Source organism: Streptomyces sp. NPDC001222 (genome assembly GCF_042896945.1).
Classification (GTDB): domain Bacteria; phylum Actinomycetota; class Actinomycetes; order Streptomycetales; family Streptomycetaceae; genus Streptomyces; species Streptomyces gibsoniae.
Window position 1 is genome coordinate 197460 of sequence record NZ_JBIAXT010000003.1, and the last position, 56627, is coordinate 254086.

51 protein-coding genes and 3 pseudogenes (1 of these 54 only partly in view) are annotated in these 56627 nt (G+C 70.8%); 28 read left to right on the forward strand and 26 right to left on the reverse strand.

Annotated elements, in window-relative coordinates; translation table 11 throughout:
- Positions 1–232: 232 nt before the first annotated feature.
- The 4 genes from ACFY2Z_RS06590 to ACFY2Z_RS06605 all read right to left on the reverse strand — a co-directional run bounded on the left by ACFY2Z_RS06590 (position 233) and on the right by ACFY2Z_RS06605 (position 3034).
- A complete protein-coding gene (locus ACFY2Z_RS06590; RefSeq protein ID WP_390743054.1) occupies positions 233–853 on the reverse strand; it encodes a Maf family protein in 621 nt (206 codons plus the stop codon).
- A 22-nt stretch (positions 854–875) separates the two neighbouring features.
- Positions 876–1004 (reverse strand): morphogenic membrane protein MmpB, encoded by a 129-nt coding sequence (mmpB, locus tag ACFY2Z_RS06595; protein WP_355919944.1) that lies wholly within the window; start codon positions 1002–1004, stop codon positions 876–878.
- 203 nt (positions 1005–1207) lie between these two features.
- Positions 1208–1417 carry an acyl-CoA carboxylase epsilon subunit gene (locus tag ACFY2Z_RS06600; protein WP_355919941.1) on the reverse strand — a complete coding sequence of 70 codons (210 nt, stop codon included), beginning with the start codon at positions 1415–1417 and terminating at the stop codon, positions 1208–1210.
- A gap of 24 nt (positions 1418–1441) precedes the next feature.
- Positions 1442–3034, reverse strand: coding sequence for an acyl-CoA carboxylase subunit beta (locus tag ACFY2Z_RS06605; RefSeq protein ID WP_390743055.1), 1593 nt, complete (start codon positions 3032–3034; stop codon positions 1442–1444).
- A 147-nt stretch (positions 3035–3181) separates the two neighbouring features.
- Between ACFY2Z_RS06605 and ACFY2Z_RS06610 the strand changes: the two genes are divergently transcribed.
- Both ACFY2Z_RS06610 and ACFY2Z_RS06615 read left to right on the forward strand, forming a co-directional pair.
- Positions 3182–4075, forward strand: a complete 894-nt coding sequence (locus tag ACFY2Z_RS06610; protein ID WP_390743056.1) for a biotin--[acetyl-CoA-carboxylase] ligase — start codon at positions 3182–3184, stop codon at positions 4073–4075.
- Positions 4076–4188: 113 nt separating this feature from the next.
- Complete coding sequence (locus ACFY2Z_RS06615) at positions 4189–5328, forward strand: adenylate/guanylate cyclase domain-containing protein (protein ID WP_390743057.1); 1140 nt, start codon at positions 4189–4191, stop codon at positions 5326–5328.
- 3 nt (positions 5329–5331) lie between these two features.
- Here ACFY2Z_RS06615 and ACFY2Z_RS06620 read toward each other — a convergent pair whose 3' ends face one another.
- Positions 5332–5925 carry a hypothetical protein gene (locus tag ACFY2Z_RS06620; RefSeq protein WP_390743058.1) on the reverse strand — a complete coding sequence of 198 codons (594 nt, stop codon included), beginning with the start codon at positions 5923–5925 and terminating at the stop codon, positions 5332–5334.
- Between the two features lie 229 nt (positions 5926–6154).
- On the opposite strand from ACFY2Z_RS06620, the gene ACFY2Z_RS06625 reads away from it, so the two are divergent.
- The 3 genes from ACFY2Z_RS06625 to hutH all read left to right on the forward strand — a co-directional run bounded on the left by ACFY2Z_RS06625 (position 6155) and on the right by hutH (position 9888).
- Positions 6155–6961: an enoyl-CoA hydratase/isomerase family protein gene (locus tag ACFY2Z_RS06625; RefSeq protein ID WP_390743059.1), complete on the forward strand. Its 807-nt coding sequence runs from the start codon at positions 6155–6157 to the stop codon at positions 6959–6961.
- 143 nt (positions 6962–7104) lie between these two features.
- Positions 7105–8247, forward strand: a complete 1143-nt coding sequence (locus ACFY2Z_RS06630; RefSeq protein ID WP_390743060.1) for a diguanylate cyclase domain-containing protein — start codon at positions 7105–7107, stop codon at positions 8245–8247.
- 102 nt (positions 8248–8349) lie between these two features.
- Positions 8350–9888 (forward strand): histidine ammonia-lyase, encoded by a 1539-nt coding sequence (gene hutH, locus ACFY2Z_RS06635; protein WP_390743229.1) that lies wholly within the window; start codon positions 8350–8352, stop codon positions 9886–9888.
- Positions 9889–10153: 265 nt separating this feature from the next.
- Here hutH and ACFY2Z_RS06640 read toward each other — a convergent pair whose 3' ends face one another.
- The gene (locus tag ACFY2Z_RS06640; protein WP_390743061.1) at positions 10154–10534 is read right to left on the reverse strand and encodes a hypothetical protein; all 381 of its coding nucleotides are present in this window, start codon (positions 10532–10534) and stop codon (positions 10154–10156) included.
- Between the two features lie 109 nt (positions 10535–10643).
- Here ACFY2Z_RS06640 and ACFY2Z_RS06645 point away from each other — a divergent pair, with 109 nt between their 5' ends.
- The 5 genes from ACFY2Z_RS06645 (at position 10644) to ACFY2Z_RS06665 (ending at position 18359) form a co-directional block, all read left to right on the forward strand.
- On the forward strand, positions 10644–10976 hold the full coding sequence (locus ACFY2Z_RS06645; RefSeq protein WP_390743062.1) for a hypothetical protein: 333 nt from the start codon (positions 10644–10646) through the stop codon (positions 10974–10976).
- Between the two features lie 279 nt (positions 10977–11255).
- Complete coding sequence (locus tag ACFY2Z_RS06650) at positions 11256–12500, forward strand: Ig-like domain-containing protein (RefSeq protein WP_390743063.1); 1245 nt, start codon at positions 11256–11258, stop codon at positions 12498–12500.
- Between the two features lie 203 nt (positions 12501–12703).
- Positions 12704–14155: an ABC transporter permease gene (locus ACFY2Z_RS06655; protein ID WP_390743064.1), complete on the forward strand. Its 1452-nt coding sequence runs from the start codon at positions 12704–12706 to the stop codon at positions 14153–14155.
- Positions 14156–14185: 30 nt separating this feature from the next.
- Positions 14186–14869, forward strand: a complete 684-nt coding sequence (locus ACFY2Z_RS06660; RefSeq protein WP_390743065.1) for an ABC transporter ATP-binding protein — start codon at positions 14186–14188, stop codon at positions 14867–14869.
- Between the two features lie 184 nt (positions 14870–15053).
- Positions 15054–18359 carry a S8 family serine peptidase gene (locus tag ACFY2Z_RS06665; protein WP_390743066.1) on the forward strand — a complete coding sequence of 1102 codons (3306 nt, stop codon included), beginning with the start codon at positions 15054–15056 and terminating at the stop codon, positions 18357–18359.
- A 110-nt stretch (positions 18360–18469) separates the two neighbouring features.
- On the opposite strand, the gene ACFY2Z_RS06670 is transcribed toward ACFY2Z_RS06665, so the two are convergent.
- Positions 18470–19393 carry a helix-turn-helix domain-containing protein gene (locus tag ACFY2Z_RS06670; protein ID WP_390743067.1) on the reverse strand — a complete coding sequence of 308 codons (924 nt, stop codon included), beginning with the start codon at positions 19391–19393 and terminating at the stop codon, positions 18470–18472.
- Between the two features lie 167 nt (positions 19394–19560).
- Here ACFY2Z_RS06670 and ACFY2Z_RS06675 point away from each other — a divergent pair, with 167 nt between their 5' ends.
- The 4 genes from ACFY2Z_RS06675 to ACFY2Z_RS06690 all read left to right on the forward strand — a co-directional run bounded on the left by ACFY2Z_RS06675 (position 19561) and on the right by ACFY2Z_RS06690 (position 24730).
- Entirely contained in the window at positions 19561–20601 is a 1041-nt protein-coding gene (locus ACFY2Z_RS06675; protein ID WP_390743068.1) for an NAD(P)-dependent alcohol dehydrogenase, read from the forward strand.
- Between the two features lie 257 nt (positions 20602–20858).
- Positions 20859–21308, forward strand: a complete 450-nt coding sequence (locus ACFY2Z_RS06680) for a hypothetical protein (protein ID WP_390743069.1) — start codon at positions 20859–20861, stop codon at positions 21306–21308.
- Between the two features lie 60 nt (positions 21309–21368).
- Positions 21369–23174 carry a S8 family serine peptidase gene (locus ACFY2Z_RS06685; protein WP_390743070.1) on the forward strand — a complete coding sequence of 602 codons (1806 nt, stop codon included), beginning with the start codon at positions 21369–21371 and terminating at the stop codon, positions 23172–23174.
- A 368-nt stretch (positions 23175–23542) separates the two neighbouring features.
- The gene (locus ACFY2Z_RS06690) at positions 23543–24730 is read left to right on the forward strand and encodes a PP2C family protein-serine/threonine phosphatase (RefSeq protein ID WP_390743071.1); all 1188 of its coding nucleotides are present in this window, start codon (positions 23543–23545) and stop codon (positions 24728–24730) included.
- Positions 24731–25025: 295 nt separating this feature from the next.
- Here the strand turns inward: ACFY2Z_RS06690 and ACFY2Z_RS06695 are convergent, their stop codons facing one another.
- The 7 genes and pseudogenes from ACFY2Z_RS06695 to ACFY2Z_RS06725 form a co-directional block, all read right to left on the reverse strand.
- Positions 25026–25748: a DUF2637 domain-containing protein gene (locus ACFY2Z_RS06695; protein WP_390743072.1), complete on the reverse strand. Its 723-nt coding sequence runs from the start codon at positions 25746–25748 to the stop codon at positions 25026–25028.
- A 25-nt stretch (positions 25749–25773) separates the two neighbouring features.
- The gene (locus ACFY2Z_RS06700) at positions 25774–25947 is read right to left on the reverse strand and encodes a hypothetical protein (RefSeq protein ID WP_388964680.1); all 174 of its coding nucleotides are present in this window, start codon (positions 25945–25947) and stop codon (positions 25774–25776) included.
- Between the two features lie 232 nt (positions 25948–26179).
- A pseudogene (locus tag ACFY2Z_RS06705) lies at positions 26180–26377 on the reverse strand (hypothetical protein); the annotation flags it as partial.
- Positions 26378–27138 (reverse strand): annotated as a pseudogene (locus ACFY2Z_RS06710) (SDR family oxidoreductase).
- A gap of 75 nt (positions 27139–27213) precedes the next feature.
- The gene (locus tag ACFY2Z_RS06715; RefSeq protein WP_390743073.1) at positions 27214–27846 is read right to left on the reverse strand and encodes a UbiX family flavin prenyltransferase; all 633 of its coding nucleotides are present in this window, start codon (positions 27844–27846) and stop codon (positions 27214–27216) included.
- A 223-nt stretch (positions 27847–28069) separates the two neighbouring features.
- A complete protein-coding gene (locus ACFY2Z_RS06720; RefSeq protein WP_390743074.1) occupies positions 28070–29566 on the reverse strand; it encodes a UbiD family decarboxylase in 1497 nt (498 codons plus the stop codon).
- Positions 29566–30165 (reverse strand): non-oxidative hydroxyarylic acid decarboxylases subunit B, encoded by a 600-nt coding sequence (locus ACFY2Z_RS06725; RefSeq protein ID WP_390743075.1) that lies wholly within the window; start codon positions 30163–30165, stop codon positions 29566–29568. The genes ACFY2Z_RS06720 and ACFY2Z_RS06725 overlap by 1 nt, the downstream gene beginning before the upstream one ends.
- 114 nt (positions 30166–30279) lie before the next feature.
- Here ACFY2Z_RS06725 and ACFY2Z_RS06730 point away from each other — a divergent pair, with 114 nt between their 5' ends.
- Together ACFY2Z_RS06730 and ACFY2Z_RS06735 are read left to right on the forward strand one after the other, a co-directional pair.
- Positions 30280–30729 (forward strand): MarR family winged helix-turn-helix transcriptional regulator, encoded by a 450-nt coding sequence (locus tag ACFY2Z_RS06730; RefSeq protein ID WP_390743076.1) that lies wholly within the window; start codon positions 30280–30282, stop codon positions 30727–30729.
- Between the two features lie 211 nt (positions 30730–30940).
- Positions 30941–32356, forward strand: coding sequence for a hypothetical protein (locus ACFY2Z_RS06735; protein WP_390743077.1), 1416 nt, complete (start codon positions 30941–30943; stop codon positions 32354–32356).
- A gap of 130 nt (positions 32357–32486) precedes the next feature.
- Here the strand turns inward: ACFY2Z_RS06735 and ACFY2Z_RS06740 are convergent, their stop codons facing one another.
- Positions 32487–33605, reverse strand: coding sequence for a hypothetical protein (locus tag ACFY2Z_RS06740; RefSeq protein WP_390743078.1), 1119 nt, complete (start codon positions 33603–33605; stop codon positions 32487–32489).
- Between the two features lie 136 nt (positions 33606–33741).
- Here ACFY2Z_RS06740 and ACFY2Z_RS06745 point away from each other — a divergent pair, with 136 nt between their 5' ends.
- Positions 33742–34896, forward strand: a complete 1155-nt coding sequence (locus tag ACFY2Z_RS06745) for a cystathionine gamma-synthase (protein ID WP_390743079.1) — start codon at positions 33742–33744, stop codon at positions 34894–34896.
- A 37-nt stretch (positions 34897–34933) separates the two neighbouring features.
- Here ACFY2Z_RS06745 and ACFY2Z_RS06750 read toward each other — a convergent pair whose 3' ends face one another.
- The 3 genes from ACFY2Z_RS06750 to ACFY2Z_RS06760 form a co-directional block, all read right to left on the reverse strand.
- Complete coding sequence (locus ACFY2Z_RS06750) at positions 34934–35182, reverse strand: hypothetical protein (RefSeq protein WP_390743080.1); 249 nt, start codon at positions 35180–35182, stop codon at positions 34934–34936.
- Between the two features lie 397 nt (positions 35183–35579).
- Entirely contained in the window at positions 35580–36074 is a 495-nt protein-coding gene (locus ACFY2Z_RS06755) for a sigma factor-like helix-turn-helix DNA-binding protein (RefSeq protein ID WP_390743081.1), read from the reverse strand.
- A 216-nt stretch (positions 36075–36290) separates the two neighbouring features.
- Complete coding sequence (locus tag ACFY2Z_RS06760) at positions 36291–36797, reverse strand: MarR family winged helix-turn-helix transcriptional regulator (RefSeq protein ID WP_390743082.1); 507 nt, start codon at positions 36795–36797, stop codon at positions 36291–36293.
- A 164-nt stretch (positions 36798–36961) separates the two neighbouring features.
- Here ACFY2Z_RS06760 and ilvA point away from each other — a divergent pair, with 164 nt between their 5' ends.
- Entirely contained in the window at positions 36962–38191 is a 1230-nt protein-coding gene (ilvA, locus tag ACFY2Z_RS06765; RefSeq protein WP_390743083.1) for a threonine ammonia-lyase, read from the forward strand.
- Here the strand turns inward: ilvA and ACFY2Z_RS06770 are convergent.
- Positions 38181–38507 (reverse strand): response regulator transcription factor, encoded by a 327-nt coding sequence (locus ACFY2Z_RS06770; protein ID WP_390743084.1) that lies wholly within the window; start codon positions 38505–38507, stop codon positions 38181–38183. The genes ilvA and ACFY2Z_RS06770 overlap by 11 nt on opposite strands.
- Positions 38508–38819: 312 nt before the next feature.
- On the opposite strand from ACFY2Z_RS06770, the gene ACFY2Z_RS06775 reads away from it, so the two are divergent.
- Entirely contained in the window at positions 38820–39200 is a 381-nt protein-coding gene (locus ACFY2Z_RS06775) for a hypothetical protein (RefSeq protein ID WP_390743085.1), read from the forward strand.
- Between the two features lie 96 nt (positions 39201–39296).
- Here the strand turns inward: ACFY2Z_RS06775 and greA are convergent, their stop codons facing one another.
- Both greA and ACFY2Z_RS06785 read right to left on the reverse strand, forming a co-directional pair.
- Positions 39297–39794: a transcription elongation factor GreA gene (greA, locus tag ACFY2Z_RS06780; protein WP_390743086.1), complete on the reverse strand. Its 498-nt coding sequence runs from the start codon at positions 39792–39794 to the stop codon at positions 39297–39299.
- A gap of 166 nt (positions 39795–39960) precedes the next feature.
- Positions 39961–40359 (reverse strand): DUF4307 domain-containing protein, encoded by a 399-nt coding sequence (locus ACFY2Z_RS06785; RefSeq protein ID WP_390743087.1) that lies wholly within the window; start codon positions 40357–40359, stop codon positions 39961–39963.
- 156 nt (positions 40360–40515) lie between these two features.
- Between ACFY2Z_RS06785 and mca the strand changes: the two genes are divergently transcribed.
- From mca to ACFY2Z_RS06820, 7 genes are all read left to right on the forward strand, one after another.
- Complete coding sequence (mca, locus tag ACFY2Z_RS06790) at positions 40516–41388, forward strand: mycothiol conjugate amidase Mca (protein ID WP_390743088.1); 873 nt, start codon at positions 40516–40518, stop codon at positions 41386–41388.
- A gap of 12 nt (positions 41389–41400) precedes the next feature.
- Positions 41401–41664 (forward strand): hypothetical protein, encoded by a 264-nt coding sequence (locus ACFY2Z_RS06795; protein WP_390743089.1) that lies wholly within the window; start codon positions 41401–41403, stop codon positions 41662–41664.
- A 137-nt stretch (positions 41665–41801) separates the two neighbouring features.
- Positions 41802–43829 carry a thioredoxin domain-containing protein gene (locus tag ACFY2Z_RS06800; RefSeq protein ID WP_390743090.1) on the forward strand — a complete coding sequence of 676 codons (2028 nt, stop codon included), beginning with the start codon at positions 41802–41804 and terminating at the stop codon, positions 43827–43829.
- Between the two features lie 208 nt (positions 43830–44037).
- On the forward strand, positions 44038–45315 hold the full coding sequence (locus tag ACFY2Z_RS06805; protein WP_390743091.1) for a glycosyltransferase: 1278 nt from the start codon (positions 44038–44040) through the stop codon (positions 45313–45315).
- Positions 45312–46955: an ArnT family glycosyltransferase gene (locus tag ACFY2Z_RS06810; protein ID WP_390743092.1), complete on the forward strand. Its 1644-nt coding sequence runs from the start codon at positions 45312–45314 to the stop codon at positions 46953–46955. Before ACFY2Z_RS06805 ends, ACFY2Z_RS06810 begins: the two co-directional genes overlap by 4 nt.
- Complete coding sequence (locus ACFY2Z_RS06815) at positions 46952–48196, forward strand: glycosyltransferase (protein ID WP_390743093.1); 1245 nt, start codon at positions 46952–46954, stop codon at positions 48194–48196. Before ACFY2Z_RS06810 ends, ACFY2Z_RS06815 begins: the two co-directional genes overlap by 4 nt.
- Positions 48197–48273: 77 nt before the next feature.
- Positions 48274–50628, forward strand: a complete 2355-nt coding sequence (locus ACFY2Z_RS06820) for a galactose oxidase-like domain-containing protein (RefSeq protein WP_390743230.1) — start codon at positions 48274–48276, stop codon at positions 50626–50628.
- 295 nt (positions 50629–50923) lie between these two features.
- Here the strand turns inward: ACFY2Z_RS06820 and ACFY2Z_RS06825 are convergent, their stop codons facing one another.
- On the reverse strand, positions 50924–51316 hold the full coding sequence (locus ACFY2Z_RS06825; RefSeq protein ID WP_390743094.1) for a winged helix-turn-helix transcriptional regulator: 393 nt from the start codon (positions 51314–51316) through the stop codon (positions 50924–50926).
- Between the two features lie 147 nt (positions 51317–51463).
- Between ACFY2Z_RS06825 and ACFY2Z_RS06830 the strand changes: the two genes are divergently transcribed.
- Positions 51464–52309 carry an NAD(P)H-binding protein gene (locus ACFY2Z_RS06830; RefSeq protein WP_390743095.1) on the forward strand — a complete coding sequence of 282 codons (846 nt, stop codon included), beginning with the start codon at positions 51464–51466 and terminating at the stop codon, positions 52307–52309.
- A gap of 9 nt (positions 52310–52318) precedes the next feature.
- On the opposite strand, the gene ACFY2Z_RS06835 is transcribed toward ACFY2Z_RS06830, so the two are convergent.
- The 4 genes and pseudogenes from ACFY2Z_RS06835 to ACFY2Z_RS06850 form a co-directional block, all read right to left on the reverse strand.
- Entirely contained in the window at positions 52319–53050 is a 732-nt protein-coding gene (locus ACFY2Z_RS06835) for a Mut7-C RNAse domain-containing protein (protein WP_390743096.1), read from the reverse strand.
- A 25-nt stretch (positions 53051–53075) separates the two neighbouring features.
- Positions 53076–53738 carry a TetR/AcrR family transcriptional regulator gene (locus ACFY2Z_RS06840; protein ID WP_390743097.1) on the reverse strand — a complete coding sequence of 221 codons (663 nt, stop codon included), beginning with the start codon at positions 53736–53738 and terminating at the stop codon, positions 53076–53078.
- Positions 53735–54371 (reverse strand): annotated as a pseudogene (locus ACFY2Z_RS06845) (MFS transporter); the annotation flags it as partial. The gene ACFY2Z_RS06840 and the pseudogene ACFY2Z_RS06845, both read right to left, overlap by 4 nt.
- Before the next feature lie 309 nt (positions 54372–54680).
- Entirely contained in the window at positions 54681–55394 is a 714-nt protein-coding gene (locus ACFY2Z_RS06850; protein ID WP_390743098.1) for a hemolysin III family protein, read from the reverse strand.
- A gap of 308 nt (positions 55395–55702) precedes the next feature.
- Between ACFY2Z_RS06850 and ACFY2Z_RS06855 the strand changes: the two genes are divergently transcribed.
- A protein-coding gene (locus ACFY2Z_RS06855; RefSeq protein ID WP_390743099.1) for a phosphoenolpyruvate carboxykinase (GTP) crosses the window boundary here: on the forward strand, positions 55703–56627 show its 5' portion. 899 nt of this gene lie beyond the right edge of the window; only the first 925 of its 1824 coding nucleotides appear in the window; it begins with the start codon at positions 55703–55705; its stop codon lies off the right edge, out of view.

Sequence of the window (56627 nt, forward strand, 5' to 3'; positions counted from 1 at the left end):
CGCCACGCCTTGGGGCTCGTGCCCGTCGCCTTGGGGCTCGTGCCCGTCGCGCCCTGAGGCTCGCGCCCGTCACGCGCTCGTCGCGCCCTGAGGCTCGCGCCCGTTACGCGCCCGTCGCGCCCTGAGGCTCGCGCCCGTCACGTGCCCGTCGCGCCCTGAGGCTCGCGCCCGCCACGCGCTCGTCGCGCCCTGAGGTCTGCGCCCACGCCGGGCCCGCGTGGCGGGCGGTCGCTCACTTCTCCTGCGGCGCCCACAACTCGGTGATCCCGACGCCCAGTTCGGCCAGCAGCCGGCGGACCAGGGGCAGCGAGATGCCGATGACGTTGCCGTGGTCGCCGTCGATGCCGTCGATGAAGGGCGCCGAACGGCCGTCGAGGGTGAAGGCCCCCGCCACGTAGAGGGGTTCGCCGGAGGCCACGTACGCGGCGATCTCCTCGTCCGTCGGCTCGCCGAAGTGGACCACGGTGGACGCGGTGGCGGACACGTACCGGCCGCTGATCGTGTCGTAGACGCAGTGGCCGGTCTGAAGGGTGCCCGCCCGGCCGCGCATCGACTTCCAGCGCGCCGTCGCCTCCTCGGCGTCCGCGGGCTTGCCGAGGGCCTCGCCGTCCAGGTCGAGCACCGAGTCGCAGCCGATCACCAGCGCGCCCTTCACCTCGGGCTTCGCCGCGACGACGGACGCCTTGGCCTCGGCGAGGGCGAGGGCGAGTTCCGCGGGGGTGGGGGCGGTGACGGCGTCCTCGTCGACCCCGCTGACGATGACCTCGGGATCGAGCCCGGCCTGCCGGAGCAGTCCGAGGCGGGCGGGGGACTGGGATGCGAGCACCAGACGGCGGCGGGACTGAACGGTCATGCGCTCAGCGTATCGGCGTGCCTCACCGGATGCCGATGACGATCATCGCCAGCAGGCTGGCCAGCGCCATCAGGACCCCGAGCCGCCGCAACATGTTCTGCATGTCGCGCAGTTCCTTCGGCGGCTCGTTCTCGGGGTCGGACCACAGCATGCCTTCGATCGTGCGTCCGGTGTGCTCCGGTCGCCTGAGTACGCGTACTCAACTTCGACCGGCGGGGTGTCGGCCGGGCGGCGAGCCGCCCGGCCGACACCCCCTGGAGCCTGTCTCAAACTCGCGTCGTCGCCCGAAGGGAGGCCCTGCGGCGAGAGTGCGTGCATGGCCTCGCGGGGCAGGCGGGAGTTCGCCGACAGGCCCTAGCCCGGCCAGTAGGTGCGGCTCCACGCCGTCGGGCCCGGCTGGGGTACCGGGTGGGCGGCGATGCGGGCCGGGTCGGCCCAGGAGTCCCTGTGCCGCGCCACGCCGGGCGGTATGGAGGCCGCCGCCGCGGCGCGGGCTCGGACCACCGCCAGTGCGGCGGCCAACTCCTCCGGGGTCGGATTGCCCCGTACGACCTTGATCGTCATGTCCGCTCCCAAGGGTCCCGGGGTTTACAGGGGGATGTTGCCGTGCTTCTTCGGGGGCAGGGACTCCCGCTTGGTGCGCAGCTGGCGCAGCGCCCGTACGACATGGCGACGGGTGTCGGACGGCCTGATCACCGCGTCGATGTAGCCGCGCTCGGCCGCGACGTAGGGGTTGAGGAGGGTGTCCTCGTACTCCTGGATCAGCCGGGCGCGGGTCGCCTCACCCTCTCCCGAGGCCTCCGCCTCGGCGATGGTGCGGCGGTGCAGGATGTTGACCGCGCCCTGCGCGCCCATCACCGCGATCTGGGCGGTCGGCCAGGCCAGGTTCACGTCGGCGCCCAGGTGCTTGGAGCCCATGACGTCGTACGCGCCGCCGAACGCCTTCCGGGTGATCACGGTGATCAGCGGGACGGTGGCCTCGGCGTAGGCGAAGATCAGCTTGGCGCCGCGGCGGATGATGCCGGTGTGCTCCTGGTCGACGCCGGGCAGGAACCCGGGGACGTCGACGAAGGTGATCACGGGCACGTTGAAGGCGTCGCACGTGCGCACGAAGCGTGCCGCCTTCTCGCTCGCGTCGATGTCGAGGCAGCCGGCGAACTGCATCGGCTGGTTGGCGACGATGCCCACCGGGTGGCCCTCGACCCGTCCGAAGCCGGTGACGATGTTCGGCGCGAACAGCGCCTGCGTCTCGAAGAACTCGCCGTCGTCGAGGATGTGCTCGATGACCGTGTGCATGTCGTACGGCTGGTTGGCGCTGTCCGGCACCACCACGTCCAGCTCGCGGTCCTCGTCGGTCACCGTGAGGTCCGCCTCCTCCGGGAAGACCGGGGGCTCGGACAGGTTGTTGGACGGCAGGTACGACAGCAGCTGCTTGACGTACTCGATCGCGTCCTTCTCGTCCCCGGCCATGTGGTGCGCCACGCCGGAGGCGGTGTTGTGGGTGCGGGCGCCGCCCAGCTCCTCGAACCCGACGTCCTCGCCGGTCACCGTCTTGATGACGTCCGGGCCGGTGATGAACATGTGCGAGGTCTGGTCGACCATCACCGTGAAGTCGGTGATCGCGGGGGAGTAGACCGCGCCGCCCGCACAGGGCCCGACGACCAGGCTGATCTGCGGGATCACTCCGGAGGCGTGGGTGTTGCGGCGGAAGATCTCGCCGTACGCGCCCAGGGACGCGACGCCCTCCTGGATGCGGGCCCCGCCGGAGTCGTTGATCCCGATGACCGGGCAGCCGGTCTTCAGGGCGAAGTCCATGACCTTGACGATCTTCTGGCCGTAGACCTCGCCCAGCGCCCCGCCGAAGACCGTGAAGTCCTGGGAGAACACCGCGACGGGTCGGCCGTCCACGGTGCCGTAGCCGGTCACGACGCCATCCCCGTACGGGCGGTTCGTCTCCAGCCCGAAGTTGGTCGAACGGTGCCGGGCGAACTCGTCCAGCTCGATGAACGAGTCCTCGTCCAGCAGCAGCTCGATCCGCTCACGGGCCGTCAGCTTGCCCTTGGAGTGCTGTTTCTCGACGGCGCGCTCCGAGCCGGCGTGCGTCGCCTCCTGGACCCGGCGCTGGAGATCAGCCAGCTTGCCCGCGGTGGTGTGAATGTCGATCTCTTCCGGCTCGGACATCGGGATGTGGCTCCCTGCCTGCTCAGTGGGGACGTGAGGGTGACGTGCTACGAGAATGCTCAGAAGAACGAACGGTTACTCATCCGTAGCGTAGTGGGGTGCCTACCGATCGGCAGTGCGGCGTTTACCACACCTAGGGTGGCTTGCATGATGCCTCGAGATGCCTCAGACGAGAACCGTCCCGGGAACGATGCCGCAGGCGGTGGCGGCCGCTGGTCCGACCTGGAGCGGCCGCCCCTGAACGCCGTCGCGCTGCGCCGGGCGCTGGTGCGCGAGGGCGGGCTGTGGTCCGGGGTGGAGGTGGTGCAGCGCACCGGTTCAACCAACACCGACCTCGTGGCCCTCACCACGGCCGGCCGGGCCGCCGAGGGCGCCGTGCTGGTCGCCGAGGAGCAGAACGCGGGGCGCGGGCGCCTCGACCGCACCTGGTCGGCTCCGGCCCGCTCGGGCCTGTTCTTCTCGGTCCTGCTCAGGCCCGTCGGCGTGCCGGTGGCCCGCTGGGGCTGGCTGCCGCTGCTCGCCGGGGTCGCCGTCGCGACGGGGCTCGCCCGGGCCGCGGCCGTCGACACGGCACTCAAGTGGCCCAACGACCTGATGGTGACCGTGGGTGACGAGGAGCGCAAGGCGGGGGGGATCCTCGCGGAGCGCGCGGGCGAGGACGGGGTCGTCGTCGGCATCGGCATCAACGTCACGCTGCGTGAGAACGAGCTGCCGGTCCCCACCGCGGGCTCCCTGGCGCTCGCGGGCGCTCGTGCGACGGACCGCGACCCGCTGCTGCGGGCCGTGCTGCGCTCCCTGGAGGACTGGTACGAGCGGTGGCGCGCGGCGGAGGGCGATCCGGCGGCCTGCGGTCTGCAGGAGACGTACGCGGCCGGGAGCGCCACCTTGGGCCGTCTCGTCCGTGCCGAGCTGCCCGGCGACCGTTCCATCACCGGTGAGGCGGTGGCGATCGACAGCGACGGCCGGCTGGTGCTGGCGACACGGGACGGGGTGCAGGAGCCGGTGGGAGCCGGGGACATCGTGCATCTTCGGCCGGCGTGAGCACCTGAGGGTCCCCGGCGGCGGCTGTTCCTGGAGGAGTGAGCTACCGCACACCTGCCGTAGAGTTGACCGCGGTCGATACCTGACCGTGGCAGATCGGAAGGGCAGCACGCGTGACCGTCGACGACGCGGGCTCGGGCACGGGCGTAAACCCCGCCCCCGACGGTGGACCGGGGCGGGACGCGCACGCCGAGCCCGAGGAGAACCCCCTGGCGCTCCGTCTGGAGCAGCTCATCCTGGGGGCCGAGCGCCGGTACACCCCCTTCCAGGCGGCCCGGAGCGCGGGCGTCTCCATGGAGCTGGCGTCCCGCTTCTGGCGGGCGATGGGCTTCGCCGACATAGGGCAGGCCAAGGCCCTCACGGAGGCCGATGTGCTGGCCCTGCGCCGCCTGGCCGGTCTGGTCGAGGCGGGGCTGCTGAGCGAGGCGATGGCGGTGCAGGTGGCCCGTTCCACCGGGCAGACCACCGCCCGGCTGGCCGAGTGGCAGATCGACTCCTTCCTGGAGGGGCTCACCGAGCCCCCGGAGCCGGGCATGACCCGGACCGAGGTCACCTACCCCCTGATCGAGCTGCTGCTGCCGGAGCTGGAGGAGTTCCTCATCTATGTCTGGCGGCGCCAGCTCGCCGCCGCGACCGGGCGGGTCGTCCAGGCCGCCGACGACGAGGAGATGGTGGACCGCCGTCTCGCGGTCGGTTTCGCGGATCTCGTCGGCTTCACGCGGCTGACCCGCCGCCTGGAGGAGGAGGAACTCGGCGAGCTCGTCGAGGCGTTCGAGACGACCGCGGCCGACCTGGTGGCCGCGCACGGCGGTCGGCTCATCAAGACGCTGGGCGACGAGGTGCTGTACGCGGCGGACGACGCCGGTACGGCCGCGGAGATCGCCATGCGTCTCATCGAGACGATGGCCAACGACGAGACGATGCCGGAACTGCGCGTGGGGATCGCCTTCGGCACGGTGACCACGCGCATGGGCGATGTCTTCGGTACGACGGTGAACCTGGCCAGCCGTCTCACCTCCATAGCGCCCCGGGACTCGGTCCTGGTCGACGGCGCGTTCGCGGAGGAGCTGATCCGCACGGGCGAGGCGCCCGCCTCGGAGACGGAGGCCGCCGAGGCCGCCGCCGCGGCGGAGAAGGAGGGCGAGGAGCCGCCCCTGTACCGCTTCGCGCTCCAGCCGATGTGGCAGCGCCCGGTGCGTGGCCTCGGTGTGATCGAACCGTGGCTGCTGACCCGCCGCGAGGGGACGGCGTAGGGCTCAACCCCCCAGCAACGGCAGCCCGTTGACACACAGCGCCACTATCGGGAGGCACACGCCCGCGGGGTTCTGCGTGGGGGCGGGTGTCTCGGCGGGAGCGGTCGTGGACGGGGCGGGCCGCGGCTCGGTGGGCGGCGGGGTCGCCGGGGAGCCGGGTGTACGGGAGGCCGTCGGCGTCCAGGGGGCTTCCGGGATGCCGGTCGGAGGATCCGCGGCGGAGGTGGCCGAGGAGGACGGTTCGGCGGGAGGCCGGCCGGCGGCCGTCGCGGCCGGGCTCGCGCCCGCCGCCCGTATGACGGCGGTCGTGGTGGGGTGGTCCGCGCTCCTGCGCGGCGCCGTTTCCACTGTGGCGGCCGTGTCGGTGGTGTCGATGCGGGGTTCGGCCTCGGCGGTCCCGCCCTGGCCCGTCACCCCCTCCGGAGCGAGGCGTACGAGGCTCAGGACCCCGGCGGCCAGGGCGAAGCCGCCGAGCGCGAGCGCCACCCGCCGGGGGCGTGGCCTGCGGTGCCGGCCCGCGGGGCGGAACCGCACGGGACCCGGGGGCCCGGGTGCGGTGGGCGTCGTGCTCTCGCCGGTGGCCGTGTCCGTCGTCATGCTCGTCCTCCCCGGTCTGCCCGCGCTCCCCCGATGCGCTCTGGCGGTGGGCAGGTTATGTGCCGATCGGTGGGAGGCGCGGCGGAGAAGGGGTGAATGTCACTCGAAAGAGGTGGGGTGGCGCTGGGTGGCTCGGCCCCGGTGGAGCCTCCTGGCGGCTTTCGCGGGACCGCTTCGGCTGCCATGATCGGACGGTCGGTAGTTAACCCGCGTTAACCGGGAGGGTGTCATGGCGGAGCAGACGGACGAGCGGCGGTTCGGCGAGTACGTCGTCGTACGGCGGCACGGGTACGTCGCGGAGCTGGCGCTGGACCGGCCCAAGGCGATGAACGCGGTGTCCACGGAGATGGCGCGCTCGATCACCGCGGCGTGCGAGCACCTCGCCGCCGACCGGGACGCCCGGGTGACCGTGCTGACGTCGACGCACGAGCGGGCGTTCTGCGTGGGCGCGGACCTGAAGGAGCGCAACTCCTTCACGGACGCCGATCTGGTGCGCCAGCGCCCGGTCGCCCGTGCCGCGTACACCGGGGTCCTGGAGCTGCCGATGCCGACGATCGCCGCGGTGCACGGGTTCGCGCTGGGCGGCGGCTTCGAGCTGGCGCTGTCCTGCGACGTGATCGTGGCGGACACCACGGCGGTGGTCGGGCTGCCCGAGGTGTCGGTCGGGGTGATCCCGGGCGGCGGCGGCACCCAGCTGCTGCCCCGCCGGGTGGGCGCGGCCCGCGCGGCGGAGCTGATCTTCACCGCGCGGCGGCTCCAGGGGGCCGAGGCGCGCGGGCTGGGGCTGGTCGACGAACTGGTCGCGGAGGGCCAGGACCGTACGGAGGCGCTCGCCCTCGCGGCCCGTATCGCCGCGAACTCCCCGGTGGGGCTGCGCGCCGCGAAGCGTGCCCTGCGGCTGGGCCACGGCCTGGATCTGCGGGCCGGGCTGGAGGTCGAGGACGCGGCGTGGCGTTCGGTGGCGTTCTCGGGGGACCGCGCGGAGGGGGTCGCCGCCTTCAACGAGAAGCGCACGCCGCAGTGGCCGGGGGAGTAGCACCGGGGCACCGGACGGGGCGGGTGCCCTCCGGGAGGCCGTGAGGGCGCCGAAGGGTAAGGGGGTGCGGGTCGTGGTGCGGCCGGACCCCTGATCGCCGCACTGATGTCTCATGTCGTGCTGATCGTCCCTAGCCTGGTGTCGTGGTCGAGGACAGCCGGCTGAAGGCCGTGGTGGCGCTGGCGCAGGGGATGGCGGCGGCACACACCCCGCAGGAGTCCTGGCGGGCCGCCGCACTGGGTGCGTGCCGGGCCCTCTCCGGGAGTTTCGCCGCGCTCTCCGTGTGGGAGCGCGAGGGCGGACGGCTGCGGGTCCTCGTCAACGTCGGGGACCGCGCGCCCGAGGAGGAGGAGTTCCCCGAGGACGAGACGTACCCGGTGCACCAGTTCCCGGAGATCACCGAGTTCCTCCACGAACGCTGGGCGGGCGGCGGCGGGCCCAGCGCCTGGGTGGAGAGCGCCCGGGGACCGGCCGCCACCGGACACGCCGGGTACTCCCACCAGCGGGTCGCCGCGCTGCGCCGGCGGGGTCGCGGCTGCTGTGTCGTCGCCCCGGTCGTGCTGCACGGCCGCGCCTGGGGCGAGCTGTATGTCGCCCGGGCGGCCGACGCTCCCGTCTTCGACCGCGCCGACACCGACTTCGCCACGGTCCTCGCCTCCGTGGTCGCCGCCGGGCTCGCCCAGACCGAGCGCCTGGAGGAGGCCCACCGGCTCGCCTTCACCGACGCGCTCACGGGCCTCGCCAACCGCCGAGCCGTCGATGTGCGCCTCGACGAGGCGATCGAGGGGCACCGCGGCGACGGACATGTGGTCTCGCTCGTCATCTGCGATCTGAACGGCCTCAAGCGGGTCAACGACACCCAGGGTCACGCCGTGGGCGACCGGCTTCTGGAGCGCTTCGGGTCGGTCCTGTCGCTGTGCGGCGCCATGCTGCCGGGCGCCCTCGTCGCGCGTCTCGGCGGCGACGAGTTCTGTCTGCTCGCGGTCGGCCCGCCGGCCGACGAGGTGGTCCGGGTCGCCGACGAGGTGTGCCGCCGAGCCGCGGAGCTGGAGCTGGGCGACGGCGTCGCCTGTGGGGTCGCCTCCACGGAGGATCCGATCGGCCCGGTCCGCTCGGCCCGTCGGCTGTTCCGGCTCGCGGACGCGGCCCAGTATCGCGCCAAGGCGCTGCGGGCCGCGAAGCCCGTGGTCGCGGGCCGTGAGGGGCCCGACGACCCGGTCGTACGCCTGGCCGACGCACCGCCTCCCGCGGCGGGGGAGCGCCGCCGTATCCGCGGCCGTCACTGAGGGTCGCCGCGAGCGGCCGGTAAGGGGTCAACCCGCTATCCACTCGTGACGCGACCCCTAGTGACATCTCTGAATTCACTGCGTACGCTCCTGAATATGGATATGCACACTGTGGTGGTGGGGACGTCCGGCGTGACCGCGTCCGATGTGCTCGCCGTGGCGCGGGCGGATGCCAGGGTCGAACTCTCGCAGGAGGCCCTGACGGCCCTCGCGGCGGCCCGCGAGATCGTGGACGCGCTGGCGGCGAAGCCGGAACCGGTCTACGGGGTCAGCACCGGCTTCGGCGCCCTGGCGACCCGGCACATCAGCCAGGAGCTGCGCACCCAGCTGCAGCGCAACATCGTCCGCTCGCACGCGGCCGGGATGGGCCCGCGGGTGGAGCGGGAGGTCGTCCGCGCCCTGATGTTCCTGCGGCTGAAGACCGTCTGCTCCGGTCACACGGGTGTGCGCCCCGAGGTCGCGCAGACCATGGCGGACCTCCTCAACGCCGGCATCACCCCGGTCGTGCACGAGTACGGCTCGCTCGGCTGCTCCGGCGACCTGGCCCCGCTGTCCCACTGTGCGCTCGCGCTGATGGGCGAGGGTGACGCCGAGGGCCCCGACGGCGTCGTACGGCCGGCCGCCGAACTCCTCGCCGAGCACGGCATCACCCCCGTCGAGCTGCGCGAGAAGGAGGGCCTCGCGCTCCTGAACGGCACCGACGGCATGCTCGGCATGCTGGTCATGGCCCTGGCGGACCTGGAGACCCTGTACAAGTCGGCCGACGTCACGGCCGCGCTCTCGCTGGAGGCGCTGCTCGGCACGGACAAGGTGCTCGCGCCGGAGCTGCACGCCATCCGCCCGCACCCCGGCCAGGGCGCCTCGGCCGCCAACATGCTGGCGGTCCTGCGGGGTTCGGAACTGACGGGCCATCACCAGGACGACGCGCCGCGGGTTCAGGACGCCTACTCGGTGCGGTGCGCCCCGCAGGTCGCGGGCGCCGGCCGGGACACCCTGGCGCACGCCCGCCTGGTCGCAGAGCGGGAGCTGGCCGCGGCGGTGGACAACCCCGTGGTGCTGCCCGACGGACGCGTGGAGTCCAACGGCAACTTCCACGGTGCCCCGGTGGCTTACGTGCTGGACTTCCTGGCGATCGCGGCGGCGGACCTCGCGTCGATCGCGGAGCGCCGCACCGACCGGCTGCTGGACAAGAACCGTTCGCACGGTCTGCCGCCGTTCCTCGCGGACGACGCGGGCGTCGACTCCGGTCTGATGATCGCCCAGTACACGCAGGCGGCGCTGGTCAGCGAGATGAAGCGGCTGGCCGTGCCGGCCTCCGCCGACTCGATCCCGTCCTCCGCGATGCAGGAGGACCATGTCTCGATGGGCTGGTCGGCGGCGCGCAAGCTGCGCACGGCCGTGGACAACCTGACCCGGGTGCTGGCGATCGAGCTGTACGCGGCGGCCCGCGCCGTCGAACTGCGCGAGGGGCTGACCCCGGCCCCCGCCAGCCGTGCGGCGATCGTGGCCCTGCGTGCGGCGGGCGCCGAAGGCCCGGGCCCGGACCGCTTCCTGGCCCCGGACCTCGCGGCGGCGGACGCCTTCGTGCGGGCGGGGCGGCTCGTGACGGCCGTGGAAGGGGTCACCGGGCCGCTGGCCTGAGGACTTCAGGCCCGAGCAGCAGAGGCCGCAGAGGCTCAGGGGCCGCCGCCATGGGAACGGCGGCCCCTCGATCCGTCAGCCGGCAGGCCCAGGGCCCTGTTTCGACAGACCTGTCTCGCTCGCGGCGCCTGGTACGGCACCTCGCCGCGTTGTCGGGGTCGTCCGCGTAAGCCCAGTACGCGGACGATCCTCCGCGCTGCGATGCGCCGCACCGGACGCCGCGGGCCCCGCCCTTCGGGCGACGACGCGAGTTCGACGACAGGCCCTAGCAGGCCTCCATGCGCTCGCGGCGTACCGAGTACGTCACGAAGCCCGCGCCGAGGCACAGGGAGAGCGCGCCGCCCACCAGGTAGGGCGTGGTGTCCACACTTCCGGTGTCGGCGAGTTGGGTGCCGGTCGCCGTCTCGTCCGTCGCAGTGGGGGCCGTCCGCGCGAAACCGGTGTCCGTCGCGTCGTCCGCCAGGGCGGCCCCCGTGGCGTCCTGATCCGTGGACGCCCGCGTGGAGGCCGCCGGGTGGTGATCGGGTGCGGTGGGTGTCGCGTTGGCGGACGGGACGAACCACAGGGCACCCAGCAGGGTTCCCGCTGCCGTGGCGGTCAACAAGGTCCGGCGTGCGGTGGACGACGATCGACGTGCGGCGGACACGAAATACCGATCCCCCTGAGGCGCTTGCGAATTGGCCGTGTACAGCGATGCTAGTGAAAGGCGCGGGTCGTGGGAAAGTCGCGGCCCCCGTGGGCCGTACGCTCCCGCCATGAGCACTTCTGAGACATCACGTTTTGTTCGGCTTCGCGTGGAGCTGATCGTCGAGGTCGCCGATCCCGACGCCGTCACCAAGGCCGCGTTGCAGCGAACCGCCGAGGACACGGACATGCCCGAGGCGGAGCGCATGTACACCGAGACCGCCGTGACGGAGGACACCGCCGAGGCGCTCGCGTACCTCGTCGACCCGGCCGACCTGCTCGGCCCGGTGCCGGGGCTGGAGCTGGCCCAGGCGTCCTGGAGCAGCGAGCAGATCGACTACGACCCGGACTCGCCGGACTGGGTCCTCGACGAGGAGGACGAGGGCGAGGGGGACGAGTACTGACGCGCACCGACAAGGGGCCGGGCTCGGCGGATGAGTCTTGGGACAATCGTGACCCCCGGGCGGTGACCGGCGCCCGGGGGTCCGTCGTCTCCAGCGGCGCTCCGCCGTGACCGGAGACCACGCGGGGGTTGCCCGGGGGCGGGTGGGGCAGACGCGGAGACGTGGTGTGGACCACATGTCGGCCGGATGTGGAACGGGTCGAACCGGCCGTAGCGTTGAAAGTTCTTACGGGGGGCAGTACGGGGTTTTGGGGATTCGGCAACGATGGAGAAGCGTGTGATGACGGACAGTAAGCGGCGCAAGGGCCTGGTGGCCGCGTCCGCACTGCTCGGCGGAATGCTGGTGCTCACCGCGTGCAGCGGGGGCAGCAAGGCGGCCAGCGGCGGGGACTCCACCTCGCAGGCCAAGGTCGACGAGGCGGCCGCCCAGAAGAGCTCCCAGGCACAGATCAAGATCACGCCGGGCGACGGCTCCGACAACGCCTCCATCAACAACGCGGCCAAGGTGACGGTCGCCAAGGGCACCCTGACCCAGGTCACCATGACCACGGCGTCCGGCACGCCCGTCACGGGCCAGATATCCGCCGACAAGAAGAGCTGGGCGCCCACCGGCCAGCTGGAGCGGGCGACCACCTACAAGGTCGCCGCGACCGCCACGGACTCCGAGGGCCGCGACGCCCACGAGAACGCCTCGTTCACGACCGTGGCCCCGGCCCACTCCTTCATAGGCAACTTCACCCCGGAGAGCGGCTCCACCGTCGGTGTGGGCATGCCGGTCTCGATCAACTTCGACAAGGCCATCACCAACAAGGCGGCCGTGCAGAAGGGGATCACCGTCAGCTCCAGCAGCGGGCAGGAGGTCGTCGGGCACTGGTTCGGCGCCAACCGGCTCGACTTCCGCCCCGAGAACTACTGGAAGGAAGGCTCCACCGTCACGATGAAGCTCAACCTCGACGGTGTCGAGGGCACGAGCGGCATCTACGGTGTGCAGCAGAAGACGGTCACCTTCAAGATCGGCCGCAACCAGGTCTCCTACGTCGACGCGAAGACCAAGGAGATGAAGGTCACGCAGGACGGCAAGACCGTCAAGACCATCCCGATCTCCGCGGGCGCGCCCGACCACACCACGTACCAGGGCCAGATGGTGATCTCCGAGAAGTTCACCCAGACCCGGATGAACGGCGCGACGGTCGGCTTCAAGGACTCCGACGGCAAGGGCGAGTACGACATCAAGGACGTGCCGCACGCCATGCGCCTGACCACGTCCGGCACCTTCATCCACGGCAACTACTGGGGCGCGCCCTCCGTCTTCGGCGGCGTCAACACCAGCCACGGCTGTGTCGGCCTCCAGGACAAGAAGGGCGCGAACGACCCGGGCACGCCCGCCGCGTGGTTCTACAACCACTCGCTCATCGGCGACGTCGTGGTCGTCTCCAACACCGGCGACAAGACGGTCTCCCCGGACAACGGCCTCAACGGCTGGAACATGAGCTGGGACCAGTGGAAGGCCGGCTCCGCCGCCTGACCCGCCGGCCGCCGACACCTCCCTGCCGATGCCGCCGACCGCCCACCCGGGCGGCCGGCGGCATCGCCGTTCTCCCCCGCTACGGACCGGCGGACGGATCCGCGGGGTCCCGCGCGGCGCGGCTCGCGGCGTGCCACGGGCTTCTCATCGTTCTCTTATGTCCGGTTTATGGGTTCATCAGTCTGCATCCCTAGCTTGCCGCCATGTTCTTCACCTACCTGAGGCGCGAACTGCGCCGCCGTAGAAAGGCGGCCTTCGTCGTCGCCTCCGGGCTCGCCCTGGGCATCGCCCTGGTCATCGTGGTCAACTCCGTGTCGTCCGGCATGGGGAAGGCGCAGGACAAGGTGCTCCAGTCGCTGTACGGCCTGGGCACCGACATGACCGTCACCAAGGCGGCGGCGCCCGCCTCCGACGGATCTCAGGGTCCGCGCTTCAAGTTCGGCGCCCAGGACAACAACTCCGGCGGCACCCAGAGCAGCGACCGCGTGATGGTCCAGGGCTTCGAGACCCTCGCCGACAGCACGGTCACCAAGGTGGGCTCGCAGAGCGGCGTCTCCAGCGCGGTGGGCGGACTCAGCCTCCGGGTCATCAAGATCAGCGGACAGTTCACCCGGGGGCAGTTCAAGCAGGACCAGGGCAGCGGCGGCGGACAGGGCGGCCGGGGCGGCTACGGCGGGGGCGGGCTGGGGGGCCAGGTCGAGGGCGGCGGCGCCAACTTCGACGTCAACAACTACTCCGTCTACGGCACCGACGTCACCAAGCCCACCCTGGGCCCGCTGACCTCCTCGAAGATCACCAGCGGCCGTACGTTCAAGACCTCGGAGACCGACGCCAAGGTCGCCGTGGTGGACTCGGCGTACGCCAAGGAGAAGAAGCTCACCACGAGCAGCAGCGTCACCATCAAGGGCGTGAAGTTCCAGGTGATCGGCATCGCGACCGCCGACAGCGGCGACTCCGCGGCCAACCTCTACATCCCGCTGCAGCAGGCGCAGACGCTCGCGGACGCGAAGAACAAGGTCACCACGATCTACGTCAAGGCCGGGGACTCCCAGCAGATCGCGAGCGTCAAGAAGGCCATCCAGAAGAACATCTCCGGGACCACGGTCACCACCTCCGCGGACCTCGCGAACACGGTCTCCGGTTCGCTCTCCACCGCTGCCGGCCTCGCCGACAACGTCGGCAAGTGGCTGTCCCTCGTCGTGCTCGTGGCGGCGTTCCTGGTCGCGGGCCTGCTCACCTCCTCGGCCGTCTCGCGCCGGGTACGGGAGTTCGGCACCCTGAAGGCGCTCGGCTGGAAGTCCGGCCGCGTCACCCGCCAGGTCGTCGGTGAGGCCATGGTCAACGGACTGGTCGGCGGTGTCCTCGGGATCGCACTGGGCCTCGCGGGCGCCTACGCCGTCACGGCGATCAGCCCCACGCTCCAGGCCCAGCTCGGCGGTGGAGGCGGTGGTGGCGGCTTCGGCGGAGGCGGCGGTGGCTTCGGCGGCCGCCGGGCCGCCAAGACCCTCGAGGTCGCGCTCACCGCGCCCGTCAGCCTCTCGACCATCGCCCTCGCGGTCGCCCTCGCCGTCACCGGCGGTCTGATCGCCGGCGCCTTCGGCGGCTGGCGCGCCTCCCGTCTGCGCCCCGCGGACGCCCTGCGCCGCGTCGAGTAGCACCCCCTTCCGTATCCCAGGAGTTGCACCATGTACGAACTCAGAGGCGTCACCAAGCGCTACACGCGAGGCAAGGAGACCATCAACGCCCTGGACGGCGTCGACCTCACGATCGGCGACGGCGACCGTCTCGTCATCCAGGGCCCCACCGGTGGCGGCAAGTCCACCCTGCTGCAGATGCTCGGCGGACTGGACAAGCCCACCGGCGGCTCCGTGGAGCTCGACGGCATCGATCTGGCCAAGCTCTCGGAGGCGCGCCTGACCAAGGTGCGCAGCGAGAACATCGGCTTCGTGTTCCAGAGCTTCAACCTCATCCCGACGCTCACCGCCCAGGAGAACGTCGAGACCGCGCTGGTGCCGCTCGGGGTGAAGGGCAAGGAGCGCCGCGAACGGGCCGCCCAGGCCCTGGAGTCCGTCGGACTCCGCGAGCGGCTCGGCCATCTGCCCGCCGAACTGTCCGGTGGTCAGCAGCAGCGCGTCGCCATCGCCCGCGCGCTGGTGAAGCAGCCCAAGGTGCTGCTCGCCGACGAACCCACGGGAAACCTGGACGAATCCACACGGGACGAGATCATGGGCGTGCTGGAGACCCTGTGGAAGGAGCACGGGCTCACCTTTGTGATGGTCACTCATGACTCGGTGCTCGCGAAGAAGGCCCCGCGGCTCGTGACCATCCGCAAGGGCAAGATCACGGTCAAGGAGAACGCCGCCTCGTAGGAGCCGCCGGTGCGACGGTGTCTCGTTCCAACTCGTTATCCCTGGCGCTATTGAGGCGTTGATCACCCCCCGGGCATACTGCGTGGTCCGGGGGGTTGACGTGCATACGTTCGGCACTTCCCCCAGTCGGGTGAACGGGGAATTCGCTCGGTACCTCACTCCAGGGGGAGTTGTGCACAGACAAGTGAAAAGAGCATGCGCGGCGGCCGTCGCCACGGCGGCCGCCGTGGCGCTGGCGGCGGGCATGACCAGCCCGGCGTCGGCGAAGCCGGGGGCGGCTGCCCGTCCGGCCGCCGCCGCGGGTATCGCGGCGAAGCACCGCATCACGCTGATCACCGGTGACCGGGTCGTGGTCGACGCCAAGGGCCGTGTCGTCGGCCTGGAGCGGGCGAAGGGCCGCGGGAACGTGCCGATCCAGGTGCGCAGGGCAGCCGGCCACACCTATGTGGTGCCGGCCGACGCGGCCGCCATGATCGCCTCCGGGAAGCTCGACCGCCGGCTGTTCGACGTCACCGGCCTCAACAGCACCCGGACCCGCGAGGACCAGAAGAACGGCCTGAAGGTCATCGTCGGCTACCGGGGCTCCGCGAGCACCGCGAAGGCCGGTGTGCGGGAGGCGGGCACGCTCCGCCGGACTCTGACGTCCCTGAACGCGGACGCGGTCCAGACGCCCCAGCGCGACACGGCCGAGCTGTGGAAGGCCGTCACCGACGGCGACAACGCCGCCTTCGGCATCGCACATGTCTGGCTCGACGGCGTCCGCAAGGCCAGCCTCGACAAGTCCGTGCCGCAGATCGGCGCCCCGACGGCCTGGGCCGCGGGTTACGACGGCAAGGGCGTCAAGGTCGCCGTGCTCGACACGGGCGTCTACGCCGATCACCCGGACCTCAAGGGCCAGGTGATCGCGGCGAAGAACTTCTCCACCGCCGCCACCGTCGCCGACAAGGTCGGCCACGGCACGCACGTGGCGTCCATCGTGGCCGGCACCGGCGCGAAGTCGCACGGCCTGTACAAGGGTGTCGCGCCCGGCGCGAAGATCCTCAGCGGCAAGGTCCTGGACGACGACGGGTACGGCGACGACTCCGGCATCCTCGCCGGCATGGAGTGGGCCGCCCAGCAGGGCGCCGACATCGTCAACCTGAGCCTGGGCGGCCAGGACACCCCCGGGATCGACCCGCTCGAGGCCGAGGTCGACAAGCTGTCCGAGCAGAAGGGCATCCTGTTCGCCGTCGCCGCGGGCAACGACGGCGAGCTGGGCGGCCAGACCATCGGTTCCCCGGGCAGCGCGGCCGACGCGCTCACGGTCGGCGCCGTCGACGGCAGCGACAAGCCGGCGTCCTTCTCCAGCCGCGGCCCCGGCCTCGACGGCGCGATCAAGCCCGATGTCACCGCCCCCGGTGTGGACATCACGGCCGCCGCGGCCCCCGGCAGCCTCATCGACAAGGAGGTCGGCGAGAAGCCGGCCGGCTATCTGACCATCTCGGGTACGTCGATGGCGACCCCGCATGTCGCGGGCGCCGCCGCCATCCTCAAGCAGGAGCATCCCGACTGGGGCTTCGCCGAGCTGAAGTCCGCGCTGACGGGCTCCGCCAAGGGCGGCAAGTACACCCCGTTCGAGCAGGGTTCCGGCCGCATCGCGGTGGACCGGGCCATCAAGCAGACCGTGCTCGCCGACCCGTCGTCGGTGAACTTCGGCGTCGCGCAGTGGCCGCACACCGACGACACGCCGTTGACCAAGGAGCTGACGTACCGCAACGTCGGCAAGACCGCCGTCACCCTGTCGCTCTCCCTGACCGCCACCAACCCCAAGGGCCAGGCGGCCCCGGCCGGGTTCTTCACGCTCGGCGCGAAGACGGTCACCGTCCCGGCGGGCGGCACCGCCTCGGTCCCGGTCAGCACCGACACCGAGCTGGGCGGCGGCACCGACGGCGCCTACTCGGCGTATGTCACGGCGACGGGCGGCGGCCAGAGCGTACGCACGGCCGCGGCCGTGGAGCGCGAGGCGGAGTCGTACGACGTCACCCTGCGGTACGTCAACCGTGACGGCCAGAGCCCCGTCCACCTGAGCACCCTGTCGGACCTCTCGCCCACCGGCGACGGGCGGGACTACTTCTCCCAGAGCGCCGACGACACCGTCAAGCTCCGTGTGCCCAAGGGCACGTACCTGCTCGACTCGCTCTCGCTGAAGAACCCGGACTCGATCGAGGGCGGCGCGGACTGGCTGGTCCAGCCCAAGCTGAGCGTCACCAAGGACACCTCGCTCACCCTCGACCTGACCACGACCAGGGCCGCCGACATCACCGTGCCGGACGCCGCCGCCAAGCCGGCGTCCGCGATGGTCTCGTACACCTACGAGACGGCGGACATGGGCTCCGGCACCAGCCTCTTCGTGCCGTCCTTCCAGGACCTGCGGATCGCGCACATCGGCCCGGCGATCTCCGCCGGGCTCTGGCAGAGCTGGTTCGGCCAGTGGACCAAGGGCGACGCGGCCGAGTACGACGTCTTCACCGGCGCCCATGTCACCAAGCTCGACGGCGGGCACGTCCATCACTTCACGGCGGGTGAGCTGGCCACGCTGAAGGTCGACCTGGGCTCCGCGAGCAGCGGCAAGACCGGTGCGGTCGGCGCCTACGCCGAACTGCCGGACGACTTCGCGGGCAACGCCCCGATCGAGCAGAAGCTGCGCAGCACCCGCACGCTTTACGTGTCGACCGGTGAGAGGGTCCAGTGGGCCCTGGACTTCGCGCAGTTCAGCGGCAAGAAGAACCCCGAGGGCCTCCCGATCGCGGAGGCGTACTACACGGAGGGCGCCCCGCAGCTCTACAAGGCGGGCCACCGCTACTCCAAGGCCTTCAACACGGCCGTCTTCGGTCCGAAGATCGACTCCGACTACGGCATCTTCCGTGAGGGCAACCAGATCTACGGTCTGCTGCCGCTGTTCGCCGACGGCCAGACCCACGCCGGGTCCTCGGACTTCATGTCCGTCAGGACGACGCTGTACCGCAACGGCACCAGGGTCGGCTCGAACGCCGACCCGCTGTTCGGGCTGGCGCACTTCACGGTGCCCTCCGGTGACGCCTCGTACAAGCTGACGACCTCGGTCATCCGCAGTGTGAGGGTCGCCGCCGCGTCCACCCGCATCGACGCGAGCTGGACGTTCCGGTCCAAGAAGACGGACGAGGCCAAGCTGCCCGCCTCCTCGGTCCGCTTCGGCGCGACCACCGGCCTGGACGGCCGGGTCGCGGCCGGCCGGAAGGTCACCGTCCCGGTGACCGTGCAGGGTGCGGCCGCGGGCCGCAATCTGCAGTCCCTCGGTGTGTGGGTGTCGTACGACTACGGCAGGACCTGGACGAAGCTGACGGTCAAGCACGGCACGATCACCTACAAGAACCCGGCCAAGGGCCAGGGTCTCTCGTTCCACGCCAAGATCGCCGACAAGAAGGGCAACAGGTCGACGATCTCGATCTACAACGCGTTCTACGGCAAGTGAGCGAGTGAGCCGGTGAGCCGCTGAGCGACACGGCATGGCGCACGGCCCGCCGGAAGGATGTCTTCCGGCGGGCCGTTCCGTGTCTGTGCGAACCCCTGGGCGGGGCGGGTTCAGGGGCGGTGCGCGGTGCTGCCCGCGCGGGTGGCGTCCGTGCCCCAGCTCGCCAGCAGCCGTAGCGCCTCCGCCGACGCGGACCCGGGCTCGGCGTGGTACGTCACCAGCGCCATCTCACCGTCGTCCGTCGGCCTGAACGACTCGAACTGCAGGGCCAGATCGCCGACCAGCGGATGCCGCAGATGCTTCAGCCCGTGGCTCTTCTCCTTGACGTCGTGCGTGGCCCACAGCCGCCGGAAGTCCTCGCTCTTCACCGACAACTCCCCGACCAGCCCCGACAGTCGGGGATCGTCCGGGTGGCAGCCCGCCTCGTACCGCAGCTGGCACACGATGTCGATCGCCTTCTGCTCCCAGTCCAGGAACAGGTCCTGGTACTCGGGCCGCAGGAAGATCATCCGCGCCCAGTTCCGCTCCTGCTGCGGCAGCTGTCCCCAGTCCCCGAAGACGGCCGCCGCCATCGTGTTCCACGCGAGGACCTCCCCGCGCCTGCCCGCCAGGTACGCCGGGACGCTGTCGAAGGAGTCCAGCAGCTGGCGCAGCGACGCCCGTACGTGCTGCGACCGCGCCGACGGCTTCTTCTTGTGCGCCTTCGGCTTGGCCAGATGCGTCAGGTGCGCGTGCTCCGCGTCCGTCAGCCGCAGCGCGCGGGCGATCGCGTCGAGTACCTCCGCGGACACGTTCCGTCCGTTGCCCTGTTCCAGGCGTGTGTAGTACGCCACGGACACCCCGGCCAGCTGTGCCAGCTCCTCGCGCCGCAGCCCCGGCACCCGCCGGTGCCGTCCGAAGACCGGCAGTCCCACGTCCTCGGGCTGGAGCCTGGCCCGCCGGGTGCGCAGGAACTCGCTCAGCTCGGCGCGCCGGTCCAGGGCCTGAACGGCCTGCGCGCCGGGTGTCTGCACGGGGTCGAGCTGTTCGTCCATACGTCCAGTATTCCCGGTGGTACGCCCTTGAGCCTGCCCCCGTCAGTAGTAGGACCGCCGAGCGTAGGCAGAGCTGTGACCTGGGTGAATGCCGCGCGGTCAGGCAGGCTCGATGTCGTGCCCGGCTGAGAGCGGCCGGGTTGCGAACCCCCAAGGAGAACTCCGGCATGACCACCGTTGCTGCGTACGCCGCACCCGCCGCCAAGGCCCCGCTCGAGCGCACCACGATCGAGCGCCGCGAGGTCGGCGAGTTCGACGTTCTGATCGACATCAAGTTCGCCGGCATCTGCCACTCGGACATCCACCAGGCCCGTGAGGGCTGGGGCGAGGCGATCTTCCCGATGGTTCCGGGACACGAGATCGCGGGTGTGGTGTCCGAGGTAGGTTCCGGCGTCACCAAGTTCAAGGTCGGCGACCGCGTCGGCGTCGGCTGCATGGTCGACTCCTGCCGCGAGTGCGAGAACTGCAAGGCAGGTTTCGAGCAGTACTGCCTCAAGGGCATGGTCGGCACGTACAACGCCATCGGCAAGGACGGCCGGCCCACCCACGGCGGCTACTCCGAGAAGATCGTCGTCGACGAGAACTACACCGTCCGTATCCCCGACGGCCTCTCCCTCGACGTGGCCGCGCCGCTGCTGTGCGCCGGCGTCACCACGTACTCCCCGCTCCGCCACTGGAACGCCGGTCCCGGCAAGAAGGTCGCGGTCATCGGTCTGGGCGGCCTCGGCCACATGGCCGTCAAGATCGCGCACGCGATGGGTGCCGAGGTGACCGTGCTCTCCCAGTCCCTGCGCAAGAAGGACGACGGGCTGAAGCTGGGCGCCGACCACTACTACGCCACCAGCGACCCGAAGACCTTCGAGGAGCTGCGGGGTTCGTTCGACCTGATCGTCTCGACGGTGTCGGCGCCGCTGGACTTCGGCGCGTACCTGTCGCTGGTGAAGGTGGACGGCGCGCTGGCGAACGTGGGCGCGCCCGAGGAGCCCGTCTCGCTCAACCTGTTCTCGCTGATCAACGGCCGCAAGACCCTCGCGGGCTCCATGATCGGCGGCATCCGCGAGACCCAGGAGATGCTGGACTTCTGTGCGGAGCACGGCATCGGCGCGGAGATCGAGCTGATCGCCGCGTCCGAGATCAACGAGGCGTACGAGCGGGTGCTGAACAGCGATGTGCGGTACCGGTTCGTGATCGACACCGCCACCATCTGAGCATCCGGTCGGTGATCACGCCGTGAGGCGGCCCTGGTGGCCGCCTCACGGCGTTTTCGCTGTCGGTGGGCGGATCGTGGCGCGTGTGGTCCGCGTCGGCGTGTCGATCTTGACGGAGTCGGCGGAGGCGGACTTCCGATTGCGGCCGAGGCGGCGCCACCTTAGCTTCAGGGCGTCGGATTCTCCCGACAAAGCCCACATAGACCGTTATGTCGGCTTTCCTCATGGTGCCATCGAATGGAGTGTTCATGTCGGTGATGACCGGTACCCAACCCCTGCAGCAGTACGGCCAGCAGATCGGCGGACCCCAGCCTCAGTTCGCACAGATGATCCAGCAGGCCATCCAGCAGGCCTGTCAGCAGGCTAGCCAGCAGGTCGCCCAGCGAATGCAGCAGACGCTGCAGCAGATCCAGCAGGTCCAGCAGCAGTTCCACCAGCAGGGCATGTCCCAGCAGGCGCACCCCTACCTCGCCCTCGCGCTGCACCACTCGCTGCACACGGGCATCCGGCAGGCGGTGGAACAGTCGGTGCAGCAGGCCCTGCCGATGGCCATCGTGACGATGCTGCAGCAGAGCCAGCAGGGTATCCAGGGCCAGCAGGGCATGGGGCAGTTCGGCGCTCAGCAGTCGTTCTCCCAGCCGTTCCCGCAGTACCAGCAGCCCGGCTTCGGCTACGGCCAGATGAGTCAGCCCTTCGGCATCGGCTGACCCCAGGGCGGCGCGCGATGCGGTGTGTCCGGGAGCGGCTCCCGGACACACCGCATCACCGTGGAAGCGCAGGCCGCCCCGCCGGACCGGAAGCACAAGGACGACGTAGGCGTGGTGAAGGTGGACGCAATGGTCAAGGAAAGGCCCGGAAACAACCCAGAGGGCGGGGCCGAGGGCGCGGGGGCCGGTGCGCCGGGACCCGAGGGCAGCCAGACCGGTGCCCGCAGGAAGAACGCGCAGTCTCCGCTGTCGGTGCGTCCGCGCCGGGAGCGGTACATGGTCACACCGCTGCCGCGGCATCTGCTGCCGCCGGGAGTCCCCGAACTCGGCATGGACGCACTGTGCGACCAACTGGAGCGGATGCCCGAGATCGAGCTGGTCCGCAGACTCCGGCCGTCGCAGCGGCTCCAGTCGACCGGGACGCCCCCCTCCTGCCCGGAGATCGCGGTGATCGAGGCGGCCGAGGCCCAGGTGCCGGCGATGCGGTCGCTGCACCTGCACATCGAGCCGGACCTGCCCCTGGCCGGGGCCGGGCCCGTCGCCGCACCGGCCGCGGGGATGCTGCCCCTGCGCGATCCGGGCCTGGTCATGCCGTTGGACCAGCCGGTGGACATCGCGTTCCGGATCTGCGGCCCGCAGGACGAACCGCTGGCCGGCGCCGGGGTGTTCCTGATCGGGGCGGCCTGGCCGGCCCAGGGAGTCACCGGAGCCGACGGCACGGTCACCGTCACGCTGTCGACGGAGACCGCCCAGTCCGTCCAGTCCCTCTACGTCCGGCCCGCGGGCGGTTACACGGACCGCTGGATCCCCCGCCCGGACCTGTCGGCGACCCAGGAGAACCGCGTCGTCCTCACCCCGTTGGCGCAGGCGTACCCGGAGTTGGAGACACGGCAGCAGTACGGCTGGGGCCAGCAGGCCATGCGGCTGGACCGACTGCCCCCCACCTTCCGTGCCTTCGGCGTCCGGATCGCACTCGTCGGCTCGGGCGTCAGCGCCGAGCACCCCGATCTGAAGCAGCGGGTGCGCTCCGGCGTCGACTTCGTGCGCGGCGAGGAGCGGGGCTGGGCCCACGACAGGATCGGCACCGGCACCCATGCGGCGGGCATCATCGCCGGCGCGGACACCGGCAAGGGCGTCATCGGCATCGCGGTCGACGCCGAGATCGAGGTCTGCCGGGTGATGCCGGACGGACGGTTCAGCGATCTGATCGCCGCTCTGGACCACTGCATCGAGTACGAGGCGGACATCGCGCACATCGCCGTGACGACCCCGTACCCGTCGGCCCTGGTCTCGCGGAAGCTGGCCGACGCGACCGCGGCCGGCATCGCCTGCGTCGCCCCGGCGGGTGACTCCGGCGGGCCGGTCGCCTTCCCGGGTTCGCTGCCCACCGTGTTCGCCGTGGGCGCGCTCGGCGCCTTCGGCTCGTATCCGCAGGACACCTCCCAGGCCACCCACTGCGGACCGCAGCTGACTCCCGAAGGACTGTTCACTGCGCCGTTCAGCGCCTACGGCGCCGGGGTCGACGCGGCCGCCCCCGGGGTGGCGGTCCTCTCGTGTGCGCCCCGGGGCGGATACACCGCCCTCGACGGCACCGGCGCGGCCTCGGCGCATGTCGTGGGTCTGGCCGCCCTCGTCCTCGCCCATCACGAGGACTTCCACGGCCAGTTGCTGCCCCGCGGATTCGGCCGGGTGCAGCATCTGTTCGAGATCATCGCGGCCAGCTGCCGTCCGTTGGCCGCGCCGGGCACCGCCGACGCGGCGCGCGTCGGACGGGGCCTGCCCGACGCCCTCGTCGCACTCGGCCTGACCCCGGGCACACAGCTCGCCCCGGTCCTGTCGCCCTTTGCCGTGTCCATGGCCGGCTAGTGCCGCGACCGGAAAGGGCACCGGCAAACCCTTCCGGCCACCGCCCCCGACCGGGGGTCCGCGAACGGCACCCGCCTCCGAGGGACGGGTGCCGTTCGGCCTGCCGCAGCGTGTCCGGGCATCGATGGGATGAATGCGCTGATACGGTCACAGGCCCCCCGAACCGGCGGCGGCCGCAACCGCACGCCCGCTGCCCGGACTCGCCGTCCCCGGCCTTCCCGCGCCGGTGATCAAGCCCTGCCAGGAGTTCTCGTGCACAGGCCGTGTGAGTGGATCCGCCGGGACGTCCGCCCCGCCCCGGGCCACACCACCGTCCGCCCGTCCGTCTCTCCAGGGCCACTGCCGCGCAGCCCCCGCCGGAGCGCACCGTGAGGTGGCCCCGCCGCCATGGGTCCGCCGGCCGCCGGGTGGCCCGGGTCAGCAGCACGGGTCTACGAGTGCCCGCACCGCCCGTATGGCTGCGCTGGCTCCCGGCGATCTACGTCGTCGTGCTGCTGTTTCTGGAACCGATCACTCCCGTGCAGTGGCCGGTGAGCTTTCTGCTGATCGCCCTCCCCGTGGTCGCCGCCTACGCCCACGGTCCCGCCTTCGTCGGCGCCATCACGGTCTTCGCCGTCGGGTTCGAGGCCATCCTGGCCGGCACTCCGTGCTGTGCCGGCCGCATGGTCGGGTACATCGGGGAGCGCCACTACGTGGCGAGCTACATCTCCACCGCGCTGGTCGGCGCGCTCGGCACGATCCTGGCCGCCAGCCGCATGCGCCGGGAGCGCACCCTCGCCACCGTGCGCTCCGTGGCCGAGACCGCCCAGAGGGTTTTACTGCGCCCGGTGCCACGACGCCTGGGCCAGGTGTCCATCGAGACGCTCTACCTGTCCGCCGCCGCCGAGGCGCGCATCGGCGGTGACCTCTACGAAGCCGTGCCCACGAACTACGGGGTCCGCCTGCTGATCGGCGATGTGCGGGGCAAGGGCCTGGTCGCGGTGGAGACGGCCGCGACGATGCTGGGTGCCTTCCGTGAAGCCGCCCACGACGAACCGGATCTGACCGGGGTGGCGCACCGGGTGGAGCGGAGCATGACCCGCAGGGCCGAGCAGCTGGAGGCCAACGAGATGTCGGAACGCTTCGTCACCGCGGTGTTCGCCGAGATCCCCGACCACGAACCCGTGGTCCGCATCGTCAACTGCGGCCATCCACCGCCCCTGCACATCGGCGGTGACGAGGTCAGCGAGCTGGAGCCGACCGATCCCTCCCCGCCCATCAACATCGGTGTCATGGTCGGGGACAGCTACCACGTGGATGTGACCCCGTTCGGCCCCGGCGACCAACTGCTGCTGTACACCGACGGCGTAACCGAGACCCGTGCTCCAGACGGGACCTTCTACCCGCTCCTCGAACGCGTCCGTTCCTGGGGCCCGCTGCCTCCCCAGGAACTCCTCGCGCATCTGCACCGGGATCTGATCGCCTTCAGCGGCGGCATCCTCGACGACGACACCGCCGCCCTGGCGGCGTACCGCCTCCCCGTCGAGGTCCCCGACTGCAGGGAGGCCGCCGACTAGGGCGTGTCGTCGAACTCGTCGCCCGGAGGGCGGCGCTGCGGCGTCAGGTGCGTGCTCTGGGGGTGCCCCCTGCTCGAAGAGTTAGGGGGAGTGCCGGGCGGAAGCCCTCGTACTGGATGTACGTGGGGTTTCGCCCGGTGCGGCGGTGGGGGCACCGCCGCACCGGGCGAGCGAAGCCGAGCGTGGGGGAGCGTGCATGGCGTCGCAGGGCAGGCGGGACTTTTGAAACACGCCCTGGAACGAACAGGACGCGCCCGGCCCGCAGGAGTCTCCTCCGGCGGGCCGGGCGCGGGGGTCAGCCGCCGTTGGACGGCTCCTTGCCGTGCGCCGCGTGGCGCGGGCGGTACTTGGAGGAGACCTGGCCGACGAGTTCCCGGAAGCACACCAAGGCCGTGATCGGCGGAATGCCGACGATCACCATCGAGAGCGTGGAGTGCGCGGAGTGGCTGACGCAGAGAGCCACCGCGGTGGCGGAGGCGACGAGGATGACCCCCCAGGACCGCCGGGCGGTCCGGTGCTGAATGGCCGCGCGCAGAATGGACAGGGCCGCCACGAACCACGGCCCGTACACCGTCAGCGGCCACCACTGCGCGAGGGGCGAGGGAAGGACCGTCGAGGCGATGGCCCGCAGCTGACCGTACGAATAGGCGGTTGACCACCCCAGCATGGCCACGGAACACGCGGCGATCGTGGCGACCAGGATCGTGATCGGGGTGACCGGCTGGCCGCTGTCGAGGACGTGCGGCGCCGGGCGGGGCCGCCGTCGCTCGCTCCGGTGCCGATGCTGTCCGTCCAGCGCGACCGGGGCCGGTTCCGCGGCGGTCACGGTGGACAGCATCCGCGCCAGCTCCTCGTCCGGGTCCCAGCCGTTCGGCGCGATGTCCGGGCCGGGAGCGCTCCAGACGGCATGCGCGTCGAGGGGGTCGACGTCGTAGGAGGGCTGGCCGAGCGGGTCGTAATCCGTTCTCAGGGCGAACTGAATGTCGTAGAGGTTCGGCTCGCCTTGAAGCCTGTCCATTCTCTAGCTCCTCCGCGCCCCTCGCTCAGGCGGTTCCGTTGAAAGCGCGCATGTATTCGCTTTCCATCTGACCGATTTCCTTGAGGAAGTCTTCAAGAAGGTCCGAACAGCCCTTGACGCGCAGGTCGCCGATCACCGGGTCGTGCCACACGGCTCCGGTCCGGGCGAGGATCTGATCTTCCGGTTCGTTCCAAGTCACGATCACCTAACGAGCACCCACCGGCCCCAGGTATCGGGCATTCGGGGGAATGAATCCATGAAGAAACGTTCATCTAGTCGGATGACCGTACCCGTCCGCATAATTCCGCATAGACGTCCGACCATATATTTCGGTGAATAGCATTTCCTGCTGTGCACACCGGGCCAGGGCCTCGCCGGGCCGGGGCCTCGCCGGGCCGGGGCCTCGCCGGCCGGAGCCTCCTCGGGGCGGGACGGGACGTGGGCCCGCCGGACGACAGGCCCATCGCGTTGGCCGCACTGTGGTCGTCGCCGTCCGTGCTGGAGGCGTCGGCGGGGGCGTGCAGGGCGAGGTCGGTGGTCGGCCGGGTGCTGTCCCGCACTGCCAGGGTCCACAGCGAGCTGCCCCAGGAGGTGGCCGGCGTTCCGCACTTGATGCGGACGTACCGCGCCTAGAAGCCGCTCCGCACACCGCCGTCGATCGAGAGCATCACGCCGGTGAGATAGGAGGCGGCGGGCGACAGCATGAAGGCCGCGGTCCTGCCGAACTCCTCGGGGGCACCGATGCGGCGCAACGGGACGGTGGCGGCGGCGCGGGCACGGGCGCCGTCGGCGTCCCCCGTCAGGGCGTTGATCTCGCGGACCCGGTCGGTCTCGATGTAGGCGGGGAGGAAGCCGACGACCCGAATGCCGCGGGGGCCCAGTTCGTCGGCCAGGTTCTTGGCGTAGCCGGCCAGGCCCGGGCGGAAGGCGTTGGAGATGGCGAGCCCGTGGATCGGCTCGTACACCGAGGTGGAGAGGACGAAGCCGATCGCGCCGCCCTCGTCCAGTTCCGCGGCGACGGCACGGGACAGCCGCACCGCGCCCAGGAAGACCGACTCGAAGGAGGCGTTCCACTGGTCGTCGCCCATGGCGTCCGACGTGCCAGGGGGCGGTCCCCCACGCTGATGAGCACGCCGTCCAGCCGCTGGAAGGCGTTGCGCGCCGCGTCGATCAGCCGGTCGGGGGTGTCGGCGTCGGCGTTGTCGGCGACGACACCGACCGCGTGCCCCGGGCCGCCCAGGCTCGCTTCCGCGTCGGTCACCGACTGCCGGTTCCGGCCGCTGACGACCACCTTCGCACCGTCCGCGACCAGCGCACGCGCGGCCGCCAACCCCAGCCCGCGGGTACCGCCGGTGACGATGTACACCCGGTCCTGCAATCCGAGATCCATGATCGGTCCCTGTCTTCTCTCCGTCCCGCCCGACCCCGGAGCCGGCGGCCGCGTTGCGTCAGCCGCGTCCGGGTGTCATCGCGTCCGGGTGCGCTCGCGCCGCGCCGCGGTGCCGCTGCCGTCCCACTCGTAGCGATCGGTGCACGGCAGACCCAGGAACTGCATGAGGCGCTCGACGAACTCGTCTCGCAACTGGGCGACCGTCTCCGGCACGTTGTAGTACGTGGGGATCATCGGGTACACCGTGGCTCCCGCCTCGGTGACGGCGACCATGTTGCGCAGGTGGATGAGGTTCAACGGCGCTTCCCGGAGGCACAGGACCAGTGTGCGCCGCTGCTTCAGCATCACATCGGCGGCCCGCTCGATGAGGCTCTCCGACTGGCCGTGGGCGATGCGTCCGAGGACACCGGCCGCACACGGCAGGACGACCATCGCGTCGTTCGGATAGCTGCCGCTGGTCACCGCTCCGGACAGGTCGGCCGGGTCCAGGAAGCGCACCTTCGGCGATGTCGCCTCCAGGGCCTGGACCACCGAGTCCGGGTCTTCGGTGGTGCGGTGCTCGAAGGCCACCAGTTTGCGCCCGTTGGCCGACACCAGCAGATCGATGTGACCGACCCGGTCGTCCCGCTGAAGTGCCGTGAGCAGACCCTTGGCCACCCCGGTGCCGCCCGCTCCCGTGACCGCGACGGTCACCTTCTGCTGGGTCACGATGGTCCCCTTCCGGTCTCCTCGGGTCGGCAACCGCGCTGCCGCGCACCGGACGAGTGGGCCCGGCCGGCACGCACGCTGATCGGTACCTCGCCCGGTGATCGCCAAATCTGGCGGGTCACCCGACCGGCGGCTGCGCGCCGTCCGTCCTTCACCCGGACGGGCTTCGACCGCTGAGCGGGACGGCGAAGCCCGTCCGCGGCGCGCCGAGGGCACCCGGGCGTCAGCGGGACGCGGCAGGGCCGGTCTCGTCCGCCGACTCGGCGGCGAGCACCTTGGCGCGCAGCTCGGCCGGGAAGACACCCTCGAAGGTGGCGGGCGGTACGCGTCCGCTTCCCACCGCCGGGAGCAGCGCGTCATGCACCACGATGGCTCCCCAGCCGTTGTGCAGTTCCTCCTCCAGGAAGCACGGGTACCAGGGCATGATCGGCCCGTGCCACTGCTCCTGACGCAGGGACGGATGCACTCGGGTGGCCAGCGCCCACAGGAGATCCGAGTCGTTCGACGGATCCACGTCGTCGTCGAGGACGTAGACGACCGGGGAGAGACGGCCGACCCGGGTGCCGTTGAGGACCTCACCGATGCGGTGCACGAATCGTGCGGTGTCCATGCCCGGCAGGGCCTCGCGCCAGTTCTGCGGGACCGTGATGACCGTCCAGAAGCAGGCGGCACCGAGCGGCAGCCAGGCCGTGGTGACGGGCAGTCCCGCCGTGCGCAGGGTGGCGACCACCTCCGCGGAGATGCCGGCGGCCGGTGCGACATGGGAGTCGTCGACCGGACGTCCGGCGGCGGCCAGCGGCCAGATGGGGTCGTCCCGGTAGGTGATCGCCTCGATGCTGAAGAGCGGTTGCGGCGACGTCTCGGGCAGGGCCCAGCCGTGGAACTCCGCGAAGGGGCCCTCCACGGCGTCACGGGAAGCGGAGAGACGGCCCTCGATGACGACCTCGGCACTGGCCGGCACCACGAGATCGTTCGTCTCGCACTGCACCACGTCGACCGGTTTGCCGAGCAGCGCTCCGAGGTAGGCGACCTCGTCGGCGCCGGCCGGGAGCGTCATCCCGCCGACGACGGGGATGCCGGGGTCGCCGCCCTGGACCAGGGCGTAGGGCATCGGCTCGCCGATGGCCTCCCATTCGCGCCAGATCATGCCGAGGTGCTGGCTCGGCAGCACCAGTCCGGTCATGTGCTGCTCGTCGATCATCATGATGCGAGAGATCGACCAGTTGGTCCACCGGCCGTCCGGTGTCCTCGCGACGATGACGCCCCAGGTGTTGGCATAGGGACCGCCGTCGTTCTGGTGAACGAAAGGAATGGGGAACCGGTCGAGCCGGGCTTCCTCGCCGCGCAGAATGTTCTGTTTGCAGGGTGCGGAGGCGGATTCCACGCGTCGCGGCGGAAGCGGCGGCTTGTCGAGCGCCTGACCCAGATATTCGACCAGTTCGGCGGCGGTCGCCGTGTGGGGCAGGCCGAGGGAAAGGGAGATTCGGGCCAGCGGATGACCCGGAATGCTCGACAAGGCGCCCGGTGCGCCGATCATCCGGAATCCGTCGGCGACACCGCTGAGGTTCTCGAAGAACGGGGCGGGCCGGCGGTTCTCGGTCGACCTTCGCGTGACAGCCGCTGCTTCCAGGTTCGGATCGATCGTGCGCGAGACCCTTTTAATGTCTCCCAGGGCTTCGAGCTCGGAGATATAGGCGCGAAGGTCGGCGATTTCGGACATCAGTTCCTTGGTCCCTTCGGTTCGGAGGGGTGCGGCATCCCGGTCCATCGCTGTGTCGACGGCGCCTGGATGCCCAGCTGATCCAGAACCCGGACGACGATATGTTCGACCAGATCGTCCAGGGTTCGGGGGAGGTTGTAGAACGCCGGCATCGGGGGCACGATTTTGGCGCCCATACGAGAAAGTGCCAGCATGTTCTCGAGGTGGATCTCGCTGAGCGGAGTCTCCCGTGGTACGAGCACCAGTGGACGCCGCTCCTTCAGGGTGACGTCGGCGGCGCGGGCGATGAGACCGTCGGCGTATCCGGTCCGTATTCCGGCGAGGGTCTTCATGCTGCACGGCGAGATAATCATTCCGTCCACCGGGAACGAACCCGAGGAAATTGCCGCGCCCTGGTCGTTCCATGAATAGGTCACGTCCGCCAGGCAGGTGACATCACGAACGGACAGGCCGGTCTCGAGATGAATTGTCGCCCTGGCCCATGGGGACAGAACGAGATGGGTTTCCAGATCCGGCTGGTTCTGCAGCCGGCGGAGCAGTTCGATGCCGAACACGGCACCGGTCGCCCCGGTCATCCCCAGGATCACCCGTCGCGGCACGGGAACCACCTTCCGTACACGGTTAGTCCGTACACGGAGGAACGTACCAGGAGGGCCTCGCGATCGCAAACAGTCCGTACACGAACTAACCGTGCACGGATGTAGACTGGAGTCATGACGATCGGAGCTCGATACGACGGGACGCTGGCCGACGGCATGGCCCACCAGCTGCGACGTGCCTCGCAGGCCGTGAACGCCTCGTGGCAGCTCCGCAGCGGCGATCTGACCCCACCGCAGTTCGCGGTGCTTCAGGTCCTCGACGAGAGCGGCAGCCTCGACCAGAAGACCCTCGGCGCACTCGCGGCGGTCGACCGGTCGACGCTCACGCCGCTCCTGGACCGGCTTGTCGCGCGTGATCTGATCACCAAGACCACGGATCCCGACAACCGCCGCCGCCAGCTGATCGCGCTGACGCCCGCCGGGCACGAACGTGCGGCCCTGGGCCGACGGCAGGCACAGGAGACAAGCCGCTGGATCGAGGAACTGCTCGGGCCGGAACGGCTCGCGACCCTCACCCTGCTGCTCAAGGAACTCGGCGACGCGGGCCGCGACCACCAGCCCTGACGCGACCGGCGACCGTAGACCGGCCTCCTGTGTGTGCGGAGACCGGCCTCCTGTGCGTGCGGAGACAGGCCTCCTGTGCGTGCAGGTGGGCCGTCGTTCACCCCATGGCTGATGCGGCAGAGCGTGATCGACGGCGTTGACCTTGTACTCGCGGCCTGCCCACAATCTGCGGGCTTGCGGCGGCCGTCGGCGAACACGGGGGAGGGTCACCATGCGTGGAGATCGCGGTCACCGCGAGACCATTGCCGCGATCGCGCGAAATTCTGCGGCGCCGGCCGAGGTCTTGAACCGACTGCTGAGCGAGGAAGCCATTGCGGCCTGGGACTGGATCGCCTGGCGCGCTCTGCCGTACGAGGTGGTCGACGCCATCGTCACGCATCCCGACCGCAGGCTGCGGACAGCGTTCGCTGCGAACCCCGCGGTGACGGAGGATCAACGCGCCCGGCTCGTGGACGATCCCGATCCACGTGTCCGCCACGCTCTGGCCATCGGACCCGACTGGTTCCGCATCCCCGTGCAGCCACTGCCCCTGTCCGCTCAGCAGCGCCTGCTCGCCGATCCGGAACCGCGGGTCCGCCGAAGCGCAGCGTTCTCCCGCCACACAGCTCCAAGTCTGGTTGCCGGGCTCGCCGACCACCAGGACGCGGAGCTTCGGCAGGCGGCCTGCAGCCAATGGGCCTTGCTTTCTGAGGACACCCGAAGCCGTCTGCTCCGCGACGTCGACGACGAAGTGCGTCAGGCAGCCATGATGCAGGCCTGCCACGATGACGCGGGCTACACGGACCTTCTTCTCGACGCAGGAATCGGCCGCTTCGACAGGAAGGACGTGATCAGGTACGGCGCCATGAGCACGGCGACCGCCGAACGGCTCGCAGCAAGCGCCGCGGAGGAGGACCGACGCGAGTTCGCGGCCAACCTCAACGTTCCCATCGACATCGTCCGGACGTTGGCGAACGACGACGCGCACAGCGTCCGGCTCGCGGTATCGGTACGACCCGAGCTGACGGAGACCGAACGTACCGCCATCGACGTCACCATCAGCCCGTCCGACCGCCTCCATCCCGTCGAATGGGTTCGCCTCTGCGCCGATCCCGACGTCTTGGGCCGATGCGCCGAGTCGGCCAACATCCTGCTGCGGCGCAGCGCCGCCTTCAGCCCGCACCTGCCTGCCGACGCCATCGACCTGCTCTCCAGGGACGACGACTACGCCGTCCGACTTCTGCTCTGTGAGAACCAACCGACCGTCGACGGCGAAGTGGTGCTGCAGACGTATCTGGACTGCAAGGTCATCACCAAGGGCGCCCTGCTGGACCACCCGAACTTCCCGAGCGCGGGCGCCGGAGAACGCTTCGCCGACGACCCGGATCCAGAGAGACGACGGCTCGTGGGGCTCGACGCCGCAGCGCCCGTCGACGCCGTGGTCCGGTTGCTTGCCGACCCCGACGATCGTGTACGTGCCATGGCAGCCGCGCACCCCGCGCTGCCAGTCGATCTCATCGTCCAGAGCTGCCGGAATCCGGAGACCTCCTCCCACGCCCTCAGCAACCCGAGCCTCCCCACGGAAGTCATGCACCGATACCTGGACGACGCAGGCATCCCTCGTCGACGCCGACAGATCAGTTCCTGATGACCCACGACATCGGATCCCGCTTCCACGCGGCCGGAGTGCGGCCGCCCGCTTCCCGTCGGCCATCGAATTTCGAGGGTGCCAGGGCGGCACGCCCAGGTCTCCGGGGGCGCCGTGCAGGGACCCCGGCTCAGTGGGGCAGCGTGGCCGGGCTGCCTCCGTTCGCCTCGAAGCCCGCCACCGCCAGTGCGCGGTACACCGCGTACTCCCCGGCCGGGTCGGCGGTCAGGGTCCAGGGGAGGGCGCCCACGTGGCCGTCGACATGGACCAGTTGGGCCATCGCCTCCGCCCAGCGCTCGCTGCGGACCAGGAAGAAGACCAGGAGATGGCGGACATGCGAGAGCATCGGGTCGTCGGGGCGGGCCGACTGGACCGCGTAGAGCGCGCCGTGCACCGCCTTCGTGACGACCTCGCTCTGGTAGAAGCTGCGGACCAGGTTGACCTCGGGGAGGTGCTCGAAGACCGCGAAGAGCGGCATCGCGGCCAGCAGCGAGCCGTGCGGCGCCCGGGCCGCGGCCGCCTCCGCGAAGGAGTACGCCAGCTCCCGCGAGCCGTGCCACTTCTCACACCAGTAGTGCAGGGCCGCCAGATGCGCCCCCATGTGGGCGGGCGCGCGGTCCAGGATCTTCAGCCACAGCTGCTCGAACTCCGGCTGCGGATAGGCCAGCCCCCGGGCGACCGACAGCTCGACGATGTACGGGACGGGGTCACCCGGGGCCAGCAGCGCCGCCTCCGCGCACGCCGCTCGCGCCTCCTCCATGATGATCCGGAACTCGTCCGTCCCAGGCGTCGCCGTACGCCACGCCTGCTGCACCAGGAACTCCGCGTGCACCGCCGCGCCGCCCGCGTCCTTGGGGGCCTCGGCCCGCCACACCCGCAGCCACTGGCCGCCCGGCGTCTCGCTCACCCCGCCGGGCCGCTGCTGGAGCTCCAGGGACGCGGCTCCCGCGAAGGCCTGCACACGCTGCCAGCGCGTCTCGCCCTCAGCCTCGGTGCCGGCCAGGAGCTGCGCGGCCGCGTGGTGGTCCTGGGTGCGCTGCACGACGTCCAGGACGTCCAGCAGGTCCTGGTCTGGGCCCGGCATCCGGATGTCCAGCTCCTCCTGGCGCGCGAAGCCGTAGTTCGCCGGGTCCGCGGCGTCCGGGTCGCCCGGCGCGACCTGCTGGATGCCCGGGCGCCCGCGCCTCAGGACGGGCAGCAGAACCATGCTGAAGAGGGCCAGCGCCATCAGGACCCAGAGAATCACCATGGGTCAAGCGAACCAGACGGGCCGGACACCGTGCCAACCCGGTCGCGGGGCCTGTGGAAAACCGACCACACCGCCTGCCGTCCGGCGCCGCGCCCGTCGTGCCGTCCCGGCTGCGGGCGCACTACCCTCGGTGTTCATGAGTGACAGGCACATCAGCGAACACTTCGAGACTCTCGCGATTCACGCGGGGAACACCGCCGACCCCCTGACCGGCGCGGTCGTCCCGCCGATCTACCAGGTCTCCACCTACAAGCAGGACGGTGTCGGCGGACTGCGCGGCGGCTACGAGTACAGCCGCAGCGCCAACCCCACCAGGACCGCCCTGGAGGAGAACCTCGCCGCCCTGGAGGGCGGCCGCCGCGGCCTCGCGTTCGCGTCCGGACTGGCGGCCGAGGACTGCCTGTTGCGTACGCTGCTCAGCCCCGGCGACCACGTGGTCATCCCGAACGACGCGTACGGCGGCACGTTCCGCCTCTTCGCCAAGGTGGTCTCCCGGTGGGGCGTGGAATGGTCGGTCGCCGACACCAGCGATCCGTCCGCCGTACGAGCCGCGCTCACCCCGAAGACCAAGGCCGTGTGGGTGGAGACCCCCTCCAACCCGCTGCTCGGCATCACCGACATCGCCGCCGTCGCCCAGATCGCCCATGACGCGGGCGCCCGGCTCGTCGTCGACAACACGTTCGCGACCCCCTACCTCCAGCAGCCGCTGTCGCTCGGCGCGGACGTGGTCGTGCACTCCCTGACCAAGTACATGGGCGGCCACTCCGACGTCGTCGGCGGTGCGCTGATCGTGAACGACCAGGAGCTCGGCGAGCAGCTGGCGTACCACCAGAACGCGATGGGCGCGGTGGCCGGTCCCTTCGACTCCTGGCTGGTGCTGCGCGGCACCAAGACGCTGGCCGTCCGCATGGACCGGCACAGCGAGAACGCGACGAAGATCGCCGACATGCTCACCCGGCACGCGCGCGTGACGAGCGTGCTCTACCCGGGCCTGCCGGAGCACCCCGGTCACGAGGTGGCCGCCAAGCAGATGAAGCGGTTCGGCGGCATGGTCTCGTTCCGGGTCCAGGGCGGCGAGGAGGCGGCCGTCGAGGTCTGCAATCGCGCCAAGGTGTTCACCCTCGGCGAGTCCCTCGGCGGCGTCGAGTCGCTGATCGAGCACCCGGGGCGCATGACGCACGCGTCCGCGGCCGGCTCGGCCCTGGAGGTGCCCGGCGACCTGGTCCGCCTGTCCGTCGGCATCGAGAACGTGGACGACCTCATGGAGGACCTCCAGCAGGCCCTCGGCTAGTCCGCGGCCCGGCTGGTCCGCTCGCCGGGCACCGGTCTCACCAGTCGCTGATCGGTGGAGTCGTCGTCGAGGGCGGCTCCACCCAGGGGCGTGCCATCGACGCCCAGACGAGGAAGGCGACGGCCGCGGCGAGCAGGGCCAGCCACAGCAGACGGCGGGCCGCGGTCCGGCGGCGCAGCATACGGCTGCCGCGCCGGACCGCCTGCGCGTGAAGGTCGGGCGGTACCAGGGGCGAGGTGCTCTCCAGCAGCCGCCGCACCGCGGCCTCCCGCTCGGACAGATTCACCGGCCGCCTCCGTCCCGCTCCCGGCGCGCCCGCGCTGCCGGGCGCTTCTCGTGCGTCCGCGCCGCCGGGAGCTCCACGTACGTCCGCACCGGCGCGCATGCCTCGTGTGTCCGCGCCGTCGAGCATCTCTCGTGCGTCCGCGCCGCCGCGTTTCCCGCATGCGTCCGCACCGGCGCGCATGCCTCGTGTGTCCGCGCCGTCGAGCATCCCTCGTGCGTCCGCGCCGCCGCGTTTCCCGCATGCGTCCGCACCGGCGCGCATGCCTCGTGTGTCCGCGCCGTCGAGCATCCCTTGTACGTCCGCACCGCCGGGAGCTCCACGTACGTCCGCACCGGCGCGCATGCCTCGTGTGTCCGCGCCGTCGAGCATCTCTCGTGCGTCCGCGCCGTCGCGCGCCTCACGACGGAGCCCCCAGCGGCGCCGGTGCCGGCTCCTGCGGTGGGTGCAGCAGGGTCGTCGTCGCCCGTGCGCAGATCATCCGGACCCGTTCGGCGGGCAGCCCCAGCAGCGCGGCCGTCTGTTCCTCGGCGACACCCTCGTAGAGCCTGAGCACGAGGATCAGCCGTTCCTGCGGGCTCAGGGCCGCGAGCGCGCTCCCCGCGTCCGGCCGGTGCCGGCCGAGTGGCCCGTACCGGTGCCATGCGCTGTGCGCGAAGCGGGTGGCCAGCCGGCGGCGGGCCCGGTCGTAGGGGTCCTCGCCGCGCAGCCGGTCCCAGGAGGCGTACGTCTCGGCCAGGGCCAGGGTCAGCAGCCGCCGGGCCCGGGGATTGGCGTCCGGGGCCTCGGCGGTCAGCAGGGTGGCGGTGTGCAGCAGCCGTCCGGACGCACCCGCGACGAACGCCTCGAACTCCCGCTCCCGGCGGGCGCCCTGGGACTCATGCTGTTCTCGCACCGCGCCTCCCGCCTGAGGGCGACCCTGATGGGAAAGGAGGCCCGGCCGCGTACGGAAGCGCTCGCCCGCGCACGACCAGGGGGCGTGAACGGCGCGCGGGACCGCGTACGGCAGGGACCCGATCTCATATGAAACCGGCCGTGCGCCCGGGTCAAGAGCCCGGGCGCACCCGTCGCGCGCGTGTCGCCGCGATGACGTAATGCGTGCCCCGGAGGCTCAGGACGTCGCCCGTGACTCCGACACCGGGACCCCCTGGGTGGACTGCCGGGCGGAGAGGGCGACGTTGAACCGGGTGAGGAGGCCGCAGAACGCCGCGCGCTCCTCCGGTGTCCAGTCGTGCGTCAGTTCGGCCATCAACTGGCGCCTGGAGGAACGCACTTCCTCCAGGCGCGACAGCCCGCGCGGGGAGAGCTGGAGCACCACCGCGCGACCGTCCTCCGGGTGCGATGTGCGCTTGACCAGACCGGTGTCGACCAGCGGGGCCACCTGCCGGGTGACCGTCGAGGAGTCGATGCCCATGCTCGCCGCGAGCGCCTTGACGCCCATCGGCCCCTCCTTGTCGAGGCGGTTGAGCAGCAGGTACGCGGCGCGGTCCATGGAGTTGCGCACCTGTCCCACCCCGCCGAGCCGCGTCTGTTCGGCACGGCGTGCGAACACCGCGACCTCGTGCTGCAGCGTGTCCAGAAGACCGGGATCACCGACGGTCGTCATGTCCATCGACATATCAGGTGTTGTGGGCATGGCGGGGGGCTCACTTCATGCGTGGGGAGCTGGGTTGGGGGACAGGGTACGCGGCCGGGGCGCGGGCCGTACCGGCGCTGCGCAAACCCGTTTCGCCGCTTGGTCACACCCGCTCCTGACGCGCATGAACTGCGAGACTGGTGACCATGAGCTACAGCACGGCCGACCCCTCGCCGACGGTGACGCTGGACGACGTCCGGGGAGCCCAGAAGATGCTCTCGGGCGTGGCACGCGTGACCGCCATGGAGGGCAGCAGGCATCTGTCCCAGCTGGTCGGCGCGCCGGTGCATCTCAAGTGCGAGAACCTCCAGCGGACGGGCTCGTTCAAGCTGCGCGGCGCGTATGTACGGATCGCGGGGCTGCTGCCCGAGGAGCGGGCCGCCGGGGTGGTGGCCGCGAGCGCCGGGAACCACGCACAGGGCGTCGCCCTCGCGTCCGCGCTGCTCGGCGTGCACGCCACGGTGTTCATGCCGAAGGGCGCCCCGCTGCCCAAGATCAGCGCCACCCAGGACTACGGCGCCGAGGTGCGGCTGCACGGCCAGGTGGTCGACGAGACGCTGGCCGCGGCCCAGGAGTACGCGGCCGAGACGGGCGCGGTGTTCATCCACCCCTTCGACCACCCCGACGTCATCGCGGGCCAGGGCACGGTCGGCCTGGAGATCCTTGAGCAGTGCCCGGAGGTGCGGACGATCCTCGTCGGGATCGGCGGCGGCGGGCTCGCGGCCGGTATCGCGGTCGCGGTGAAGGCGCTCAGGCCGGATGTACGCATCATCGGTGTGCAGGCGGAGGGCTCGGCGGCGTATCCGCCCTCGCTGGCGGCCGGCCGTCCCGTCGCGATCGAGAAACCGGACACGATGGCGGACGGCATCAAGGTCGGCCGACCGGGTGAGGCGCCGTTCGGGATCATCCGCGAGCTGGTGGACGAGGTCCGCACGGTCACCGAGGACCAGCTGTCCGCCGCGCTGCTGCTGTGTCTGGAGCGGGCCAAGCTGGTCGTCGAGCCGGCCGGCGCGAGCCCGGTCGCGGCGCTGCTGAGCGGGCTGGGCGACGTCGACGGCCCGGTGGTCGCGGTGCTGTCCGGCGGCAACGTCGACCCGGTGCTGCTCCAGCGCGTCCTGCGGCACGGCATGGCCGCCCAGGGCCGCTATCTGGCCGTCCGGCTGCGTCTGACCGACCGGCCGGGGGTCCTGGCCACACTGCTCGGGGTGCTGTCGGCGGCGGACGCCAACGTCCTCGACGTGAGCCATGTGCGGACCGACCCCCGGCTCCGGATCACGGAGGCGGAGGTCGAGCTGCATCTGGAGACGAAGGGCACGGCGCACTGCGCGGAGGTCGGCCGGGCCCTGCGTGACGCCGGCTACACGGTCATCGACTGAGGCCCGCCTGCCAGGCGATCTTGGCGGCCTGGATACGGCTGCGCACCCCGAGCTTGCCGTAGATGCTGTGCAGATGGTCCTTGGCCGTCTCGCGACTGATGGTCAGGACCTTCGCTATCTCCTGGTTGGACAGACCGTCCCCGGCGAGCACGAGCACCTCCAGCTCCCGCGCCGAGAGCGCGCCCAGTGCGGCCTGGGCCTCGGTCCGTTCGAGGCACCCGCACGACGCGGAGGGGCGGACACCGACGGCACCCCGGCGACGACCGTCCGCGATGTGTCGTAGGGCCCCGAACGCCTCTCTTCTGGCATGGCTCACGCGATTCCCCCTGTTGGAAGCGTGCCGCGCCACGTGTCGCGCGGTCACCCGTGCACGCGGGTCAGGCGTGCGTCCGGATCACGACTGTAGGGGGTGGGTCTCGAAGGGGAGGTGATGATTCGGTGAACTGACCCACCGTGGCGCCCGTGGGGCGACCGCCTGGTCCGGTATGAGCCTCCACCTGCTATGAGCCCGCATGGGAAGACCCCCTGAGCGGGGGATGTCGACGGGTCCCGCCCCGCATGGATGATGCCGGAGCAACCCGGGGGCTCAGAGGTGCCTCCGGTACCGATGTGAAACAGGGGGAAAGCGATGCTCAAGCTACGCATGGGCGCCGTCGCCACGGCGGTCGCGGCGGGAGCGCTGTTCACCGGAGTGCCCCAGGCGATGGCCGCGACCCAGGCGTACGAGCTGGACGCGTACACGCCGAAGGTCTACACCCACTCGATCTCCGCCGTAGCCCACTACGCGGGCTACAAGAGGGTCTGCGTCTCTCTCCTGGGTGAGGCGTTCGAGGGCTGGGTCGAGCTCAAGAGCAACTGCGTCAATGTCTCGCCGAACTCCGTGGGAAGCGTGGTCGCCACCGTCAAATGTCCCACGTACGGATCATTCAGGACCTGGGTGAACGCGACCAGGCCGAACGGCCACAGTGACACGAAGGACACCGGCGGGGTCTTCCTCGAGTGCAAGTAGTGAGGCGGACGACCCCCGTCGTCCGGACGCGGCCGGCCGCCGCATGAACGGGACCCCGGCGCCGCCATGGCGCCGGGGTCTCCTCGTGTCCTGGTCTCAGCCGGAGTACGGCTCGGCCTTCAGGATCTTCACCATGGCCTTCTTGCCGTTGGGCAGCTCGTACTCGGCGTCGTCGCCGACCTTCTTGCCGATCACTCCCGTCCCCAGCGGGGACTGCGGCGAGTAGGTCTCGATGTCGGAGCTCGCGTACTCGCGGGACGCCAGCAGGAAGCTCAGGGTGTCGTCCTCGTCGCCGTCGAAGGCGATGGTGACGACCATGCCGGGCGCGACGGCGCCGTCGGCCGCCGGGGCCTCGCCGACCTTGGCGTTCTCCAGGAGCTGGGTCAGCTGGCGCACACGGAGCTCCTGCTTGCCCTGCTCCTCCTTGGCCGCGTGGTACCCGCCGTTCTCACGCAGGTCGCCCTCCTCGCGCGCGGCGGCGATCTTGGCGGCGATCTCCGTGCGCGCGGGACCAGAAAGGTACTCCAGCTCGGCCTTGAGCTGGTTGTACGCCTCCTGGGTCAGCCAGGTGACGTTCTCGCTGGTCTGGGTCACAGGTGCTCCTCGTCGGTACTGGGAAATACAAAGCATCGCCCTACCCAGAAGAATGTTCCTTCATGGGTGGGCGAAACCACGAGCCTAACAATTCAGCGGCAAAAGGGGGAGGACATAAGCCATCAGAATTACGACAAGGCAGGTCAGCGGGTGTACGGGCGGGGTGTCAGTCGGCGTGGCAGCCGAGCAGCTCGGCCGTGGTGCCCGGGGCCGTGGTACGGAGCGTGAGCACCTGGTCGATGCGCGTGGCGTGTCCGCCGAACCGGAAGTCCGCGCGGCCCACCTCGGTGCCGTCCGCCGACTGGGAGCGCAGGGTGCAGTAACCGCCGGTGTTCGCGTCCTTGCGGACCTCGAGATGGATCTTGACCGCGTCGTGTGAGGTATCGAACGTGATGACCTCGGCGCTGATCTTGTTCCCGACGACGTAGTGGTAGCCGAACCAGCCGACGAGCACGAGCAGCAGCGCGCCCAGCACGCTGCCGACGATCTTGAGCGTGCGGTCGGCGCGCTCGTCCGCTGAGCGGCCGTAGCGGCCCTCGGGCAGCCGGGTGCTCGCCGTACTCATGACCGTCCTCTCGGCAGGAACCGGGACATACCTCCCGGAAGGGGCTCTCCGGGACCGGACCCGGAATTATTCGCCCCCTGGTTCGGTCACTATAGAAGCCGCCCGAAGCGCCGATTCACACGGGCGCCGACTTGCCGAGTTACTGAGGATCGAGTCTTGACTGACCAACTGCGACTGATGGCCGTCCACGCCCACCCCGACGACGAGTCGAGCAAGGGCGCGGCCACCATGGCGAAGTACGTGTCCGAGGGGGTGGACGTGCTGGTGGTGACCTGCACGGGCGGGGAACGCGGCTCCATCCTCAACCCGAAGCTCCAGGGCGACACGTACATCGAGGAGCACATCCACGAGGTGCGGAAGAAGGAGATGGACGAGGCCCGGGAGATCCTCGGCGTCAAGCAGGAGTGGCTCGGTTTCGTCGACTCCGGCCTGCCGGAGGGCGACCCGCTGCCTCCGCTGCCCGAGGGCTGCTTCGCCCTGGAGGACGTCGACAAGGCGGCCGGTGAGCTGGTCCGCAAGATCCGCGCGTTCCGTCCGCAGGTGATCACCACGTACGACGAGAACGGTGGTTATCCGCACCCCGACCACATCATGACCCACAAGATCTCGATGGTGGCGTTCGAGGGCGCGGCGGACACCGAGAAGTACCCGGAGGCGGAGTTCGGCCCGGCATGGCAGCCGCTGAAGCTCTACTACAACCAGGGTTTCAACCGTCCGCGCACCGAGGCGCTGCACCAGGCGATGCTGGACCGCGGCCTGGAGTCGCCCTACGGGGACTGGCTGAAGCGGTGGGACGAGTTCCAGCGCGCCGAGCGCACCCTGACCACCCACATCCCCTGCGCGGACTTCTTCGAGATCCGTGACAAGGCGCTGATCGCGCATGCCACGCAGATCGACCCTGACGGCGGCTGGTTCCGCGTCCCGATGGAGCTGCAGAAGGAGGTCTGGCCGACGGAGGAGTACGAGCTGGCGAAGTCGCTCGTGGCCACCTCCCTCCCGGAGGACGACCTCTTTGCGGGCGTCCGGTAGCCCTGAGGGACAATGCCTGTCATGAGCGCAAGCGTGAGCCTGGCAGTGACGCATCTGGTGCCCCTCGCCGAGGTGGACCAGAACAAGGTCACCCCCGGCGTCCTCGGCTTCATCGTCTTCGCGGTGATGGCGCTGGCCGTGTGGGGTCTGATGAAGTCCATGAGCAAGCACATGGGCAAGGTCGACTTCAAGGAGGCGGACGACGCCTCCGGCGAGGGCGCCGCGACGAAGGGCCAGGGCGTGGCCAAGGGCGCGCCCAAGACCCAGCAGGGCTGATCCGCGTCCCTCCCCGGCCCGCGGTGCCGTGAACGGTTCTCGTGCCGTCGGCACCGCCGGGCCGCTTCGGCATGCCGGGGCGCGCCCGTTCGCTCGGCGTCTCTCCGCGCCGCCGGGCCCCGTGGGAGAGTGGGGGAGTGAACCGACTGGCCCATGAGACGTCCCCGTACCTGCTCCAGCACGCCGACAACCCCGTCGACTGGTGGCCGTGGTCGGACGAGGCCTTCCAGGAGGCGCGCAGGCGCGATGTGCCCGTCCTGCTGAGCGTCGGCTACAGCAGCTGCCACTGGTGCCATGTCATGGCGCACGAGTCCTTCGAGGACGCGGAGACCGCCGCCTACCTCAACGAGCACTTCGTGAGCGTCAAGGTCGACCGCGAGGAACGCCCCGATGTCGACGCCGTCTACATGGAGGCCGTCCAGGCGGCCACCGGCCAGGGCGGCTGGCCCATGACCGTCTTCCTCACCCCGGACGCCGAGCCGTTCTACTTCGGCACGTACTTCCCGCCCGCCCCCCGGCACGGCATGCCCTCCTTCCGGCAGGTCCTCCAGGGCGTCCGGCAGGCGTGGACCGACCGCCGGGAGGAGGTGGCCGAGGTCGCCGGGAAGATCGTGCGGGACCTCGCCGGGCGGGAGTTCGCGTACGGCGACACCCAGGCGCCCGGCGAGGAGGCGCAGGCGCAGGCCCTGCTGGGTCTCACCCGGGAGTACGACCCGCAGCGCGGCGGCTTCGGCGGCGCCCCGAAGTTCCCGCCGTCCATGGTCCTGGAGTTCCTGCTGCGCCACCACGCCCGCACCGGCTCCGAGGGCGCCCTCCAGATGGCCCAGGACACCTGTGAGCGCATGGCGCGCGGCGGCATCTACGACCAGCTCGGCGGCGGTTTCGCCCGCTACTCGGTGGACCGCGACTGGGTCGTGCCGCACTTCGAGAAGATGCTCTACGACAACGCCCTGCTGTGCCGGGTGTACGCGCACCTGTGGCGTGCCACCGGATCCGATCTCGCCCGCCGGGTCGCTCTGGAGACCGCCGACTTCCTGGTGCGCGAGCTGCGCACGGCGGAGGGCGGGTTCGCCTCGGCGCTCGACGCGGACAGCGACGACGGAAGCGGTCGGCATGTGGAGGGCGCCTTCTATGTGTGGACGCCCGCGCAGTTCGCCGAGATCCTCGGCCCGGACGACGCGGAACTCGCGGCCCAGTACTTCGGTGTGACGGAGGAGGGCACCTTCGAGGAGGGTGCCTCGGTGCTCCAACTGCCCCAGAGCGAAGGCGTGTTCGACGCGGAGAGGGTCGAGTCGATCAGGCGCCGCCTGTTCGGTGCGCGGGCCGGGCGCCCGGCCCCGGGCCGTGACGACAAGGTGGTCGCCGCCTGGAACGGGCTGGCCGTCGCCGCCCTCGCGGAGACCGGCGCGTACTTCGGCCGCCCGGATCTCGTGGACGCCGCGATCGGCGCCGCCGATCTACTGGTGCGGCTGCACATGGACGAGCACGCCCGGCTCGCCCGTACGTCGAAGGACGGCCGGGCGGGAGCCAATGCGGGCGTGCTGGAGGACTACGCCGACGTCGCCGAGGGCTTCCTCGCGCTGGCCTCCGTCACCGGCGAGGGCGTCTGGCTGGAGTTCGCCGGACTGCTGCTCGGCCAGGTGCTCACGCAGTTCACCGATGCGAGCGGGGCGCTCTACGACACCGCCGCCGACGCCGAGAAGCTGATCCGCCGCCCCCAGGACCCCACCGACAACGCCGCCCCGTCCGGCTGGACCGCCGCCGCCGGCGCCCTGCTGTCGTACGCCGCCCAGACCGGCTCCGAGCCCCATCGCGTCGCGGCGGAACGGGCGTTGGGCGTGGTCAAGACGCTCGGCCCGCGGGTGCCGCGGTTCGTCGGCTGGGGACTCGCCGTCGCGGAGGCGCTGCTCGACGGGCCGCGCGAGGTCGCGATCGCCGGTCCGGCCCTCGACGACCCGGGGACCCGGACCCTGCACCGCACGGCGCTCCTGGGCACCGCCGCGGGCGCGGTGGTGGCCGTGGGCACTCCGGGGGGTGAGGAGTTCCCGCTTCTCGTCGACCGGGTGCTGGTCGGCGGGAAGCCCACCGCGTATGTATGCCGCAATTTCACCTGTGATGCACCGACCACGGATCCCGAGCTGCTCCGCAGGGCCCTGAGCGGCTGAGACGCTCTTGTGGAGCGGATCGTTCAAAGACGTCGCAATTGGGCGGGTGTTCGGGTAGGTCCCTGTAGGAGGGGACCGTTGCGAAACAAGCTGTTTATCGGAAGAGCGCCCGGACTTCACAGTTTCCGCCTAGTCTCTCCACGGTTGAGCGACAGGAGTGACGCCCTGTCGCGACAGGGGGGTTCTGGGGATCTGGGGGGATCTTTCCTTGCTGACTTCTGTCTTCATCGCTGCCGTCTCACTGGCACTGTTCTGGATGGCGGCCTTCACCCTGTGGTGGCAGATGCACGCGTGGCGTACGCCCGAGGTGCTGGCCTCCACCCGGTTCGGCAGTCCGGAGGGCGCCGAGCATCTGTCGTTCTCGCTGCTGCTGCCCGCGAGACATGAGCAGGCCGTGCTGGACCACACCATCCAGCGGTTGCTGGAGTCCGGTCACGCCGACTTCGAGATCATCGTGATCGTGGGGCACGACGACCCGGAGACCACCGAGGTCGCCCGCAGGGCCGCGGCCCGCGACGGGCGCGTCCGTGTCGTCGTCGACCACCACGAGAAGAAGAACAAGCCGAAGGCCATGAACACGGCGCTGCCGCACTGCCGCGGCGATGTCGTCGGGGTCTTCGACGCCGAGGACCAGGTGCATCCGGAGCTGCTCGCCCATGTCGACCACGCGTTCCGCACCACGGGCGCGGACGTCGTGCAGGGCGGGGTGCAGCTCATCAACTTCCACTCCAGCTGGTACAGCCTGCGCAACTGCCTGGAGTACTTCTTCTGGTTCCGCTCCCGGCTGCATCTGCACGCGCAGAAGGGGTTCATCCCGCTCGGCGGCAACACCGTCTTCGTACGGACGGATGTGCTGCGGGAGGCCGGGGGCTGGGATCCCGACTGTCTGGCGGAGGACTGCGACCTCGGGGTACGGCTGTCCAGCGTCGGCAAGAAGGTCGTCGTCGCCTACGACTCCGACATGGTGACCCGGGAGGAGACCCCCGGCTCGCTGATGTCGCTGCTCAAGCAGCGCACCCGCTGGAACCAGGGCTTCTTACAGGTCTACCGCAAGAAGGACTGGAAGCAGCTGCCCGGCCTCGGTCGGCGGATGCTCGCCCGCTACACCCTGATGACGCCGTTCCTGCAGGCCTTCTCCGGTGTCGTCATCCCGCTCAACGCCGCGATCGCACTCTTCCTCGACGTGCCGGTCGGGGTCGCCTTCCTCACCTTCCTGCCGCTGGTCACCGCCGCGGTGACCTTCGTCTTCGAGGTCGTCGGGCTGCACGACTTCGGCACGCAGTACGGGCTGCGTGTCCGCTTCGTCCACTACGTCAAGCTCGTCGTGGGCGGTCCCTTCTACCAGGTGCTCCTGGCCGGTGCCGCCCTCCGTGCCGTCTGGCGCGAGCAGCGCGGCCGCAACGACTGGGAGCTGACCAGCCATGTCGGCGCGCATCTGACCGCAACCGGCCCGATCCGCGAGTCGCGAGAGGACGTTCCCGCGTGACCTCCACTCTTCCCGCGGTGACCGGCACCAAGGTCCCCGCGCAGGACACCCGTGTCCCCGAATCCGCTCCCGGCCCTCGTCCCGCGTTCCGTCTCCGCAGCTCCCGCCCGGATCTGGTGCTGTGCGGGCTGCTCCTCGCGGCGGTTCTCACCGTGCAGGGCTGGAACATCGCCGACTACCCCACCCTCAGCGACGACGAGGGCACCTATCTCGCCCAGGCATGGGCCGTGCAGAACGGCCATGGGCTCGCCCACTACACCTACTGGTACGACCACCCGCCGCTCGGCTGGATCCAGATCGCCCTGCTGACCTGGCTCCCCGGCCGTATCGACCCCTCGCTGATGACGGTCGGCGCCATGCGGCCGGCGATGCTGCTGGTGAGCGGGGTCAGCGCGGTCCTCGTGTACGTCCTCGCCCGGCGGCTGCGGCTGCCGGCCTGGGCGGCCGGACTCGCCATGGTCCTGTTCGGGCTGTCGCCGCTGTCGGTGGTGCTCCAGCGGGAGATCTTCCTCGACAACATCGCGGTGATGTGGACGCTCCTCGCGTTCACCCTCGCCGCGTCCCCGAGCCGTCACCTCTGGCACCACTTCGGCGCGGGACTCGCCGCCGCGGCCGGCGTCCTCACCAAGGAGACGATGCTCGTCGTCCTGCCCGCCGTCTTCCTGACCATGTGGCGCCACAGCCACCGTGACACCCGGAAGTTCGCGCTCACCGGAGCCGTCACGGCGTGCGTCCTGATCGGGCTGGCGTATCCGCTCTTCGCCCTGCTCAAGGGCGAGTTGCTGCCGGGAGCCGGCCATGTCTCCCTGTGGGACGGCATCACCTACCAGATGAGCCGGCCCGGTTCCGGATTCATCCTCGACGCGGGCTCCGGCTCTTACGGTGTGCTGCACTCCTGGCTGTACTACGACCGGGTGCTGCCGCTCGGCGGTCTGGCCGGAGCGCTGCTGCTCCTGCTCACCTGGCGCTGGTCGGTCACCGCACGGGCGCTGGCCGGACCCGCGCTCGCCGTCGCGATCCTGACCCTGGTCGCGATGCGGCCGAACGGCTATCTGCCCGCGATGTACGTCATCCAGGCCCTGCCGTTCCTCGCCCTGGTCCTGGCGGGCGCCGCCGCGAGCGTCGCTCATGCGGTGCTGCGGCGGCGGCGTGGCGGGAGCGAGCGGTCCTACGTCACCTGGGTGCGGTACGCCGTGGCGGCACTGCTCGTGGCCGCCGCCGGGGCGTATGCGGTGCCCCGCTGGTACGACGGGGACCGCACCGCCGTGACCGCCGACGCCAACGCCCCCTACCGAGGGGCGTCGCACTGGCTCACCCACGAGGTGACGGACCCGAAGGACACCCGGGTGCTCGTCGACGACGCGCTCTGGCTGGACCTCGTGCACGCCGGGTACCGGCCGGGACTCGGCGTCATCTGTTTCTACAAGGCCGACCTGGACCCCGCGGTGACCAGAACGATGCCGCACGGCTGGCGCGACCTGGACTATGTGGTCGCCTCTCCGACGGTCCGGCGCGACGCGGTCGACCTGCCGGGCGTGATGGCCGCGATCGAGCACTCCACCCCGGTCGCCACCTTCGGCACCGGCCCCGACCGGATCGAGATCCGCAAGGTGGACCGGGCCGCGGGAGGCGAGCGATGAGCCATGAGTCCACCGTCCCCGGCGAGCGGGACGATCCGGTCGTACGCGCGGCGGAGGTGCCCGAGCCGGGCGCCGTCACCATCGTCGTACCGACCTTCAACGAGTCGGCCAACATCCGAGAACTGCTGCACCGGATCACCGAGTCGGTGCCGGCCCGGCTGCCCTGCGAGGTCGTCTTCGTCGACGACTCCACCGACGACACCCCCGATGTGATCTTCCGGGCCGCGCAGGACTGCCCGTTCCCGGTCACCGTGCTGCACCGGGACGAGCCGGCCGGCGGGCTCGGCGGGGCCGTGGTGGAGGGCATCCGGGCGGCCGGCTCCGACTGGATCGTCGTCATGGACGGCGATCTGCAGCATCCGCCGTGCCTGGTGCCGGAACTGGTCGGCACCGGGGAGCGGGCGGGCGCCCAGCTCGTCGTCGCCTCCCGCTATATGAAGGGCGGCAGCCGCGCCGGGCTCGCGGGCGGCTATCGCATCGCCGTCTCCCGCGCCGCGACCTGGCTCACCAAGTCGCTGTTCCCACGCAGTCTGCGCGGCATCAGCGACCCGATGAGCGGTTTCTTCGCCGTCCGCCGCAGCGCGGTCGCCGCGGAGGTCCTGAAGCCCCTCGGCTACAAGATCCTGCTGGAGCTGGCCGTGCGCGGCAGGCCGCGCACGGTCACCGAGGTGCCGTTCGTCTTCCAGGACCGGTTCGCGGGCGAGTCCAAGTCGACCGCGACGGAGGGCATGCGCTTCCTGCGCCATCTGGCCGGGTTGCGCACCGCCTCGCCGCTCGCGCGCATGGTCGCCTTCGGACTGATCGGCGCCTCCGGTTTCGTACCGAACCTGGTGGGCCTGTGGGCGCTCACCCGGCTCGGTGTGCACTATGTGCCGGCGGAGATCCTCGCCAACCAGCTCGGTGTGGCCTGGAACTTCCTGCTCCTGGAGCATCTGCTGTTCCGCGAGCGCCGCCGCCACCGCCGCTGGTGGGACCGGGCGGGCCGGTTCGCGCTGCTCGCCAACGCCGATCTGGTGCTGCGCATCCCGCTGATCGCGTTGCTCGTGCGCGAGTTCGGGGTGGGGGCGCTGCCGGCCACCGCGCTGGCGCTGGTGATGACGTTCCTGCTGCGCTTCGTGGGGACCGAGGCGCTGGTCTATCTGCCGCGCCGGAGCCGGGGCGCCGCAGGCCGGGGCGCCCCGGGCGCCGACGAGCCGAAGCCCGCCGGGAGCGGGAGCCGCACAGCGAGGAGAACCGTGTGACGACCGTACGAAGACTCCGCACCTCGCGCGTGCTGCGCGGTCGCGGCACCGCGCTGCTGGCCGTTTCCGGCCTGACCATGGGTCTGCTGCTCACCTCGCCGCAGCCCGCGTCCGCCGCCAACCTCGTCAAGAACCCCGGTTTCGAGACCGCCGGCACCGACGGGATGCCGTACTGCTGGGAGAAGTCCGGCTGGGGCGACAACGACTTCACCTTCACCACCGCCGCCGACGCCCACACGGGCGGCCAGGCCATGAAGGTCGAGCTGACCCGCCGTGTCGACGGCGACCGCAAGGCCCTGATCACCGAGTCGGCGAGCTGCGCGCCCGTGGTCACGCCGGGCAAGCAGTACGACCTCTCGCTCTGGTACAAGTCGACCACCCCCGACACCTCGGTGACCCTGTTCCGGCACGACACGACGGCCGGCTGGCAGTACTGGACCGACCTCAAGACGCTGGACATGAGCCCGGACTGGGCCCAGGCGGGCGTCCGCACACCAGAGGTGCCGGCCGGGACCGACATGATCACCTGGGGTGTCTCCGTGTACGGCACGGGATCCGTGACCACCGACGACTACACGATGGAACAGGTCGCCGACCCGCTGCCGCCCCCGCAGTGCACCGGCACGGCGGACCAGTGCGCGAACGGCGCCTGGCAGGTCCTGCCCACCCAGAACCCGGTCCGCTCCATGCACTCCGTCGTCCTCGACAACGGCAAGGTGCTGCTGATCGCGGGCTCCGGCAACAGCGAGGAGAACTTCAACGCGGGCACGTTCACCAGCGCGATCTACGACCCCGCGAACGGCTCGTACAAGGTGATCCCCACCCCGAAGGACATGTTCTGCGCGGGTCACGTACAACTCCAGGACGGGCGGGTGCTCGTGCTGAGCGGGAACAAGGCGTACCCCGTCGTGGGCGGACACGGCTACGAGGGGTTCAAGGACTCGTACGTCTTCGATCCGGCGACGGAGACGTACACGAAGACGAACGATCTCAACGACGGCCACTGGTATCCGTCGGCGACCGAACTCGGCAACGGCGACGTCATCTCCTTCGGCGGGCTGCGCGAGGACTCCACGGGTTCGGTGACGACGGAGTACTGGTCGGACAAGGACCAGCAGTGGCTGCCGCTGTGGAAGGTCAACCAGACCTGGTCGTACTGGGGCCTGTACCCGTCGATGATCCTGATGCAGGACGGCCGCCTCTTCTACTCGGGCAGCCATGTCTTCGGCAACAACATCCCGGGCACGGGATCGGCGATCTACGACTACGGCGCCAACACGATCACGCAGATCCCTGGGCTCCAGGACAAGGACGAGCGCGACCAGTCGGCGAGCGTACTGCTGCCTCCGGCCCAGGACCAGAAGGTGCTGACCATCGGCGGCGGCAACATCGACTCCAACCCGGACGCGAACCGGCTGACGGACATCATCGACCTCAAGCGGGCGAGCCCGCAGTACGTCGCCGGGCCGCCGATCCCGCAGGGCACGGTGGACCTCGGCAACGGTCCGGTCGCCGAGACCGGGAACCAGGGCAAGATGTACGTCTCGGCGGTCCTGCTGCCGGACGGCAAGGTGCTGGAGACGGGCGGCGCCCTGCACAACCGCGCGAACCCGGTGCAGGAGTCCTCGCTCTTCGACCCGGACACCTCCGCCTTCGACCCGGTGGCCGGCGATCCCGAGGCCCGTGGCTACCACTCCTCGGCCTTCCTGCTGCCGGACGGCCGGGTGATGGCGACCGGGGACAACCCGGGCAACGGCACCTGGAACCACAACGTGTCGATCTACTCGCCGCCGTATCTCTTCAAGGGCACCCGCCCGACGATCACCTCGGTGATCGACAACGAGTGGACCTACGGCACGACACAGCGCATCACGGTCGACCGGCCCGTCGCGAAGGCGGAACTGATCCGCCCGGCGGCGGTGACCCACTCCTCCGACCCCAACCAGCGGTTCGTGGACCTGCCGCTGTCGGTGGACGGCAACAACGTCGACCTGAACGTGACGAGCAACCCCGATCTGGCGCCGCCCGGCTGGTACATGCTCTTCGCGGTCGACGCGAACGGCGTCCCTTCGGTGGCCCGGTGGGTCCATCTGCAGGGCCCGGCGGCCCTGAGCGCGGACACCCCCTCGGCCCATGTCCACTCCTTCGCCGCCGCCCCGGCGGGCAGGACCACCGGCGCCGGCCCGAAGCGCACGTCGCAGAAGGTCAGTACGACGATCTCCGGCTGCGACCGGCACTACGGCTCGGCCAATGTGTGCGTGCCCACCGTGTTCCCGCCCGGGGTGAAGCGGACGACGGCCGCGCGCTGCGCCTGGCTCGCGCGCAACGACTACGGCCGTCTCGAGGTCAACGGCAAGGACGACCCGCTCGGCCTCGACCCGAACGGGGACGGCGTGGCCTGCGGCAAAGACGAGGTGAGGAACGGCCGCTAGGGGTGTCTGACAACTCCCGCCGGGCGCGCGACGTCTGGCACGGCACCTCGCCGCGTTGTCGCATCGCCCGAGTACATCCGGTAGGCGGGCGAAGCTCCGCCTTGCGAGGCTCCCCCACTGCCTGAAAGGCGTGGGGGCACCCCCCCGCACCGGACGCCGCGAGCTTTCCGGCAAACCTTCCAGGCCACAGCACTAGGCGGTGGGGTACGGGAATCGGCCCGTCGACCTTCACGAGGGGGTCGGCGGGCCCTTTTCGGTGACAGGGGAGCGGAGTCCCCGAGACGGCCGGGTCGTGTCAGCGGGGCGGCACGGCGTCGTAGTCCTGCCGGGACCGCTCCACCTGGTCCAGATTGTCGGTGGCCCACTCCGCGAGGTGGGCGAAGAGGGGGGCGAGGCTGCGGCCGAGTTCGCTGATCTCGTACTCGACCCGAGGCGGAACCTCCGGGTGGTACGTCCGCACGATCAGCCCGTCCCGTTCCAGTTGCCGCAGCCGCTGCGTCAGCACCTTCGGGGTGATCCGGCCGATCCGCCGTTCCAGCTCGACGAAGCGCTGACGGCCGTGGGTGTGGAGGGACCACAGGATCGGCGTGGTCCAGCGGCTGAACACGATGTCCACGACGGGGCTGATGGGACAGGCGGCCTCCGGGTCGGTCGCGGCGGGCGCCGTCCGGGTCGTTTCACCGGCCATGTGCATCCCTCCGGGAGAGCCACTTTCCTGTAGGTACCTACTATACGCGCGGTGTTAGCGTCCCCGTGTCGCCCGGAGAGCAGTTCTCCGAGGCGCTCTCGCCCGCCCGGACATCCACAATCACGCGTGCACGACAGGGAGTTGCTGATGATCGTAGTGACGGGGGCGACCGGCAAGGTCGGCCGATCGCTGGTACGGACCCTCGCGGCGGCCGGCGAGCAGGTCACCGCGACCTCCCGGGGGATCTCGGAGGCGGACGTGCCGGAGGGCGTCCGGCAGCGGCGGGCCGACCTGGCCGACGCCGGGAGCCTGCGGCCCGTGTTCGACGGCGCCGACGCGCTCTTCCTGCAGAACGGGGGCGCCGCCGCGCATCTGCTGAACCCGGGGGACATCCTCGACGTCGCCAAGGCCGCCGGAGTCGAACGTCTTGTGCTGCTGTCCTCGCAAGGGGTCGCGACCCGGCCGGAGTCGGCCTCGCACGGGGCCGTCGGCCGCGCCATCGAGGACGCCGTACGGCAGTCGGGTCTGGACTGGACGATCCTGCGGCCGGGCGGTTTCCACTCCAACACCTATGCCTGGGCCGAAGGGGTGCGTACCCGGCGGACCGTCGAGGCACCCTTCGGCGATGTGGGGCTGCCTCTGATCGACCCGGACGACATCGCCGAGGTCGCCGCCGCGGCCCTGCGCGAGGACGGTCACACGGGCCGGATCCATGAGCTGACCGGGGCCGTGCCGATCACACCCCGGCAGTGTGCGGCGGCGCTCGGGGACGCGCTGGGGGAGCCTGTCGCGTTCGTCGAGCAGACCCGCGACGAGGCCCGCGCACAGATGCTGCGGTTCATGCCCGAGCCCGTGGTGGACACCACGCTGGACATCCTGGGCCGGCCCACCCCTGCCGAGCAGCGCGTCAGCCCCGACGTCGAACGGATCCTCGGCCGCCCGGCCCGCGGCTACGCCGACTGGGCCCGGCGCAATGTCGCGGCCTTCCGGTAACCCCGAAGCCTAGGCCCGGCTCGGGAACTCGGTCAGGGCGCGCTCCACGATGGCCTCCAGCTGGTCGTGGTGCGCGCCCTTCCAGTACGCGCGGCCACAGGCGCGGCAGCGCGCGAAGACGTCGTACGAGCGGCGTGTGCCGTGGTGGAGCTGGTCGGCGACCTCCTCCTTGGTGGCGTCGCGGAGCAGGCCGTTGCAGGCGGTGCACCGTGTCCACGGCCGCAGCGCGGGGGTGAACCGGGCGAGCACGTCGCGGAGTTGGTCGTCCGGCCGGGTGCTGTAGACGAACGCGCCAGCCCACAGCTCGCGGCGGCGCAGCAGCCCCCGGTCGCGGCTGAGCATGACGCGCTGCTCGGCCGCCGAGCGGGCGGCGAGGGCCGGGTCTCCGATGTCCGTCGACTCGTAGGCCGCGTCCACGCCGAGCAGCCGCAGCCGGCGGGCCAGGGTGCCGAGGTGGACGTCCAGCAGGAAGCGGAGCGGGGCCCCGGGCACCTGCTGGGGCCGCTCCACGGGGCACACCTCGACCCGCTCGCCGGCCGCCGGGACGTGGGAGAAGGGCGAGGTGCGGCCGTCCACGAGAAGCGCCCCGACCTCGGTCAGCGGCACACCCAGCGACTCGACGACATGGCCGAGCGTGGAGGCGCCGTCGGTGACGACCGTGGTGGCGCGTCCGCGCCGCGCGTGCGGGACGAAGAGCCCCAGTTCGGGGGCGAACGCGATATGGATCTCGGGTCCGTTCACCTGGCCAGGATGGCACGGGGAACGGTCAGGGGGCCTCGGATTTCCGGCGCTCGAGACCGTGCTCCAGCACGTCGAGGGTGCGTGCGGTGTACTCGGCGATGTCGCCCCGCTGTTCGTGCTCGGCCCAGTAGCGGGAGGCCTCCATCAGCGCGCCGACCACGGCCATGCAGTACACGCGTACTTCCAGGTCGCCGGGGTCGCGCCCGGTGCGTTCGGCCACCACCCGGCACATCATCTGACCGGTCACGGACATGCTCTCGTTCATCCGGGAGCGGACCGCGGGCACCTCGACCATGAGGCGCCCACGCAGTCGCATCTCCTCGGGCGTCTCGTACCCGCCCGACATGCTCCGCTCGACGGCGGTGGCCACCACGTGCCGCAGCGACCGTGTCAGCGGCTCGTCCGCGGGCCGCGCGCGCAGCTCCTCCTCCAAACTCGGGTCGAACTCGTCGGGGATGACGATGTCCTCCTTGGTGGGGAAGTACCGGAACACCGTGGAGGGGGAGACCTCGGCCGCTTCCGCGATCTGCTCGATGGTGGTGGCGTCGTACCCCTGCTCCTGGACCAGCCGGTACGTCGCCTTGCGGATCGCCGTACGGGTCTTGATCTTCTTCCGCTCGCGCAGCCCCGGACGGGGTTCGGCGGCGGGGGTCGAGCTGTTTGCGGTGCGGGCGGCCATGGTCGTCATTGTCGGGCATTCTCCTGGGCGGAGACCATGCCGGGGTTCTCCTCGGGCAGGGTCCCCGCGGCCTTCGGGGTCGGCGGGAGGGTCGCCGCGAGCAGTGCCGTGAGCAGCGCCGCGATGCCGCTGACCAGCAGTACCGAGCCCATGCCGTGGACGTACGCGGCGTTCGTGGACACGGCGAGCGCCCGGTCGCCGAGCTGCTCGGCGACCACATGCGCGCCGACCACCGTGTCGGCGGCGGTCCGTGCCGCCGCGTGCGGCAGGGCGGAGGTGTCGAGCCTGCCGGAGCAGGCTCGCCGGCAGCGAGCCGGAGCAGGGCGACACCGATGGCGCCGCCCACCTGGCGGACCGTCATCAGCAGCCCGGAGCCGCTGCCGGCCCGGTCCCCGGGCAGCGCGCCGAGCGCCGCGTCCATCGCCGGACCACCGCGAAACCGAAGCCGACGCCCGCGATCGACAGCCACCGCGCGGTGAAGCCGTACCCGTCGTGGACGCTCGTACGGCTGCCGAGGAGCGCGGCGAAGGCGAGAACCACGAGCCCCGAGCTGATCACCGGGCGTGCTCCGAACCTCGCCACGACCGGCGCCGCACCGCGCGCCGCGACCAGCCACCCGCCCATCATCGGCAGCATCATGACCGCGGGCGAGGATCACCGGCGTGACGTCGTCGACCAGCGCCCCGGCCGGCGAACCGGCACGAACACCGCGAGGCCCGCGACCAGCGCCCCGAGGCCCCACCAGCGGCGAGGGCCGCGCCGCGCCTCTTCGTCTTGGGTGGCAGTAGCCAGGAAATGGCAGTAACCCTCAAAAGATTGCAACTGTTAATAGATGGTGACTGTCAATAAAGGCGGGGAGGGTTCAGGCCCGGGGGCGGGCGACCGGGCCCGGACATGACGAAAGGCCGCGGCTCCGGAGCCGCGGCCTTGGGGAACAGGCTGAGAGGGAGGTTACGCGTGCTGGTACGCCACCAGGGAGATCCCCACGTAGTGCACGACGAACGCCGCGAGGGTGAACGAGTGGAAGACCTCGTGGAAGCCGAACCACCGGGGCGACGGGTTCGGCCGCTTGATCCCGTAGATCACACCTCCCGCGCTGTAGAGCAGTCCGCCGACGATCACCAGCACCAGGACGGCGATCCCGCCCGTGCGCATGAAGTCGGGGAGGAAGAACACCGCGGCCCAGCCCATCGCGATGTAGCAGGGGGTGTAGAGCCAGCGGGGGGCGCGGACCCAGAAGACGCGGAAGACGATGCCGGCCGCCGCCGCGGCCCAGATGCCCCACAGTAGCCACTGGCCCTTGGCGCCCGGCAGAAGCAGCATGGTCAGGGGGGTGTAGGTGCCCGCGATGATCAGGAAGATGTTGGCATGGTCGAGCCGGCGCAGTACGCCGTCCATGCGTGGGCTCCAGTTGCCGCGGTGGTAGAGCGCGCTGACGCCGAAGAGCAGACACGCCGTCAGAACGTAGATGCCACAGGCGATTCGGCCGCGGGTCGAGTCCGCGAGGGCCGTGAGCACCAGACCCGCGACGAGAACGGCCGGGAACATTCCGAGGTGCAGCCACCCGCGCAGCTTCGGCTTGACCGGATGGGGCAGGGATAGCGCGACGGGACCGCGGCCGGCTGCCGGCGAGTCCGTGGGCGCGTCGGGGACGGACGCAGTCATGCGCGGCATCGTACCTACGGAACCGTAAGTTGCGGATCAAAGTGCGACCGTTATCACCCGGGCTGCCCGCCCTGCGCGGAAGCCGCGCCAACGCAAAAAATCTTTTTGCCGAATCCTACGTGCACGCGAAGAAACGCGGGGACACGTGGCGATCCTCACTCCGCTCAGCTGTGACGCCCTCTGGACAGATGCGCAATCTCGTCGGATGATCAAATGAGTGCGGTCGGCACCGGATGAGCGGCTACGAAGCATCCGGGTCGCAGCCCCCACGGGGCAACCAACAGAAAACCCCTCATCTAGGAGCGATCGTGGCGCGCGACTTCGCGGCTCCCTCAACCGTCCCCACCGAGCACAAGGACCTGATCTCGTGGGTCAACGAGATCGTCGAACTGACGCAGCCGGACAACGTGGTCTGGTGTGACGGATCCGAGGCCGAATACGAGCGCCTGTGCGAGGAACTGGTCGACAAGGGCACGTTCAAGAAGCTCGACCCGATCAAACGCCCGAACTCCTACTACGCGGCCTCAGACCCGACCGATGTCGCCCGGGTCGAGGACCGGACCTTCATATGCTCCGAGCGCGAGCAGGACGCCGGCCCGACCAACCACTGGAAGGCGCCCGCCGAGATGCGGGAGATCTTCCAGGGCGAGAAGGGCCTGTTCCGCGGTTCCATGCGTGGCCGCACGATGTACGTCGTGCCGTTCTGCATGGGCCCGCTGGGCTCGCCGCTCTCCGCGATCGGCGTCGAGATCACGGACTCCGCGTATGTGGCCGTCTCCATGCGCACGATGACGCGCATGGGACAGGCGGTCCTCGACGAACTCGGCACCGAGGGCTTCTTCGTCAAGGCCGTCCACACCCTGGGTGCCCCGCTGGAGCCCGGCCAGAAGGACGTCCCCTGGCCCTGCAACCAGACCAAGTACATCTCGCACTTCCCCGAGACCCGCGAGATCTGGTCCTACGGCTCCGGCTACGGCGGCAACGCGCTGCTGGGCAAGAAGTGCTACGCGCTGCGCATCGCCTCCGTGATGGCGCGCGACGAGGGCTGGCTCGCCGAGCACATGCTGATCCTCAAACTGACGCCCCCGCAGGGCGAGTCGAAGTACGTCGCGGCGGCCTTCCCGAGCGCGTGCGGCAAGACGAACCTCGCCATGCTGGAGCCGACGATCTCCGGCTGGACGGTCGAGACGATCGGCGACGACATCGCGTGGATGCGGTTCGGTGAGGACGGTC

Bases quoted from the DNA above. Each gene is read 5' to 3' on its own strand.
- ACFY2Z_RS06590 (WP_390743054.1), bottom strand. From the start codon at position 853: ATGACCGTTCAGTCCCGCCGCCGTCTGGTGCTCGCATCCCAGTCCCCC.
- mmpB (WP_355919944.1), bottom strand. From the start codon at position 1,004: ATGCTGTGGTCCGACCCCGAGAACGAGCCGCCGAAGGAACTGCGCGAC.
- ACFY2Z_RS06600 (WP_355919941.1), bottom strand. From the start codon at position 1,417: ATGACGATCAAGGTCGTACGGGGCAATCCGACCCCGGAGGAGTTGGCC.
- ACFY2Z_RS06605 (WP_390743055.1), bottom strand. From the start codon at position 3,034: ATGTCCGAGCCGGAAGAGATCGACATTCACACCACCGCGGGCAAGCTG.
- ACFY2Z_RS06610 (WP_390743056.1), top strand. From the start codon at position 3,182: ATGATGCCTCGAGATGCCTCAGACGAGAACCGTCCCGGGAACGATGCC.
- ACFY2Z_RS06620 (WP_390743058.1), bottom strand. From the start codon at position 5,925: ATGACGACGGACACGGCCACCGGCGAGAGCACGACGCCCACCGCACCC.
- ACFY2Z_RS06625 (WP_390743059.1), top strand. From the start codon at position 6,155: ATGGCGGAGCAGACGGACGAGCGGCGGTTCGGCGAGTACGTCGTCGTA.
- hutH (WP_390743229.1), top strand. From the start codon at position 8,350: ATGCACACTGTGGTGGTGGGGACGTCCGGCGTGACCGCGTCCGATGTG.
- ACFY2Z_RS06645 (WP_390743062.1), top strand. From the start codon at position 10,644: ATGAGCACTTCTGAGACATCACGTTTTGTTCGGCTTCGCGTGGAGCTG.
- ACFY2Z_RS06650 (WP_390743063.1), top strand. From the start codon at position 11,256: ATGACGGACAGTAAGCGGCGCAAGGGCCTGGTGGCCGCGTCCGCACTG.
- ACFY2Z_RS06655 (WP_390743064.1), top strand. From the start codon at position 12,704: ATGTTCTTCACCTACCTGAGGCGCGAACTGCGCCGCCGTAGAAAGGCG.
- ACFY2Z_RS06660 (WP_390743065.1), top strand. From the start codon at position 14,186: ATGTACGAACTCAGAGGCGTCACCAAGCGCTACACGCGAGGCAAGGAG.
- ACFY2Z_RS06670 (WP_390743067.1), bottom strand. From the start codon at position 19,393: ATGGACGAACAGCTCGACCCCGTGCAGACACCCGGCGCGCAGGCCGTT.
- ACFY2Z_RS06675 (WP_390743068.1), top strand. From the start codon at position 19,561: ATGACCACCGTTGCTGCGTACGCCGCACCCGCCGCCAAGGCCCCGCTC.
- ACFY2Z_RS06680 (WP_390743069.1), top strand. From the start codon at position 20,859: ATGACCGGTACCCAACCCCTGCAGCAGTACGGCCAGCAGATCGGCGGA.
- ACFY2Z_RS06695 (WP_390743072.1), bottom strand. From the start codon at position 25,748: ATGGACAGGCTTCAAGGCGAGCCGAACCTCTACGACATTCAGTTCGCC.
- ACFY2Z_RS06720 (WP_390743074.1), bottom strand. From the start codon at position 29,566: ATGTCCGAAATCGCCGACCTTCGCGCCTATATCTCCGAGCTCGAAGCC.
- ACFY2Z_RS06730 (WP_390743076.1), top strand. From the start codon at position 30,280: ATGACGATCGGAGCTCGATACGACGGGACGCTGGCCGACGGCATGGCC.
- ACFY2Z_RS06735 (WP_390743077.1), top strand. From the start codon at position 30,941: ATGCGTGGAGATCGCGGTCACCGCGAGACCATTGCCGCGATCGCGCGA.
- ACFY2Z_RS06740 (WP_390743078.1), bottom strand. From the start codon at position 33,605: ATGGTGATTCTCTGGGTCCTGATGGCGCTGGCCCTCTTCAGCATGGTT.
- ACFY2Z_RS06745 (WP_390743079.1), top strand. From the start codon at position 33,742: ATGAGTGACAGGCACATCAGCGAACACTTCGAGACTCTCGCGATTCAC.
- ACFY2Z_RS06760 (WP_390743082.1), bottom strand. From the start codon at position 36,797: ATGTCGATGGACATGACGACCGTCGGTGATCCCGGTCTTCTGGACACG.
- ilvA (WP_390743083.1), top strand. From the start codon at position 36,962: ATGAGCTACAGCACGGCCGACCCCTCGCCGACGGTGACGCTGGACGAC.
- ACFY2Z_RS06775 (WP_390743085.1), top strand. From the start codon at position 38,820: ATGCTCAAGCTACGCATGGGCGCCGTCGCCACGGCGGTCGCGGCGGGA.
- ACFY2Z_RS06785 (WP_390743087.1), bottom strand. From the start codon at position 40,359: ATGAGTACGGCGAGCACCCGGCTGCCCGAGGGCCGCTACGGCCGCTCA.
- ACFY2Z_RS06795 (WP_390743089.1), top strand. From the start codon at position 41,401: ATGCCTGTCATGAGCGCAAGCGTGAGCCTGGCAGTGACGCATCTGGTG.
- ACFY2Z_RS06815 (WP_390743093.1), top strand. From the start codon at position 46,952: ATGAGCCATGAGTCCACCGTCCCCGGCGAGCGGGACGATCCGGTCGTA.
- ACFY2Z_RS06820 (WP_390743230.1), top strand. From the start codon at position 48,274: ATGGGTCTGCTGCTCACCTCGCCGCAGCCCGCGTCCGCCGCCAACCTC.
- ACFY2Z_RS06825 (WP_390743094.1), bottom strand. From the start codon at position 51,316: ATGGCCGGTGAAACGACCCGGACGGCGCCCGCCGCGACCGACCCGGAG.
- ACFY2Z_RS06830 (WP_390743095.1), top strand. From the start codon at position 51,464: ATGATCGTAGTGACGGGGGCGACCGGCAAGGTCGGCCGATCGCTGGTA.
- ACFY2Z_RS06840 (WP_390743097.1), bottom strand. From the start codon at position 53,738: ATGACGACCATGGCCGCCCGCACCGCAAACAGCTCGACCCCCGCCGCC.
- ACFY2Z_RS06850 (WP_390743098.1), bottom strand. From the start codon at position 55,394: ATGACTGCGTCCGTCCCCGACGCGCCCACGGACTCGCCGGCAGCCGGC.